This window comes from Frigoribacterium salinisoli, assembly GCF_054781095.1.
On record NZ_BAAGVB010000006.1, the window covers coordinates 1 to 53,983 of the forward strand.

At 73.4% G+C, this 53,983-nt stretch carries 61 protein-coding genes and 2 pseudogenes (1 of these 63 cut by a window edge); 34 read left to right on the forward strand and 29 right to left on the reverse strand.

Annotation, left to right across the window (positions count from 1 at the left end; all coding sequences use genetic code 11):
- The 6 genes from ACYVHQ_RS12685 to ACYVHQ_RS12710 form a co-directional block, all read right to left on the reverse strand.
- A partial coding sequence (locus ACYVHQ_RS12685; RefSeq protein WP_460513597.1) for a hypothetical protein occupies positions 1-362 on the reverse strand: 362 nt, incomplete at its 3' end.
- Between the two features lie 157 nt (positions 363-519).
- Positions 520-897, reverse strand: a complete 378-nt coding sequence (locus ACYVHQ_RS12690) for a fluoride efflux transporter FluC (RefSeq protein ID WP_307785063.1) — start codon at positions 895-897, stop codon at positions 520-522.
- Positions 894-1,430: a fluoride efflux transporter FluC gene (locus ACYVHQ_RS12695; protein ID WP_460513600.1), complete on the reverse strand. Its 537-nt coding sequence runs from the start codon at positions 1,428-1,430 to the stop codon at positions 894-896. The genes ACYVHQ_RS12690 and ACYVHQ_RS12695 overlap by 4 nt, the downstream gene beginning before the upstream one ends.
- A complete protein-coding gene (gene eno, locus ACYVHQ_RS12700) occupies positions 1,427-2,779 on the reverse strand; it encodes a phosphopyruvate hydratase (protein WP_159825006.1) in 1,353 nt (450 codons plus the stop codon). The genes ACYVHQ_RS12695 and eno overlap by 4 nt, the downstream gene beginning before the upstream one ends.
- Position 2,780: 1 nt before the next feature.
- A complete protein-coding gene (locus ACYVHQ_RS12705; RefSeq protein ID WP_460513602.1) occupies positions 2,781-3,521 on the reverse strand; it encodes a 2,3-bisphosphoglycerate-dependent phosphoglycerate mutase in 741 nt (246 codons plus the stop codon).
- The gene (locus tag ACYVHQ_RS12710) at positions 3,518-3,988 is read right to left on the reverse strand and encodes a universal stress protein (RefSeq protein ID WP_460513604.1); all 471 of its coding nucleotides are present in this window, start codon (positions 3,986-3,988) and stop codon (positions 3,518-3,520) included. The genes ACYVHQ_RS12705 and ACYVHQ_RS12710 overlap by 4 nt, the downstream gene beginning before the upstream one ends.
- Positions 3,989-4,267: 279 nt before the next feature.
- On the opposite strand from ACYVHQ_RS12710, the gene ACYVHQ_RS12715 reads away from it, so the two are divergent.
- From ACYVHQ_RS12715 to ACYVHQ_RS12735, 5 genes are all read left to right on the forward strand, one after another.
- Complete coding sequence (locus ACYVHQ_RS12715) at positions 4,268-4,630, forward strand: hypothetical protein (RefSeq protein WP_460513606.1); 363 nt, start codon at positions 4,268-4,270, stop codon at positions 4,628-4,630.
- 597 nt (positions 4,631-5,227) lie between these two features.
- Positions 5,228-5,671 carry a hypothetical protein gene (locus tag ACYVHQ_RS12720; protein ID WP_460513608.1) on the forward strand — a complete coding sequence of 148 codons (444 nt, stop codon included), beginning with the start codon at positions 5,228-5,230 and terminating at the stop codon, positions 5,669-5,671.
- Between the two features lie 30 nt (positions 5,672-5,701).
- A complete protein-coding gene (locus ACYVHQ_RS12725; RefSeq protein WP_460513609.1) occupies positions 5,702-6,004 on the forward strand; it encodes a hypothetical protein in 303 nt (100 codons plus the stop codon).
- Positions 6,005-6,007: 3 nt separating this feature from the next.
- Positions 6,008-6,223, forward strand: coding sequence for a hypothetical protein (locus ACYVHQ_RS12730; protein ID WP_460513611.1), 216 nt, complete (start codon positions 6,008-6,010; stop codon positions 6,221-6,223).
- A gap of 59 nt (positions 6,224-6,282) precedes the next feature.
- Positions 6,283-6,597, forward strand: coding sequence for a hypothetical protein (locus ACYVHQ_RS12735; RefSeq protein WP_460513613.1), 315 nt, complete (start codon positions 6,283-6,285; stop codon positions 6,595-6,597).
- Positions 6,598-6,802: 205 nt separating this feature from the next.
- Here the strand turns inward: ACYVHQ_RS12735 and ACYVHQ_RS12740 are convergent, their stop codons facing one another.
- Positions 6,803-7,732, reverse strand: a complete 930-nt coding sequence (locus tag ACYVHQ_RS12740) for an NADP-dependent oxidoreductase (protein WP_460513615.1) — start codon at positions 7,730-7,732, stop codon at positions 6,803-6,805.
- A 91-nt stretch (positions 7,733-7,823) separates the two neighbouring features.
- On the opposite strand from ACYVHQ_RS12740, the gene ACYVHQ_RS12745 reads away from it, so the two are divergent.
- The 3 genes from ACYVHQ_RS12745 to ACYVHQ_RS12755 are packed head-to-tail and all read left to right on the forward strand — an operon-like array spanning position 7,824 to position 9,110.
- A complete protein-coding gene (locus tag ACYVHQ_RS12745) occupies positions 7,824-8,318 on the forward strand; it encodes a MarR family winged helix-turn-helix transcriptional regulator (protein ID WP_460513617.1) in 495 nt (164 codons plus the stop codon).
- Between the two features lie 43 nt (positions 8,319-8,361).
- Positions 8,362-8,532 (forward strand): hypothetical protein, encoded by a 171-nt coding sequence (locus tag ACYVHQ_RS12750; RefSeq protein ID WP_460513618.1) that lies wholly within the window; start codon positions 8,362-8,364, stop codon positions 8,530-8,532.
- A 53-nt stretch (positions 8,533-8,585) separates the two neighbouring features.
- Positions 8,586-9,110 carry an AAA family ATPase gene (locus ACYVHQ_RS12755; protein WP_460513620.1) on the forward strand — a complete coding sequence of 175 codons (525 nt, stop codon included), beginning with the start codon at positions 8,586-8,588 and terminating at the stop codon, positions 9,108-9,110.
- Positions 9,111-9,129: 19 nt separating this feature from the next.
- Here the strand turns inward: ACYVHQ_RS12755 and ACYVHQ_RS12760 are convergent, their stop codons facing one another.
- From ACYVHQ_RS12760 to ACYVHQ_RS12775, 4 genes are all read right to left on the reverse strand, one after another.
- Complete coding sequence (locus tag ACYVHQ_RS12760) at positions 9,130-9,588, reverse strand: hypothetical protein (RefSeq protein ID WP_460513622.1); 459 nt, start codon at positions 9,586-9,588, stop codon at positions 9,130-9,132.
- 14 nt (positions 9,589-9,602) lie between these two features.
- On the reverse strand, positions 9,603-9,833 hold the full coding sequence (locus ACYVHQ_RS12765) for a GNAT family N-acetyltransferase (RefSeq protein WP_460513624.1): 231 nt from the start codon (positions 9,831-9,833) through the stop codon (positions 9,603-9,605).
- Between the two features lie 6 nt (positions 9,834-9,839).
- Positions 9,840-9,986, reverse strand: coding sequence for a hypothetical protein (locus tag ACYVHQ_RS12770; protein WP_460513626.1), 147 nt, complete (start codon positions 9,984-9,986; stop codon positions 9,840-9,842).
- Between the two features lie 380 nt (positions 9,987-10,366).
- Positions 10,367-11,083, reverse strand: coding sequence for a cyclase family protein (locus tag ACYVHQ_RS12775; protein WP_460513628.1), 717 nt, complete (start codon positions 11,081-11,083; stop codon positions 10,367-10,369).
- Between the two features lie 148 nt (positions 11,084-11,231).
- Here ACYVHQ_RS12775 and ACYVHQ_RS12780 point away from each other — a divergent pair, with 148 nt between their 5' ends.
- Positions 11,232-13,133, forward strand: coding sequence for an ABC transporter ATP-binding protein (locus tag ACYVHQ_RS12780; RefSeq protein ID WP_460513630.1), 1,902 nt, complete (start codon positions 11,232-11,234; stop codon positions 13,131-13,133).
- 29 nt (positions 13,134-13,162) lie between these two features.
- On the opposite strand, the gene ACYVHQ_RS12785 is transcribed toward ACYVHQ_RS12780, so the two are convergent.
- Positions 13,163-14,341: an epoxide hydrolase family protein gene (locus tag ACYVHQ_RS12785; protein WP_460513632.1), complete on the reverse strand. Its 1,179-nt coding sequence runs from the start codon at positions 14,339-14,341 to the stop codon at positions 13,163-13,165.
- Between the two features lie 113 nt (positions 14,342-14,454).
- Between ACYVHQ_RS12785 and ACYVHQ_RS12790 the strand changes: the two genes are divergently transcribed.
- Positions 14,455-15,048, forward strand: a complete 594-nt coding sequence (locus tag ACYVHQ_RS12790) for a MarR family winged helix-turn-helix transcriptional regulator (RefSeq protein ID WP_460513634.1) — start codon at positions 14,455-14,457, stop codon at positions 15,046-15,048.
- Positions 15,045-15,959: an NmrA family NAD(P)-binding protein gene (locus ACYVHQ_RS12795; protein WP_460513636.1), complete on the forward strand. Its 915-nt coding sequence runs from the start codon at positions 15,045-15,047 to the stop codon at positions 15,957-15,959. The genes ACYVHQ_RS12790 and ACYVHQ_RS12795 overlap by 4 nt, the downstream gene beginning before the upstream one ends.
- 74 nt (positions 15,960-16,033) lie before the next feature.
- Here ACYVHQ_RS12795 and ACYVHQ_RS12800 read toward each other — a convergent pair whose 3' ends face one another.
- The 9 genes from ACYVHQ_RS12800 to ACYVHQ_RS12840 all read right to left on the reverse strand — a co-directional run bounded on the left by ACYVHQ_RS12800 (position 16,034) and on the right by ACYVHQ_RS12840 (position 24,537).
- On the reverse strand, positions 16,034-16,600 hold the full coding sequence (locus ACYVHQ_RS12800; protein ID WP_460513638.1) for a GrpB family protein: 567 nt from the start codon (positions 16,598-16,600) through the stop codon (positions 16,034-16,036).
- A gap of 72 nt (positions 16,601-16,672) precedes the next feature.
- Entirely contained in the window at positions 16,673-17,203 is a 531-nt protein-coding gene (locus tag ACYVHQ_RS12805; protein WP_460513640.1) for a putative immunity protein, read from the reverse strand.
- A gap of 8 nt (positions 17,204-17,211) precedes the next feature.
- A complete protein-coding gene (locus tag ACYVHQ_RS12810; RefSeq protein WP_460513641.1) occupies positions 17,212-18,195 on the reverse strand; it encodes a carbohydrate ABC transporter permease in 984 nt (327 codons plus the stop codon).
- Positions 18,192-19,331 carry a carbohydrate ABC transporter permease gene (locus ACYVHQ_RS12815; protein ID WP_460513643.1) on the reverse strand — a complete coding sequence of 380 codons (1,140 nt, stop codon included), beginning with the start codon at positions 19,329-19,331 and terminating at the stop codon, positions 18,192-18,194. The genes ACYVHQ_RS12810 and ACYVHQ_RS12815 overlap by 4 nt, the downstream gene beginning before the upstream one ends.
- Before the next feature lie 116 nt (positions 19,332-19,447).
- Positions 19,448-20,806 (reverse strand): ABC transporter substrate-binding protein, encoded by a 1,359-nt coding sequence (locus ACYVHQ_RS12820; RefSeq protein ID WP_460513646.1) that lies wholly within the window; start codon positions 20,804-20,806, stop codon positions 19,448-19,450.
- A 66-nt stretch (positions 20,807-20,872) separates the two neighbouring features.
- The gene (locus tag ACYVHQ_RS12825; RefSeq protein ID WP_460513648.1) at positions 20,873-21,736 is read right to left on the reverse strand and encodes an ABC transporter ATP-binding protein; all 864 of its coding nucleotides are present in this window, start codon (positions 21,734-21,736) and stop codon (positions 20,873-20,875) included.
- On the reverse strand, positions 21,733-22,746 hold the full coding sequence (locus ACYVHQ_RS12830) for a FecCD family ABC transporter permease (RefSeq protein ID WP_460513650.1): 1,014 nt from the start codon (positions 22,744-22,746) through the stop codon (positions 21,733-21,735). Before ACYVHQ_RS12830 ends, ACYVHQ_RS12825 begins: the two co-directional genes overlap by 4 nt.
- Before the next feature lies 1 nt (position 22,747).
- A complete protein-coding gene (locus ACYVHQ_RS12835) occupies positions 22,748-23,527 on the reverse strand; it encodes a class I SAM-dependent methyltransferase (RefSeq protein ID WP_460513652.1) in 780 nt (259 codons plus the stop codon).
- Positions 23,524-24,537: an ABC transporter substrate-binding protein gene (locus tag ACYVHQ_RS12840; RefSeq protein ID WP_460513654.1), complete on the reverse strand. Its 1,014-nt coding sequence runs from the start codon at positions 24,535-24,537 to the stop codon at positions 23,524-23,526. The genes ACYVHQ_RS12835 and ACYVHQ_RS12840 overlap by 4 nt, the downstream gene beginning before the upstream one ends.
- A gap of 165 nt (positions 24,538-24,702) precedes the next feature.
- Between ACYVHQ_RS12840 and ACYVHQ_RS12845 the strand changes: the two genes are divergently transcribed.
- From ACYVHQ_RS12845 to ACYVHQ_RS12895, 11 genes and pseudogenes are all read left to right on the forward strand, one after another.
- Complete coding sequence (locus tag ACYVHQ_RS12845) at positions 24,703-25,008, forward strand: hypothetical protein (RefSeq protein ID WP_460513655.1); 306 nt, start codon at positions 24,703-24,705, stop codon at positions 25,006-25,008.
- A 95-nt stretch (positions 25,009-25,103) separates the two neighbouring features.
- The gene (locus tag ACYVHQ_RS12850) at positions 25,104-25,838 is read left to right on the forward strand and encodes an NADPH-dependent F420 reductase (protein WP_460513657.1); all 735 of its coding nucleotides are present in this window, start codon (positions 25,104-25,106) and stop codon (positions 25,836-25,838) included.
- A gap of 59 nt (positions 25,839-25,897) precedes the next feature.
- Positions 25,898-26,767: an SDR family NAD(P)-dependent oxidoreductase gene (locus ACYVHQ_RS12855; protein WP_460513659.1), complete on the forward strand. Its 870-nt coding sequence runs from the start codon at positions 25,898-25,900 to the stop codon at positions 26,765-26,767.
- An 84-nt stretch (positions 26,768-26,851) separates the two neighbouring features.
- Positions 26,852-26,947 (forward strand): annotated as a pseudogene (locus ACYVHQ_RS12860) (DivIVA domain-containing protein); the annotation flags it as partial.
- A gap of 9 nt (positions 26,948-26,956) precedes the next feature.
- Positions 26,957-27,109: pseudogene (locus tag ACYVHQ_RS12865) on the forward strand (DivIVA domain-containing protein); the annotation flags it as partial.
- 136 nt (positions 27,110-27,245) lie between these two features.
- Complete coding sequence (locus ACYVHQ_RS12870) at positions 27,246-27,608, forward strand: hypothetical protein (RefSeq protein ID WP_460513661.1); 363 nt, start codon at positions 27,246-27,248, stop codon at positions 27,606-27,608.
- Between the two features lie 169 nt (positions 27,609-27,777).
- Positions 27,778-29,088 carry an alpha-galactosidase gene (melA, locus tag ACYVHQ_RS12875; protein WP_460513663.1) on the forward strand — a complete coding sequence of 437 codons (1,311 nt, stop codon included), beginning with the start codon at positions 27,778-27,780 and terminating at the stop codon, positions 29,086-29,088.
- Complete coding sequence (locus tag ACYVHQ_RS12880) at positions 29,085-30,002, forward strand: class II fructose-bisphosphate aldolase (protein ID WP_460513665.1); 918 nt, start codon at positions 29,085-29,087, stop codon at positions 30,000-30,002. The genes melA and ACYVHQ_RS12880 overlap by 4 nt, the downstream gene beginning before the upstream one ends.
- 17 nt (positions 30,003-30,019) lie before the next feature.
- Positions 30,020-30,901: an SIS domain-containing protein gene (locus tag ACYVHQ_RS12885; protein ID WP_460513667.1), complete on the forward strand. Its 882-nt coding sequence runs from the start codon at positions 30,020-30,022 to the stop codon at positions 30,899-30,901.
- A gap of 14 nt (positions 30,902-30,915) precedes the next feature.
- Positions 30,916-31,878: a carbohydrate kinase family protein gene (locus ACYVHQ_RS12890; protein ID WP_460513668.1), complete on the forward strand. Its 963-nt coding sequence runs from the start codon at positions 30,916-30,918 to the stop codon at positions 31,876-31,878.
- On the forward strand, positions 31,875-32,807 hold the full coding sequence (locus tag ACYVHQ_RS12895) for a 1-phosphofructokinase family hexose kinase (protein WP_460513670.1): 933 nt from the start codon (positions 31,875-31,877) through the stop codon (positions 32,805-32,807). The genes ACYVHQ_RS12890 and ACYVHQ_RS12895 overlap by 4 nt, the downstream gene beginning before the upstream one ends.
- 326 nt (positions 32,808-33,133) lie before the next feature.
- Here the strand turns inward: ACYVHQ_RS12895 and nagA are convergent, their stop codons facing one another.
- Together nagA and ACYVHQ_RS12905 are read right to left on the reverse strand one after the other, a co-directional pair.
- On the reverse strand, positions 33,134-34,378 hold the full coding sequence (nagA, locus tag ACYVHQ_RS12900) for an N-acetylglucosamine-6-phosphate deacetylase (RefSeq protein ID WP_460513672.1): 1,245 nt from the start codon (positions 34,376-34,378) through the stop codon (positions 33,134-33,136).
- A complete protein-coding gene (locus tag ACYVHQ_RS12905; RefSeq protein WP_460513674.1) occupies positions 34,375-35,346 on the reverse strand; it encodes an ROK family protein in 972 nt (323 codons plus the stop codon). The genes nagA and ACYVHQ_RS12905 overlap by 4 nt, the downstream gene beginning before the upstream one ends.
- Before the next feature lie 124 nt (positions 35,347-35,470).
- On the opposite strand from ACYVHQ_RS12905, the gene ACYVHQ_RS12910 reads away from it, so the two are divergent.
- From ACYVHQ_RS12910 to ACYVHQ_RS12930, 5 genes are all read left to right on the forward strand, one after another.
- Positions 35,471-36,259 (forward strand): DeoR/GlpR family DNA-binding transcription regulator, encoded by a 789-nt coding sequence (locus tag ACYVHQ_RS12910; RefSeq protein ID WP_460513675.1) that lies wholly within the window; start codon positions 35,471-35,473, stop codon positions 36,257-36,259.
- A gap of 319 nt (positions 36,260-36,578) precedes the next feature.
- On the forward strand, positions 36,579-37,835 hold the full coding sequence (locus tag ACYVHQ_RS12915) for a Gfo/Idh/MocA family protein (RefSeq protein ID WP_460513677.1): 1,257 nt from the start codon (positions 36,579-36,581) through the stop codon (positions 37,833-37,835).
- 23 nt (positions 37,836-37,858) lie between these two features.
- On the forward strand, positions 37,859-39,175 hold the full coding sequence (locus ACYVHQ_RS12920; protein WP_460513679.1) for an ABC transporter substrate-binding protein: 1,317 nt from the start codon (positions 37,859-37,861) through the stop codon (positions 39,173-39,175).
- Positions 39,172-40,104, forward strand: a complete 933-nt coding sequence (locus ACYVHQ_RS12925; protein WP_460513681.1) for a carbohydrate ABC transporter permease — start codon at positions 39,172-39,174, stop codon at positions 40,102-40,104. Before ACYVHQ_RS12920 ends, ACYVHQ_RS12925 begins: the two co-directional genes overlap by 4 nt.
- Positions 40,101-41,093, forward strand: a complete 993-nt coding sequence (locus ACYVHQ_RS12930) for a carbohydrate ABC transporter permease (protein ID WP_460513683.1) — start codon at positions 40,101-40,103, stop codon at positions 41,091-41,093. The genes ACYVHQ_RS12925 and ACYVHQ_RS12930 overlap by 4 nt, the downstream gene beginning before the upstream one ends.
- Before the next feature lie 121 nt (positions 41,094-41,214).
- On the opposite strand, the gene ACYVHQ_RS12935 is transcribed toward ACYVHQ_RS12930, so the two are convergent.
- Positions 41,215-42,093, reverse strand: coding sequence for a GNAT family N-acetyltransferase (locus tag ACYVHQ_RS12935; RefSeq protein ID WP_460513685.1), 879 nt, complete (start codon positions 42,091-42,093; stop codon positions 41,215-41,217).
- A 138-nt stretch (positions 42,094-42,231) separates the two neighbouring features.
- Here ACYVHQ_RS12935 and ACYVHQ_RS12940 point away from each other — a divergent pair, with 138 nt between their 5' ends.
- The gene (locus tag ACYVHQ_RS12940) at positions 42,232-42,387 is read left to right on the forward strand and encodes a hypothetical protein (protein WP_460513687.1); all 156 of its coding nucleotides are present in this window, start codon (positions 42,232-42,234) and stop codon (positions 42,385-42,387) included.
- 110 nt (positions 42,388-42,497) lie between these two features.
- Here ACYVHQ_RS12940 and ACYVHQ_RS12945 read toward each other — a convergent pair whose 3' ends face one another.
- Positions 42,498-45,041, reverse strand: coding sequence for a purple acid phosphatase family protein (locus tag ACYVHQ_RS12945; RefSeq protein WP_460513689.1), 2,544 nt, complete (start codon positions 45,039-45,041; stop codon positions 42,498-42,500).
- Positions 45,042-45,240: 199 nt separating this feature from the next.
- On the opposite strand from ACYVHQ_RS12945, the gene ACYVHQ_RS12950 reads away from it, so the two are divergent.
- The 4 genes from ACYVHQ_RS12950 (at position 45,241) to ACYVHQ_RS12965 (ending at position 48,212) form a co-directional block, all read left to right on the forward strand.
- Positions 45,241-45,693 carry an S-ribosylhomocysteine lyase gene (locus ACYVHQ_RS12950; protein ID WP_460513901.1) on the forward strand — a complete coding sequence of 151 codons (453 nt, stop codon included), beginning with the start codon at positions 45,241-45,243 and terminating at the stop codon, positions 45,691-45,693.
- Positions 45,690-46,412: a 5'-methylthioadenosine/S-adenosylhomocysteine nucleosidase gene (gene mtnN / locus ACYVHQ_RS12955; protein WP_460513691.1), complete on the forward strand. Its 723-nt coding sequence runs from the start codon at positions 45,690-45,692 to the stop codon at positions 46,410-46,412. Before ACYVHQ_RS12950 ends, mtnN begins: the two co-directional genes overlap by 4 nt.
- Before the next feature lie 25 nt (positions 46,413-46,437).
- The gene (locus ACYVHQ_RS12960) at positions 46,438-47,556 is read left to right on the forward strand and encodes an FAD-dependent oxidoreductase (RefSeq protein ID WP_460513693.1); all 1,119 of its coding nucleotides are present in this window, start codon (positions 46,438-46,440) and stop codon (positions 47,554-47,556) included.
- Between the two features lie 68 nt (positions 47,557-47,624).
- Positions 47,625-48,212, forward strand: coding sequence for a DUF1349 domain-containing protein (locus tag ACYVHQ_RS12965; protein WP_460513695.1), 588 nt, complete (start codon positions 47,625-47,627; stop codon positions 48,210-48,212).
- Positions 48,213-48,240: 28 nt separating this feature from the next.
- Here the strand turns inward: ACYVHQ_RS12965 and ACYVHQ_RS12970 are convergent, their stop codons facing one another.
- From ACYVHQ_RS12970 to ACYVHQ_RS12985, 4 genes are read right to left on the reverse strand one after another with little or no spacing between them, the layout of a single operon-like run.
- Positions 48,241-49,068, reverse strand: a complete 828-nt coding sequence (locus ACYVHQ_RS12970) for a glycosyltransferase family 2 protein (protein ID WP_460513697.1) — start codon at positions 49,066-49,068, stop codon at positions 48,241-48,243.
- A complete protein-coding gene (locus ACYVHQ_RS12975) occupies positions 49,065-50,189 on the reverse strand; it encodes a glycosyltransferase (RefSeq protein ID WP_460513699.1) in 1,125 nt (374 codons plus the stop codon). Before ACYVHQ_RS12975 ends, ACYVHQ_RS12970 begins: the two co-directional genes overlap by 4 nt.
- Positions 50,186-51,436 carry a glycosyltransferase gene (locus ACYVHQ_RS12980; protein ID WP_460513700.1) on the reverse strand — a complete coding sequence of 417 codons (1,251 nt, stop codon included), beginning with the start codon at positions 51,434-51,436 and terminating at the stop codon, positions 50,186-50,188. The genes ACYVHQ_RS12975 and ACYVHQ_RS12980 overlap by 4 nt, the downstream gene beginning before the upstream one ends.
- On the reverse strand, positions 51,433-52,578 hold the full coding sequence (locus ACYVHQ_RS12985) for a glycosyltransferase (protein ID WP_460513701.1): 1,146 nt from the start codon (positions 52,576-52,578) through the stop codon (positions 51,433-51,435). The genes ACYVHQ_RS12980 and ACYVHQ_RS12985 overlap by 4 nt, the downstream gene beginning before the upstream one ends.
- A gap of 280 nt (positions 52,579-52,858) precedes the next feature.
- On the opposite strand from ACYVHQ_RS12985, the gene ACYVHQ_RS12990 reads away from it, so the two are divergent.
- A complete protein-coding gene (locus ACYVHQ_RS12990; protein WP_460513702.1) occupies positions 52,859-53,791 on the forward strand; it encodes a WcbI family polysaccharide biosynthesis putative acetyltransferase in 933 nt (310 codons plus the stop codon).
- Positions 53,788-53,983, forward strand: partial view of a glycosyltransferase gene (locus tag ACYVHQ_RS12995; RefSeq protein WP_460513703.1) — the beginning only. Its footprint extends 842 nt past the window's final position; 196 of the gene's 1,038 nt are visible here — the first part of the coding sequence; the start codon lies at positions 53,788-53,790; its stop codon lies off the right edge, out of view. Before ACYVHQ_RS12990 ends, ACYVHQ_RS12995 begins: the two co-directional genes overlap by 4 nt.

The window sequence follows — 53,983 nt, forward strand, 5'->3', positions numbered from 1 at the left end:
GGCTCGTCACGCGACCGGTAGCTCTCGAACGCCACCGCACTGCGGTCGTTGCTCGCCGGATCACGCACCCCGGAGGCCTCCACCCACAGAGTCCAGTTCCACCGCGTCCGGACGCCAGGCTGCAACGCGCCTTCGCCGACGACCAACACCACGTCCGTGCTGGCGGTCGAGGGCTCGAAGTCTGCGCCCGTGAATGCTCGGACGGACGACGTGAGGCCTCTCGCGTTGATCTCCCGAGCCAACTGACTGCCCATGTCCGAGAGTTGCTCGCCAGCATCGCCATCCACAGCCACGATGCCTCCACCGGACGGAAGCCGACCCAGCATCTCGGAAACCAAGTCATGGATGACGGTGTTGCTCATGATGCTTTCTCCTGCGCACTTGTATGTCGAAACGGAAAGGGGAGTCGGCGGCCGCGGACTGGTGCGGCTGCACGAAGCGGCCGCGAACCTGATGCAACCACGAGCATGCCCCGACGGCAGCCCCCACGAGCATTCGCGACTCGTCAGCAGAAGGGTGTCATGACGTGCCGATGGTGAGGCCGACGAGCCCGGCAGCGACGGCGAGCAGCAGCATGCCCGCGCCGTTGGCGATTCCCGCGACCCATTTCTTCTCGGCTACGAGGCGCACGGTCTCGACGCTTGCGGTGCTGAACGTGGTGTAGCCGCCCATGAGCCCGCCGCCCGCGACGAGCAGCCACTCTCGGGGCATCCCCGCGTGGTCGGCGAGACCGGTGAGCAAGCCGAGCACGAACGACCCGCTGACGTTGATGACCAGGGTCGCCAGCGGGATGGGGGCCGACCACGTGCTGCGGACGACGCCGTCGACGACGAGGCGCAGGGCCGCACCCACGCCACCGGCGACCGCGATCGCGACGAAGAGCCACGGGGCGATCACGACGCCGCCTCAGAACGGCGATGGAGGGCGGCACCGCCGGTGATGCCGGCCCAGGAACCCACGGCGCCGAGCACGACCGATCCCACACCGTAGGCGATCGAGATCGGCAGCGCGTCACCGAGCAGGGTCGCGGTGTCGACCGCGAGGGCGCTGTAGGTGGTGAACCCGCCGAGAACGCCTGTTCCGACGAGGAGGCGCAGGTCGCGTCGGCGACCCGCGTCCGACCCTCGTCGCATCAGCGACTCGAGCAGGAGGCCGAGCGCGAACGCACCGACGACGTTGATCAGCAGGATCGTCAGGGGGATGCTGCCCGGTGCTGCGGGAAAGCTCAACGCCAGGGCTTCGCGCAGGCCCGTGCCGATCGTGCCACCGAGGGTGACGAGTCCGATGAACCGCCACCGCAGGTGCACAGGTCGTTCGGTGCCCGTGGAGTCGTCGACATCGAGGTCCGGGTTCGGGCCCAGCCCGTCGAACTCGTCGCCTCTCCTCGAGGGCAGCGGCGGAAACGATGAGTCGGGTGAGGGGGTGGTCATGCATCGTCCTTCGTGCTGAGGCCGTAGGGGAGTCCGGGCTGATCGGCTTCGATGTCGGTGAGGCGGTTGTACTTGCAGACCCGCTCCCCGCGTGCGGGGGCACCGGATTTGATCTGGCCGACCCCGGTGCCGACGACGAGGTCGGCGATGAACGTGTCGGTGGTCTCCCCGGAGCGGTGCGACACCATGCAGGCCATGCCGTGCGACCGAGCGGTGGCGATCGCGTCGAGGGTCTGGCTGACGGAGCCGATCTGGTTCGGCTTGATGAGGACGGCGTCCGACCAGCCCTTCTCGGCACCTTCGGCGATCCTTTCGGGGTCGGTCACGTAGAGGTCGTCGCCGACGAGCTGCACGCGGCCGCCGAACCTCGACGCCATCAGCGCCCACCCGTCGTGGTCGTCCTCGTGGAACGCGTCCTCGATGCTCCTGATCGGGTACGCGTCGAGCAGTGCACCGTACCGGTCCGCGAGGGCCGCACGGTCGAGGTCCTGCCCGGCGACCCGGTACCGGCCGTCTCCGTCGCCGAACCCGTTCGCGGCAGGGTCGAGGGCGATCGCGACGTCGTCGAGCGCCGCCCGGTGGCCGGCGTCGGTGATCGCCTGGACGATGAGGTCGAGGGCGTCCTCGGGGCTGCTGATCGCCGGGGCGAAGCCGCCCTCGTCGCCGAGGCCCGCGGTGCCGTAGCGGGTCTGTACGAGCGCTTTCAGGGCATGATAGACCTCTGCGCCGGTCTGCACCGCTTCCTCCTCACTGGTCGCCCCGACGGGAGCGATCATGAACTCCTGGAAATCGAGGTCGTTGGCTGCATGGGCGCCTCCGTTCAGGACGTTGAAGTGCGGGACGGGGAGCGATTCGTTCGCCCCCGACAGCAGGGCGATCCACCGGTGCAGGGATAGGCCGGCTTCGCGGGCCAGCGCTCGGGACGCCGCGATCGACGTGGCGACGACGGCGTTGGCGCCGAGCCGCGACCAGTTCGGGGTGCCGTCGAGGTCGGCGAGGGCACGGTCGATCTCGCTGATCCCGGCCCACGGGCGTGAGGTCAGGAGGTCGCTGATCTCGGTGGTGACCATCTCTGCCGCTTTCCGGACGCCCTTGCCACCGAACGCTGCACCTCCGTCTCGGAGTTCCACGGCCTCGTGGGCACCGGTCGAGGCTCCTGCGGGGGCGGCGCCCGAGACGAGGGTGCCATCGGCGAGTTCGAGGTCGACCTGGACGGTGGGGAAGCCTCGGGAGTCCAGGATGGACCGCCCGAGGGCGGACACGATCTGGACGGGGTGTGCACCGCCGTGGGTGACGTAGGTGCCGACGTCATGGGTGTGGATGGTGCGGTTGCTGATGTAGTCGTTCATGTCAGGTTCCTCCTTCGTGGGTGATGACCGCGGCGGCGAGGGCCGCTGCGGCCGGGTCGAGATACGTGCCGCCCCGCGTCAGCGGATGCCCGTCGGAGGCGAGGTCGTAGATCAGGGGGTGGCCGGTCGGGATGTTGAGCGCGGCGACCTCGAGTGGGGTGAGCGCGTCGAGCAACAGGCAGAGTGCGCGGAGGCTGTTGCCGTGGCCCACCACGAGCACGGTGCCGCCGGGGGCACCGGCCTTGACCGCCTCGGCGACGGGGCGGACCCGGACGATGACGTCGAGCAGGCTCTCGGCCCGGGTGCGGTTCGAGGGATCCACCTGACGAAGGGCGTCCTGAGCCCACAGCTTCGCGAACTGCGCGTCGGAGGACGGCGGGGGCGGGATGTCCAGTGAGCGCCGCCACAGGGTGAAGTCCTCCTCGCCGGCTGAGCGGCGAACATCCGCCTTCGTCCGTCCGGTCAGGTCGCCGTAGTCGCGTTCCCGGAGTCGCACGTCGACGGTGGCGGGCACGGTCCACTGGTTCTCGGACACCATGATGCGGGCAGTCTCGGTCGCACGGGCCAGCGGCGAGCACAGGATCGACGCCGGGCGGAAACCCGCCTCGTCGAGCAGGTGTGCAGCACGGCGGGCTTCTTCACGGCCTCCGGTCGTGAGGGGTGAGTCGGTGATGCCGGTGAACAGCCCGTCGGCATTGGCCTGGCTCTGGCCGTGTCGCACGAGGGCGATCCGGGTCGTCACGGCCGGGCCTTCGAGACCGGCACCACGAGCACCGGCACGGGTTGATGGTGTATGAGGAACGATGCCGTGGACCCGTGCAGTGCAGCCTTCAGGCCCGCGGCGAGACCGTTCGAGGATCCGACGACGATCATCACGGCGTGCGTGTCGGCGGCGACGCGGGCCAACGCCTTCGCGGGATCACCGGCGAGGACACGGATGTCGACCGTGATCTGCGCGTCGGTGCGGAGCCGGGCTGCCGTCGCCTCGAGGGCAGATCTGTCGGCGGCGACGTCGTCGTACTCGTCTGGGTCGAGGGGAACGGTCGCCCCTCGGCCGCTGGCGTCGTCGGGGTCAGCGGGGGCGCGGGAGTCGTCGACCTGCACGACGACGAGTTGTGCCGACAGCCGGGCCGCGAACCGGGCGGCGTTCGAGAGAACGGTGTCGGCCGTCCGGGTATGAGCTCCGACGACGATGGTGTCGGTGGTCATCTGGTCTCCTATCTCGGTTCCTGGGCACGCCAGTGGATGAGATAGGGACTGTTGTCGACCTGAGTCGAGGTTGGTGACGGCGAGCCCCACCGCCGTGGCGTCTCCGCCAGGCTCAGTCAAGCACTGATCCGACCAAGCTGCACCTGCTGATACAACATTCTTTTCGACCAAGAAAAGGGTGTGGTGGCCTGTCCCGATAGGGGATCGTGCATCGGGACGCCCGACGATGTCATTCCGAAGGTGGTCGTAGACGGCCTCGTGACGCCGTAGACACGGTGCATGCAGGCAGTAAGTGGGTTCCGGTCGACCAGGACGGCCCTGGCGCAGATCTGGCTCACAGTTCTGCCTCTGCTCGCACTCGTCGTGCTGTGGCCCTCCGCGAGGGGCGAGGCGCCGGCGAGTTCGATGAGCGACGGTGGAAGCATCCCCTTCGTCAGGCCCGACGTCTTCGTCATCATCGAGACGCACGCCCCGGTGCTCGTCGGCTGGGCTCTGATCGTGCTCGGGGCGGGACTTTCCGCCGCCGCTGTGGCCCTGTCTCGCGGCCCTGCCGCGAAACTGCACCGCCTCTCGGTGCTGGGGCGGGTCGCGCTGGTGGTGGTCGCTCTCGGGGGTGGGGTGTTCGCGTCCCTGCCCGTGTAGGCGCACCTCCTCGGATGGAGCAGTGGTGAGGTCCCGGCCGCGGTGCCGTGGTGGAGCAACGCGACGTTCAGCTGGATCGAGGTGCACTGAGCGAGCTGCCGTGCACGACGGCCACGGAGGGCGCACAAGGGGATCCTCGCGCGAGGCAGCGCCATAGCCGCAGAGGCGGCTCGTTCCTCGGCGGCACGACCCCGTGAGTCAGGCCGCGACTGCACCGCAGCTCTGGACGATGAAGCCGCCGAGGACGACCATGACGATGAGAGCAACGACGCAGCCGAAAACGCGCCATCCGAAGGGCTTCATACTCGACCCCATCGAGGAAAGGTCCACCATCGGTCTGGTCCAAGGAGTCGGACGATCGTCTGGCGGAGCGTCTCGCTCTGGGGCTAGCGGCCCTGGCTCGAGACCACGAGGCCGAACAGTGGGTGAGTATCGTCGACGCGGGCTACGAGGGTCGTAACCTTGTCAAGGTGGTCCGTACCCGAAAGCTGGAGCTGGAGCGTGGTAGCGAGCGTCACGGTCGATCAGTACGTGTTGTACGGGCTTCGGTGAGTGGAGCAAGGGGTCCCTACGGGTAAGCGCGTAGAAAATTTCCTGATGTTCGTGCCTTACCTTACCTTTGGCTTCTTTGGTGGCGCGTCGGTCGGCCTGATCTCGCCAGCCGTTGGCACTCTCATGACGTCGGCGCTGGCTTCAAGCGATGCTTTTTCGCTCCAGGGACTGGCCTTGAGCGCGATGGTCGGCTTAGTACCTGCTCTCATCACCATCCCTGTAGGCGCAGCCGTAGGCCTCGGTGTCGCCGTCATCGCGGCAGTGGCTCGGCTCTTCATGAAGAGCTCAAAGCTGTTGGTCCGCATGTTGGTCGTCGGATTCACTGCGGGTGGCTCGTCGCTCCTGATCGCCATTCAGATGCTTTCTGCGGTGAGCAATCTCTCAGACAGCTTTCGGGCACTCACTGCGGCATTCATAGCATCAGGCGCCGTGTGCTCGGTGCTCCTTGCGGAAAGTGCTTGGATCTGGTGGAGAGATCAGTTGTCGTAGATCCTGCAGCAGAGAGCGTGGACGATGCCCATGCCTTTCTACGAGCTGTCTCTGCAGGGGGGCGTCCTGATCTGGAAGAGCGGCGCGCGCCTCGTGCCCGTTCGGTCATCGGTGACTGCGACGGTGACCTGGTGGGATCATGATGTCGTGGAAGGGGAGAGCATCGTCGTTGATCCCGTGACGCAGGTCGAGTTGGTCGTGTCACCAGCGATCTCCGTGGAGCGAGTCCTCGAGCGTGAGCGTCGCCGCCGCGACCGTGAGTTGCGCTCGATCCGGTTCTTCGTCGACTGGGGTCATGCCTATCCTCTCTGGGAGGACGGCACGGGCAAGTAGACGATGGAGCCTGAGGACTACGGGCTCTCGATGGAGCTTGCTCACCGGCTGCGCGAGTGGTGCCAGTTCTTCGAGCGGCACCTCGCCGAAACGGGTCGGGACACCGCGGACCAGAAGGATGCTTCGCTCTCTGAAGGGGATCTTCTGGCCGATGCGCTCGAGCTCGAGGTCTACGACTTCGCGCAGGTTCAGCGTGAGTTCCGCTACGGTTCGGGCTGAACGTCACCTGCCCGATAGACGATCGATCACCGTGCACGTCCACGCCGTACGCTCGCCGCATGCGGCGTGATCGCGACCTGCTCGATATCACCCGGGCCATGGGCTCCCCTCGCCCGAGACTTGTCACCGCGCTCATCGGCGGCATCGGCCTCTTTCTCATCCTTTCCGGCGGCGCCGTGATCGCGGGCACCAGGGAAGCCGGACGATCCGCCGCGATGTGGAGCGGCACTGGCCTGATGGTGATCGGCCTCGCTCGTTGGGTCGTCGAAGCCGTTCTCGCTGATAGGGCAAAGAGTGACGGGCCGTCTCAGGAGAAGATCCGTCGGCGAGACGAACGGCGGCGTCGCCGTGACCCCATCCCAGCTCGCGGTTGAACCACCTCACGGTGCCCGTTCGATGCTCGCCCTCGAACTGTCCCAAGGGTGCGAGTTCATCCATGTAGCGATTCTGGGGCACTGCCAGACTCGAACGCGACCGGTCCTCCACCGCGACCCGCGGTAGAGCGGCGTCCGACAGGCGATGCACCACCGGGCCGGCGACGCCCGATGACCCGGCGCGATCCCTTGCTCGGCGGCGTCATCAGGGGAGCACGACGACCTTGCCCGCGATGCGTCCCGCCTCTGCCTCGGCGTGCAGGGCGGGCAGCTCGGCCAGGGAGATGCGCCTGGCCACTTCGACCGTGAGCTCGCCGGCGTCGACCAGTGCGACGAGCTGCCGGAGGCGGTCGCGGTCGGGCCTCACGAACACTGTCGCGGCGCGGACGCCGCGCGACTCGTCGCCAGGGGTGGCGATGAAAGCGGTCGTGCTGACGACTGCTCCGCCGTCGCGGACGGCGGCCACGTCGGCCTCGAACTGCGCCGGGTCGAGCGGTGCCAGGTTGAGCAGCACGTCGACCTGCCCCTCGAGGGCACCGATGACGTCGGTCTCGGTGTGGTCGACGACCTGGTCGGCACCGGCGGCCCGCACGGAGTCGGCGCTACGGGGGCTGGCGGTGGCGATGACGTGGGCGCCGAGGCGCTTCGCGAGCTGGATCGCGTACTTGCCGACGACGCCGCCCGCCCCGACGACGAGGAGGCGCTGGCCGGCCTGGAGGTCGCCGTCGTCGACGAGGGCCTGCCAGGCCGTCAACGCCACGGACGGCAGGGCCGCCGCGTCGGCGAGCGGGATGCTCGTCGGGGCGGTGAGGAGGGCGTCGGCCGGGGCGACGACGAACTCCGCCGCACCTCCGTCGCTCTCCATCGGCAGGAAGCCGATGACCTCGTCCCCGACGGCCAGGCCGTCGACGCCGTCGCCCAGGGCCTCGACCGTCCCGGAGACGTCGTAGCCGGGCACGTGGGGGAGCGCGACCGGGATGGGGAGGAACCCGCCCCGCATGCCCGCGTCGGCCGCGTTGTACGCGGATGCCGCCACGCGGACGAGCACCTCTCCCGCCGCGGGCGCGGGCTGCTCGATCTCGACGTGCTCGAGGACCTCGGGGCCGCCGACCTGCTCGAAACGCACTGCCTTCATGATGTTCTCCCTCGTCATGTGCTTCGATTTCGAAGCAAGATGGTGACCGTAGCACTGCTTCGAACTGGAAGCAACGGGTAGGGTAGGGAACATGACCGACGCCTCGCCCGCCCTCACGCCGGCGCAGCTCGCCGCGTACTTCGCGTTCACCGAGGTCAGCTCGCTCCTCCGGCCGTCGGTCGAGAAGCAGCTCCGGGAGGCGGGCGGGCTGAGCTACGTCCAGTTCCAGCTCCTGGCACGACTCGGCGACGACCCAGAGGGGCAGCAGCGGATGACCGACCTCGCCGACGGCGTGGTCCACAGCCGCAGCGGCCTCACCTACCAGGCGCAGCTGCTCGAGCAGCGCGGCCTGGTCTCGCGCGCTCCGTCGCCCGACGACGAGCGCAGCACCGTCGTCGCCATCACCGGAGCGGGCCGCGACGTCCTCGCGGCAGTCTTCCCGGGGCACATCGAGACCGTCCATGGCCTGCTCTTCGCTCCCGTGACCGACGACGATGCCGAGGAGCTCGCCCGGATCCTCGGCCGCGTGAGCGAGCACCTCCGGGCGGCGCCGCCCCGTTCGGCGCGGAAGCGCACGTCCCGCTGAGCCCTCAACTCGAGGTGCGAGCGAGCCACGCTGTTCCCCGACCATGACGTCCCGACAGACGATCGGCATCGGGATCGCGGACGGCGAAGCCGTCGAGCACGTCGTCGTGGGGCGTGAGGGCAGCGGGGACATCGAGCTCGACCTCGATCCCTCGGGCCGACTTCTCCGTGTCGAGGTCGTCGGGGACCAGGGCCCGTGCACCGGCATCTCCTGAGCTGCCGCTGGCGCCGTTCGATCCTGTCCAGTAGACAGTCGGCACGGTCGACGATGGAGTTGAAGATGCTGGTCCAGGTGTGCGGGCTCCCGGGAGCTGGAAAGTCCACGCTGTCCGCTGCGATCGCGGAGCAGGTTCCGGCACTGTGGCTGCGCGTCGATGCGATCGAGGCTGCCCTGTGGAAGTACGGCATCCCGCCCGAGCAGTCTGGCATCGCCTCCTACTCGGTCATGCACGCGATCGCGGTCCCGAACCTCCGACGGGGCCGACTCGTCATCGCTGATGCTGTCAGTGGCGTCGAGCCGGCACGTGCCGGGTGGGTGTCGACCGCTCAGGAGGCGGGAGCGTCGCTCCGAGTGATCGAGGTCGTGTGTCCCGACGCCGACGAGCACCGCCGGCGGGTGGAGCAGCGAGTGAACGACCTTCCTGGCTTCACGTTGCCGACGTGGGAGCACGTGCAGCGCACGGCAGTCGAGTACGAGCCCCGCACCGACGACCGGCTCCTCGTCGACAGCACGCGACCGCTGGAGCAGACGGTGCGCCAGGTCCTGCGCTTCTTGGGAACCGACGTCCGATAGCCGATCGCCGATCGAACGGTCACGTGCGGTCGCGACGGGGCGGACCGATGACCCGCGATCCCGTTCCTCCTGCAGCGACCAGAGCCAGCAGGATGCCGCCGACCACGACGACGCGGCGGAGTGGCGAGCCAGAACGGCTCGGAGCAGATCCCTCGGAGTCCATGGCTTCCTCCTGCCCGTCAGGAGCGCTCGTCGTCCCGGTAGCCGATCGCTCACCGAGGCCGGTGGTCGTGTCCCTCCCGTCGTCACTCGGGACCGCGCTGTAGCCGAGCTTCCGAAGGTGCTTCGTCAGTCGCAGCAGGTAGATGCTCGCTACGGCTCCGGCAGCAGCCGCCAGGAGCAGGAACCACAGCGGGAAGTAGTACCCGGCGAAGCCTGACCCGGCCGTGGCCAACCCGGTCAGCTGGGCAGCGAGGTACGTGATCTCACGGGGGAGGAGGCCCCAGACCTCGACGTCCTCGAGGAGTGTGGTGCTCATGGGTCATCTTCCCGCTACCTGCTCCTGCGGAGCCCGATGGGGGATCGGCTGTCGGAGGTTCGAGCGACGGCCCACTCGCGATCGAGCATGGCGTACTGGTAGCCGTCGACCCAGCCCAGGTCGGCGTGCCAGGAGTCCTCGACGCCGTGCTGTTCGCGTCGCATGCCGTTCTTCTCCAGGACGCGGGCCGAGGCGATGTTGTCGGCGTTGCAGCTCGCTGTGACGCCCTGCGTGCCTCGGGGCATCCCTGGTTACCCCAGACCGTCGGTGACGTCGAGGAACCCCGAGCCGGCGAGTCGGCCGTCCAGCCCGGCGACGCACGAGAAGTCGCTGTCGCTGTCGGCGATGCTCGCCCACTCCCTGGCGTAGGCGTCCGGATCGACGTGGGTGCGGAGCATGAACCGGTTGACGACGGGGCCGTTCCGCAGAGCGATGAGCTGGTCCGCATCCTCTGGCCGAGGATCGCGGAGGAGGAGGGCCCCGCTCCGAGCGGGCCACGGAGAGGTGCGCACGCCGTCATCCTCTCAGGAGCCACGCCTGGTGACCGATCGGCGGCCGGACGCCCGAGAGAGCACCCGGGTGACCGCTGACGGACACGTGCTCACGGGCCAGCCGCCAGAACGGTGGGACGTGGTCGCCGGGCAGCACGCCGACCGCGACCACGAGGAGGAGCGCGAGGGCTGCTGCCGACAGTGAGGTGGCCACCACCGAGACACGACGTCCCTGGCGGCGAGGGAGGACCTCGTCGTGCCCGGGCGTGCGGCCACCATCGAGCGCTTCACGGTGCCTTCGCGAAGGCCCGGACCGGGAAGGTGCCGAAGCCCTCGATCTTCGGGGGCACCGCGGTGAACAGGGCTCCGCTCGAGGGGAGGTCCCCGAGGCCGGTCAGGTGCTCGACCACGTGGATGCCGGAGGCCAGGAACACCGAGTGCGCGGGGCGGGTGCCCTGCGCGTCGGCGGACGTGTCGTCGATGTTCACCGAGTCGATGCCGACCAGTGCCACCCCGTGCTCGGCGAGGTGGTGCACGCCGTCCTCGGTGAGGAACGGCGCGTCCGTGCCGTACTCCGGGGTACCGAAGTGACGGTCCCATCCGGTGTGCAGCAGGACGGCCTTGCCCCGCACGTCGCGGTCGTGGAACACCGAGGCGGGGATCCCGCGCTCCGTCGCGCCGGTGAGGTGGAAGACCTCCGTCGGGAGGTCGACCAGCGTGGCGAGCGACAGCGCGGCGAGATCGGCGCCGCCCTCGTACCGGTGGAAGGCGGTGTCGAGGTACGTGCCCGTGTTCCCCGGCAGGTCGATGACGTCCATCACGAAGGTCGTGCCGGGCGCGTACCTGTCCTCCGCCTGTGCGCGCGTGAGGTGCGGGGAGATGACCGGGGCCGGGACGCCGGGGAGCGTGACGACGCCCTCGGCGATCGTGTGGCTCAGATCCACGAGCCGGTGACCACCGATGAGGGGGACTCGGGCATCGACGACAGAACGGTGCTCATCCATGGATCGACCGTAGTGTGGACCACGCGTCGTCCGGACGGCACCGAGGGTCGGGTCGCTCCGTGGCGCACCTCCACCTGCCTCTTCTGCGGACCAGGGCCTCGGGTGCGCGCCCTCGAGGTCGGGCTTCGGGCCCACGGAAGGAACCACCATGAGCATGGAAGGCGCGGCCTGGAGCTCGCTGTACAAGATCTCGACCGCCAGGGACGCGAAGCGCGGCTTCTCGCGCGAGTCCGTGCGGCGGATCCTGACGTTCGCGGTGCCCTACCGGTCCAGGCTGCTGATCTTCATCGCCCTCTCCGTCGCGGGGGCCTTCCTCGCGGTCGCGACGCCCGTGCTCGCCGGCCGGGTGGTCGACGTCATCGTCGCCCGTGGCGAGGTCCGCACCATCGTCTGGCTCGCCGTCGTCATCGCCCTCGTGGCCGTGGCCGACGCGGCCGTGTCGCTCGTGACGCGCTGGTTCTCGGCGCGCATCGGCGAAGGCGTGATCCTGGACCTCCGCACCGCGGTGTTCGACCACGTGCAGAAGATGCCGATCGCGTTCTTCACCCGCACGCGGACCGGCGCCCTCGTCAGCCGCCTCAACAACGACGTGATCGGCGCCCAGCAGGCCTTCAGCGGCACGCTGTCCGGTGTGGTCACGAACCTCGTGGCGCTGGTCCTCACGCTGATCGTCATGCTCAGCACGTCCTGGCTCGTGACGGTCCTCGCCGTCGTCATGCTCCCCGTCTTCCTGGTGCCCGCGCGGCGCATGGGCGGACGCTTGGCCGCGCTGCGCCGCGAGGCCGCCGATCACAACTCCGCCATGAGCACGCAGATGACCGAGCGCTTCTCGGCGCCCGGCGCCACGCTCGTCAAGTTGTTCGGTCGTCCCGACGAGGAGTCCGAGGAGTTCCGGGTCCGCGCCGCCCGCGTCCGCGACATCGGGGTCCGGACCGCCATGCTGCAGTTCGTCTTCGTCTCCTCGCTCATGCTCGTCTCCGCCCTCGCCCTCGCGCTCGTCTACGGGCTCGGCGGCGCCCTCGCGCTCGCCGGGCAGCTGGACACCGGCGAGGTGGTCACCCTGGCGCTCCTCCTCACCCGCCTCTACGCGCCGCTGACCAGCCTCGCGAACGCCCGCGTGGAGATCATGAGCGCCGTGGTGAGCTTCGAGCGCGTCTTCGAGGTGCTGGACCTCGAACCGCTCATCCGGGAGGAGCCCGACGCCGTCGTCGTCCCCGACGGCCCGGTCGCCGTCGAGTTCGACGACGTCCGCTTCGCCTACCCGTCCGCCGACAAGGTCTCCCTGGCCTCCCTCGAGGAGGTCTCCACGCTGGACACCCGCGGCGGCGAGGAGGTGCTGCACGGCGTGTCCTTCCGGATCGAGCCGGGTCAGACCGTCGCCCTCGTCGGGACGTCCGGTGCCGGCAAGTCGACGATCGCGCAGCTCCTCGCGCGCCTCTACGACGTCGACGGCGGAGCCGTCCGCCTCGCGGGGACGGACGTCCGCGACGTCACCTTCGCCTCCCTGCGGCACACCCTGGGCATGGTGACGCAGGACGGCCACCTGTTCCACGAGACCCTCCTCTCCAACCTGCGCCTCGCGAGGCCGGAGGCGACCGAGGACGAGGTGTGGGACGCCCTCCGCCGGGCGCGGCTCGAGCCGCTCGTCCGGTCCCTGCCGGACCAGCTGGACACCATGGTGGGGGAGCGCGGCTACCGCCTGTCGGGCGGCGAGCGGCAGCGGATGACCATCGCGAGGCTCCTGCTCGCCCGGCCGCGCGTCGTCGTCCTCGACGAGGCGACGGCGGCGCTGGACTCGACGTCCGAGGCCGCCGTGCAGGCGGCGCTCGGCGAGGCGCTCGAGGGGCGCACGGCGATGGTGATCGCGCACCGCCTCTCCACCGTCCGCAGCGCGGACCTGATCCTCGTGGTCGAGGACGGCTCGATCGTGGAGCGCGGTACGCACGACGAGCTGCTCGCCCTGAGCGGGCGGTACGAGGAGCTGCACCGGACCCAGTTCGCCGTGCAGGAGGAGGTCGCGGCGGACGAGGAAGCGCTGAGCGGGCCCTAGTCCTCGACGCGGTGGAGCGCCGCGTGCGGTCAGCGCAGGGACCGGAAGGTCTCCCGGATGTCGGCGACGAGCAGCTCGGGCTGCTCGAGCAGCGCGAAGTGCCCGCCACGGGCCACCTCCGAGTAGTGCACCAGCCGGGCGTACCGACGCTCGGCCCAGCGACGCGACCGGCGGACGTACTCGCCGGGCATCACGCTGAGGCCGACGGGCACGGTCAGCGGTGCCTCGACGGTGCCGGGGCTCGACCAGCCACCGCGGCCTGACTCCCAGTACATCCGCGCGGCCGAGGCGCCGGTGCCGGGCAGCCAGTAGAGCATGATGTCGTCGATCATCTCGTCGAGCGAGAAGAGGGCCTCCGCGTCGCCGTGCTCGTCGTGCGAGCCCCCGACGTCCTGGAACAGGGCGTAGATCCAGGCGGCGAGACCGACGGGGGAGTCCGTCAACGAGTATCCGATGGTCTGCGGGCGGGTCGCCATCTGCTGCGAGTAGGCCGAGAGCTCCCGCCAGTAGTGGCCGCCCTCTCGGAGCATGGCCTGCTCCTCGGGGGTCGCGTCCCGTGCCTCCTGGTCGGTGGGCGTGAAGAGGGCCATGGTGAAGTGGACGCCGGCGAGCCCGATGCCCCGGGCGCTCTCGAGGGCCGCCAGCTCGGCGGTGACGGTCGCTCCGAGGTCGCCGCCCTGGGCGAACCAGCGCGAGTAGCCGAGGCGCTGCATCAGCACGGCCCAGGCCTCCGCGGTGCGCCGCAGGTCCCACCCGGTGCCGGTGGGCTTGGCGGAGAACCCGAAGCCGGGCAGGCTCGGCACGACGACGTCGTAGGCGTCCTCGGCGCGACCGCCGTGGGCCTCGGGGTCCGTGAGCGGCCCGACGGCGTGGCGGAACTCCAGCACGGAGCCGGGCCATCCGTGGGTCAGCAGCAGGGCGCGAGCGCCGGGCACCGCCGACCGCACGTGCACGAAGTGCACCTCGAGCCCGTCGATCTCGGTCGTGAACTGGCCCCAGCCGTTCAGCAGCGCCTCGGTGCGGCGCCAGTCGTAGGCGGTCGCCCAGTGCTCGACGAGGGCCTGGACCTTCTCGAGCCTCGGCCCCTGCGAGGTGTCGGGGACGGTCTCCCGGTCGGGCCAGCGGGTGGCGAGGAGCCGTCGGCGGAGGTCGTCGAGGTCGGCCTGGGGGACCTCGAGGGTGAACGGGACGACGGCGGTGCTGGTCATGGGGGCTCTCTTCTCAGGAGGTGCGAGGGGCGGCCGACGGACTGGGCCGGTCAGATCCTCACTGGACGAGATGATCTTGGCACAAGACGATCTCGATGGCGTACGGTTTGAGCATGACGAACGACGAGGCGCTGCCCACCGACGGCGACCTGCCGGAGATCGACTGGGGCGCGCGGGGCATCGAGACGGAGCTCGGCTGGGCGCTGCCGGCCGTGCTCGACGGGTTCGTCCGCTCGGGCACCGGCGCCGTGGCCGACGTGCCGGGCGGCCCCCGGGGCTACCAGGTGCTCGTCGCCATCACGACGGAGCAGCCGTCGTCGCAGCTCGCGCTGGCCCAGCGGCTCGGCATCGACAAGACCCAGATGACCTACGTCGTCGACGCGCTCGAGCAGGGCGGCTTCGTCGACCGCCGGCCGGACCCGCGCGACCGCCGTGTGCGCCAGGTGCGCCCCACGGAGGCGGGGCTCGTGCTCGTCGAGAGCGCGCGCTCCGCGCTCCGCGCGACCGAGGGCCTCCTGATGCGGCACCTCGCCCCCGAGGAGCAGCTCACGCTGAGGCGCCTGCTCGCCCGCGTCGCCCTGGGAGCCGCCGACGTCCCGTCGAGCCTCCCCGACCAGCTCGCGGCGACGGACCATCCCGTCGCCGCCCCCGACCGCTCGCGCCGCGTGCGCGACCACGCCCCGACGGATCGAGACCCCACGCCATGACCACCACCGTCCTCCTCGCCGGCGCCACCGGCGACCTCGGCCAGCGCATCCTGCGCGAGCTCCTCACGCACGACGTCCGCGTGCGCGTGCTGACCCGTCCCGGCAGCGGGAGCGCCGCCTCCCTCGCGGCCGACGACCGGGTCGACGTGGTCGTCGCGGCGTACGACGACCACGCCGCCCTCACCGAGGCGGCCCGCGGGGTCGACGTCGTGGTCTCGGCGGTCAGCGGCACCCGGTCCGTGATCGTCGACGCACAGCGCGCCCTGCTGGCGGCCACGGTGGAGGCGGGGGTGCCCCGCTTCGTGCCGTCGGACTGGTCGGCCGACTACCGCTCGATCGACGTGGGCAGCAACCGCAACTTCGAGCTCCGCCGCGAGTTCGCCGCCGACGTCGACGCGGCGCCCGTGCGCGCGACGTCGGTGCTCAACGGCATGTTCACCGAGCTGCTCACGGGCGACGCCCCGCTCGTCCTGTTCGGTCGTCGCAAGGTCCTGTACTGGTCGAGCGCCGACCAGGTGCTCGACTTCACCACCAAGGACGACGTCGCCCGCGTCGCCGCCCTCGTGGCCCTCGACCCCGACGCCCCGCGGGTGGTCGAGGTCGCGGGGTCGAGCACGACGGCCCGCCAGATCGCGCGCACCCTGACCGAGCTGACCGGCACGCCGTTCGGCCTGCAGTGGGCCGGCACTACGGCGACCCTGTCGGCGATGAGCAAGGTCGGCCGTCGCCTGTCGAAGGACGACGACGAGGCGTTCCCCGCGTGGCAGGGCATGCAGTACTTCGTCAGCATGTTCAGCGGCCAGGCGCAGCTGCGGCACGTCGACGACGACCGCTTCGGTCCGCACGAGTGGACCACCGTCCGCGACGTGCTCGCCGGGCACCTGGCGCGCACCGCTCGCGCGGGCAGCTGAGCCGGGCCGCCGACACGGGCCGCCGACGCGGGCCGGGGCGGCCCGCCGGGCAGCGGCGACGGGCGCGGCCGTGCTCAGCCCCCGCGGGCGGCCCTCGCCCGCTCCTTGATCGCGGTGATCACCGCGGTCTTGGCGTCGGCGTAGTCGTTCGTGTCGTCCCAGCGCCGACCCATCAGCTCGCGCTTGGTGCGCTCGTAGAGGTCCCGGTCGTCGGCGTCCGCACGGAGGTGGTCGCGCAGGAGGAGGTACTCGCCGACCGCGGGATCGTCCCGTTCGTAGAGGTGGACGTGCACGTCGCGGGCCGGCGTGCGCACGAGGCGGTGCCCGGGCTCTCGCACGCGCAGCTCGTACCCGGCGGCGAGCAGCCGTTCGACGTGGTCCTCCTCGGCCGTGATGTCGTCGACGGCGACCACGAGGTCGACGATGGGCTTCGCGGCGAGACCGGGCACGGAGGTCGAGCCGATGTGCTCGACGTCGACGTCGCTCCCGGCGAGGGCGTCCCGGATGCGCTGCTCGTGGTGCCGGTACGTCACCGCCCACCGCGGGTCGTGCTCGTGCAGGGCGACCCGGAGCACCTCCGGGCCGCCGACGATGTCGACGGTCGTGACGTCGGGGCGGCGTCGGTCGTGGCTGTCGTTCACCCGGCCATCGTCGCAGGGGGAACGCGGTCGGCGAGCCCCCGTCGGCGGCGCGTGGCCCACCCGGGGGAGGGATCAGCGGCCGCGGCCCAGCGCCTCCTGGATCTCTCGGATCGTCGCGCCGAGCGCTCCGGACGCGAGGAGGCCCGCACCGAGCGGCCCCGCGCGGTCCTCACCGAGCCGCGGCAGCTGGTGCAGCGCCGCCGCGGTCGGCCCGTCGAGCTGCGCGAGCTGCCACGCGATCTCGGTGGCCCCCGTGCCCGGCGCCCCGAGCTCGACCGCCTTCACCGCGTAGGCGGCGGCTCCCAGGGCGTGCGCGCCCATGTGCGCGACGCCCGAGGCCTGGCCGGCCGCCCGCGCCGCCGCGACCGCGGTCGGCGTCGTGACGGAGCCGACCGCGCGGCCGGCGTCGAACCGACGACGGATCTCGCCCGCCGTGTCGAGCTCGCCCCGCGCGAACGCTCGTGCCCGGGCGATGCCGTCGCGCGGCCGGTCGTCGTCGGGCGCCTCCGCCTCGAACATCGGCAGGGCCCTCTCCGCGCAGTCCGCGGCCCACGCGGCGACGAGGCGCCGGTCGGCCTCGGACAGCGCCTGCGGAGAGGGCACCCGGTCGCCTAGCCCTTCGTCGCCCCGGCGAGCAGGCCCCGCACGAAGAAGCGCTGCAGGGCGAAGAACACGATGAGCGGCACGATGATCGAGATGAACGCGCCGGCCGTGAGCAGCTCCCACGACTGGCCGTACGAGCCCGAGAGGTCCTGCAGGGCCTTCGTGATCGGCAGGCCCCGCCCCGACGTGAAGACGGTCGCGACGAGCAGGTCGTTCCACACCCACAAGAACTGGAAGATGCCGAAGGAGGCGATGGCCGGGACCGCCAGCGGCAGCACGATCCGGAAGAACACCTGCCCGTGGCCCGCGCCGTCCATCCGGGCCGCCTCGATGACCTCGCCCGGGATCTCCGAGATGAAGTTGTGCAGCATGAAGATCGCGAGCGGCAGCGCGAAGATCGTGTGCGCGATCCACACCTTCGCGAACGACCCGTCGAGGCCGTTCACCCCGAGCCCGGGGAGGATGTAGAGCCCGCCGATGCGCAGGCCGTCCGAGAACAGTCGGAGCAGCGGCACGAGCGCCATCTGGATCGGCACGATCTGCAGGGCGAACACGAGCACGAAGAGCGTGTTGCGGCCCTTGAAGTCGATCCACGCGAACGCGTACGCGGCGAGGCTGGCGATCGTGATCGGGATGAGGGCCGCCGGCAGGGTGATCACGAGCGAGTTGAGGAACGCCTTGCCGAGCGTGAGGCTGTCGCCGCTGTTGAGCGCCGAGACGTAGTTGTCGAGCGTGAAGCCCGGGTTGCTGAAGACCGTCCACCAGCCGGTGGTCTTGATCTCGGTCGCCGGCCGGAACGACGAGATGAACAGGCCGGCGGTCGGCAGCGTCCACAGCACGGCGATGACCAGGGCGGCGATGGTGGCGCCGCGACTCGTCGTGGCGCGCCGCACCTTGCGGCTCGAGCCCTCGATCTTCGACAGGCCGCGCTCGAGCTGGCGCTCGGTGCCCTGGGAGACGGGGACGCCGATGGGGGTCGGGGTGGTGCTCATCGGATCTCCCTCTGCTTCTGGATCTGGCGGGCGTTGTAGACGACGATCGGCAGCACGAGCACGAAGAGGATCACGGCGAGGGCCGAGCTGTACCCGGCGCGGCTGCCGAGCTGGAACTGGCGCACCATCTCGAACGCGAGGATCGTCGTGTCGTTGCGGCCGCCGGTCATGGCCGAGACGATGTCGTAGACCTTGAGCGAGGCGATCGAGATCGTCGTGAGCACGACGATGATCGTCGTCCGGATGCCCGGGACCGTGATGTTCCAGAAGGCCTGCCAGGCGTTCGTGCCGTCGAGCGAGGCGGCCTCCAGCTGCTCGGCGGGCACGCCCTTGATGGCCGCCGAGAGCACGGTCATGGCGAAGCCGGCCTGCGTCCAGATGAGCACGACGACGAGCAGCAGGGTGTTCCACGGCTCGAGGCCGAGCCAGTCGACGGGCTGCGCGCCGAACTGCACGAGGATCCCGTTGAGCAGGCCGATCTGCTCGCCCTGACGGACGTCGTAGAGGAACTTGAAGATGATCGAGGCACCGACGAACGAGATCGCCATGGGCATGAACACGAGCAGCTTGAAGAACTTCTCGCCGCGGCTCTTGTCGATGAACACCGCGTAGGCGAGGCCGATGCCCGTCGCGGTGATCGGAGCCAGCAGCACCCAGATGAGCGTGTTGACGAACGCGGTCACGCCGTCGGGGCTGGTGAAGACCCAGATGAAGTTGTCGAGGCCCGCGAAGCCCGACCCGTCGTTCTTCATGAACGCCTGGGCGGTCGTGGTGATCGTCGGGTAGATGAGCCCCACGATGAGGAAGAACACGGCCGGGGCCATGAACGCGATGAGCTGCAGCAGGTACCCCGCGCCGCGCTTGGAGCGGTAGTCGAGCAGGAACAGCACGCCACCGAGCACGGCGGCGACGCCCGCGACCCACATCACCGAGCCGTACAGCCCGAACGCCAGGAGGAGCCCCACCGGGACGAGGACGCACACGGCCAGGCGGAGCAGCGTGTACGGACGGCCACGTCGTGGCGCGATCTCGACGAACGCCAGGACGACGCCGACGAGCGCGGCGAAGGCGAGGAGGATCAGGGGGATCTGCGCCAGGGGCGGGACTCCCGCCAACCACTGGAAGAAGCTGGACATCGCTGTCCTTTCACGGTCGGGTCTCGACGGGGGAGCGTGCGCCGGGTGCCGTGGGGCCGTCGTGCGCGCGCGAGGCCAGGGGCCACCGACGGGCGGTGGCCCCTGGCGCGGTGCGACTAGGAGGTGTAGCCGGCCTGGATCTCGCTGAGCACCGTCTCGGTGTCCTTGCCGTCGATCCAGTCGACCATGCCCTTCCAGAAGCTGTCGGAGCCGACCGACTTGGGCATGAGGTCCGATCCGTCGAAGCGGAACGTGGTGTCGGTGCCCTGCAGGATCTCGACGGCGCTCTTGAGCAGGTCGCTGCCGGCGTTCTCCGGGTCGAGGCCCTTGTTGGCGCTGATGACGCCGCCCAGCGAGACGCGGCTGTTCGCCCAGTCGGCGCTCGCGAGGTAGGCCTGGACCTTGGCGGTCTCCTCGTCGTTGGAGAACGCGGCCACGAACTCGCCGCCGCCGGTGACGGCCGCGGGGTCGCCCTTCTCCATGGGCGGGGTGAGGAACGCCCAGACGTCGCCGTCCTCGGCGACCGTCACGGGCTCGCCGTCGGCGTTCTGCGCCTCGGTGAGGAAGCCCTCGAAGAAGGAGGCCTGGTGGTGCAGGGCGCAGGTGCCGTTCGCGACGTTCGTCGCGACGTCGCCGAAGGCGGTCGAGTTGATGCTCTTCACGTCGCCGTAGCCCGCGTTGACCATCGCGGGGTCCTTGAGGATCTCGCCGACGGCGTCGAACGCCTCGGCGATCGCCGGGTCGGTGAACTCGGTGTCGCCGGCCACCCACGAGTCGTAGGTGTCCGCGCCGCCGCTGCGGAGCACGAGGTCCTCGACCCAGTCGGTGCCGGGCCAGCCCGACGCCTCGCCCGAGTTGAAGCCGGCGCACCAGGGTGCGGTGCCGGTCTTCTCCTGGATGGTCCGCGAGACCTCGAGGAGCTCGTCGTACGTCTCCGGGACCTCGACGCCCCACTCCTCGAACTGCGAGGGGGAGTACCAGACGTAGCCCTTGACGCTCGCCATGAGGGGCGCGCCGTACTGGGTGCCGTCGACCTGGCCGTAGGCCTGCCAGTCCTCCGACCAGTTCTCCTGGACGTTCGCGAGGGCGTCCTCCGGGAGCTCCTGCACCTTGCCCGAGGCGACCGTGTCGGCCAGCAGGCCGGGCTGCGGGAAGATCGCGAGGTCGGGGGTGTCACCGCCCTGGACCTTGATGCCGATCTGCTTCTCGAACTCCTTGTCGCCCGTGTAGCGGATCTCGATGTCGTTCTCGGCCTCCCAGTCGGCCCACGACTCCTCGAGCAGCGTCGCCTCGTCGCCGTTGATCGTGCCGTAGACGTCGACCACGCCGTCGGCCGTGCCGACGTCGCCGGCGCCCGCGCCGCCTCCTGCGTTCGGGTCGTTGGGGTCCGCACCACCGGAGCAGCCGACCAGCAGGAGGCCGGAGGCGGCCAGGACGGCCATGGGGACGGTGACGCGGTGCAAGGGTGCTCGCATGGTGGTTCTCCTCGTTGAGTGCCGTTCAGCACGACGTCGACGTGGAGGTCGTGCTGAGGAGAAGCATCACACACCGATGCACGCCGTGCAGGGCCGTGACGGGTGGTGACGGGGTGGTGTGACCAAGCCGTGATCTGCCGGGGCCGCGGGCGTCGCGCGGAGGCTGTCCTCGAGCTCGACGAGGGCGACGCCGTCCCGCACCCGCACGCTGCCGCGCACGCCGAAGACCTCCGCGAGCGACGACTCGTGGAGCACGTCCGCGGGCGGGCCGGACGCCACGGCTCGCCCGCCGGCGAGGACGAGCAGTTCGTCGCACCACCGTGCGGCCAACGCCAGGTCGTGCAGGACGACGACCACCGTCATCGGGCGCTCGGCGAGCAGGCGCAGCAGGTCGAACTGGTGCCGCACGTCCAGGTGGTTGAGGGGCTCGTCGAGCACCAGCACCGCGGGCTGCTGGGCGAGGGCCCGGGCGACCTGCACCCGCTGGCGCTCCCCGCCCGAGAGGCCGCTCCACCGGCGGCGTCCGAACCCCTCGAGCCCGACGTCCGCGAGGGCGCGGCGGCAGAGGTCGTCGTCTTCCCGGGCGGCACCGCCGAGGCGGCCGCGGTGGGGCAGGCGACCGAGGCGCACGACGTCCTCGACGCGGTGGTCGATGTCGCTGGCGGTCTCCTGCCCGACGAAGGCCAGGCGCCGCGCGACCTGCCTGCCGCCGTGCTCGCCGAGGGGTCGACCGTCGAGCCGGACCTCGCCCGCGTCGGCGGCCGTGATGCCCGCCAGGCACCGCACGAGCGTCGACTTGCCCGAGCCGTTCGGTCCGACGACGCCGAGCACCCGGCCCCCGTCGACGTGGAGGTCGACCCCCTCGAGCAGGACGGCACCGCGCTCCGCGCGACCGAGCCCGTGCGCCGACAGCGAGCCTCCGGTGCTCACGCGGCCTCCCTCCGACGCAGGACGATCAAGAAGGCCGGTACGCCCACGAGGGCCGTGACCACGCCGACCGGGACCTGCTGCGGCGCGAAGGCCACCCTGCCGAGCAGGTCGGCGAGCACCAGGAAGGCGCCCCCGGCGAGCAGCGACACGGGCAGCAGGAGGCGGTGGCCCGGCCCGACGAGCCGACGCGCGGCGTGCGGCACGATGAGCCCGACGAAGCCGATGGCGCCGACCGCGGCCACGATCGCGGCGGTCGCCGCGGCAGCGCCGACGAGCACGACGACCCGCAGCGCGCGGACGTCGATGCCGAGCGTCACGGCCGTGTCCTGCCCGAACGAGAGCGCGTCGAGCGACGGCGCGACGAGCTGGAACGCCGCGGCGGCGACGACCACGACGACGGTGCACAGCAGCACCGAGGACCATCGGGCCGCGGCGAGCGAGCCCAGCAACCAGTAGGTGAGGCCCCGCGTGGAGTCCGCGTCGCCGAACGCGGTCACGACGAGCGAGGTGAGCGCCGAGAAGAGCTGACCGACGACGACGCCCGTGAGCACGATGCGGCTCGACGTGACGGGCCCACGACCCATGAGCAGGAACACGATGCCGAACGACACGAGCCCGCCGACCAGCGCCCCCGCCGAGAGCGACAGGGTGCCCGACCCCACGCCGAGCACGAGCACGAGGACGGCGCCCGTCGACGCTCCCGACGAGACGCCGAGCAGGTAGGGCTCGGCCAGGGCGTTGCGGGTCACGGCCTGCAGCACGCAGCCGCAGGCGGCGAGGCCCGCTCCGGCGACCGCGGCGAGGAGGATGCGGGGCACGCGCAGCTCCCACACGATCGAGTCGGTGAGGCGGGGCAGCGGCTCCACGGGGAGGTGGAGGTGCGTGCCCACCGAGCGCAGCGTCTGCGCCCAGGTCACCGTGCCGCCTCCTGCCGCGAGGCCGACGACGGCGACGGCGACGAGGGCGACCAGGAGGCCCGCCAGCGTGGCGACGGAGCGCGCCCTGGTCACGTCAGCGCCGGGCGAGCACGACGAAGTCGTCGAGGTGCTGCCAGAGGGGCCCTGCCTCGGCGAACCCGGCGACGCGGAGGGCCTCGACGTGGAAGGCGAGGCTGAGGTCCGGGTTCGGCGGACGGTCGGCGAAGCGGCGCTCGCGCTCGGCGGCCAGTCGGCCGTACCGCTCGACGGCGACGAGGTCGGCCCACCACTCGTCCCAGGTCGCGGCGCCCGCCTCCCTCCCCGTGGCCTGCGTCCGCTGGTCGTCGAGGTCGCTGAGCTCGGCGAACAGCGCGCGGCCGTCGGCGTGCCGCAGGTGGTCGGCGTTCAGCACGACGCCCTGCTCGGTCACGACGCCCGCGAGGTCCGCGTACACGCGGGCCAGCACGTCGGCGGGCAGCCAGTGCAGTGCGGTCGAGCTGAGCACCGCGTGCGGCGCGACGCCGTCGAGCACCGTCGTCCAGTCACGGTCCCAGAGGTCCGCGTCGACGAAGCGGACGTGGTCCCCACGGTCGGCGAGGGCCGTGCGACCGAGCTCGAGGAGCACGGGGTCGTAGTCGACGGCGACGCAGGTGACGTCGGGTCGGCGGTCGAGCACGCGGCGGCTGATGGAGCCGGGGCCGCTGGCGAGGTCGAGCACGACCCCGCCCTGCGGCACGACGTGGTCGACGACGTCGAGCATGATCTCGAAGCGTCCTTCACGGTCGGTCACGTAGGCGGCCTGTTGGGCGTCCCACGCGGCGAGCAGGGCCTGCGCCTCCGCGATCTCGGGGGAGGTGGGCGAGCTGGTGGTCATCGGGTCTCCTCCGAGAGGTCGACCAGGGCGGTCGAGAGGGTCTGCAGGGCGTCGATGCTGCGCACCGACGGGTCGAGCTCGGTGGCGGGGATCGCGACGAGGTGGTCCTGCCGCACCGCGGCGAGGCTGGCGGTCACGGGGTCGGCGCGCAGCGACGCGATCTTGTCCTCGGCGCTGTCGCCCGCGAGGCCGCGGGACAGGTCGGCGAGCACGAGGACGTCCGGGTCGCGCTGCGCGATCTCGTCCCAGGTGGTCTCCGCCCACTGGGCGTCGAGGTCGTCGAAGGCGTTCTCGGCGCCCGCCAGCTCGCCGAGCGTGTGGGCCAGCCCGTTCGCCCCGGCGACGATCGGGGCGCCCTCCACCGTCGAGTACAGCCACACCACGGAGGGGTCCCCCGTCGTGCCGGCGTCGGCCTCGACGTCGTCGAGCGTCGCGCGCTGTTCGGCGACGAGCGCGTCGCCGCGGTCCTGCACGCCGAAGATCGCCGCGAGGTCGTCGACCTCGGCGAAGAGCTGCTCGAAGCCGACGTCGTCGGTGACGAGGTCGGGGTCCTCGCAGTCGTTGGACGAGAGGTAGGCCGGCACGCCCAGGTCGACGAGCTCCGTGCGGGCCCCGGCGGCCTCCGGCCCGAAGGCCGAGGCGCGCATCGAGTACGCGAAGTCGGGCTCGGCGGCGCGGAGCTGCTCCGTGGTCGGGTACTGGTCGGCGAGGACCGGCACCTGCGCGTAGGCGTCCTCGAGCTCGGGGGCGACGGCGTCGGTGAGGTAGCTCGTGCCGATCATGCGGTCCTCGAGGCCGAGGGCGAGCATGAGCTCGGTGGCTCCCTGCTCGAGGGCGACGGCCCGCTCCGGCGGCGCGGTGACGGCGAGGTCGAGGCCGCAGCTCGAGAGGGTCGTGGTGGGGCCCTCGGCGGAGGGGGCGTCCGCCGTGGCGGCGCAGGAGGCGAGCGAGAGGGCGAGCGCCGGCACGAGGGCCAGGGGGAGCGCTGTCTTACCGATAATGATTTTCACAATCAGCGAGTGTGCCACACGGGGGAGGGTCCTCCCGGCCGCGCTGGGGCGACGCCCCTTGCACCCCCCCCCCCCGAAGAGGTGACCAATCGTCATGCCGAAGTCCTCCGAACACCTCGTGGACGGACGGGCCCCACCATCCCGCCCCCGGACAGAGGAGACGTCGTGACCATCTACGCACCCGCACCCGCCGACATCGCTGCGCCGACGCCCCGACCGGCCGGCCTCGACGGCCTGCCCGCCTCCGCGGAGGCCGCTCCCGTCCGACTCGACCTGGGCTCGTTCCCCGTGCTCGTCGCCTGGATCCGCCCGGACACCTGGTCCGTGACGGAGATCATCGGCGGCGCGCGCGTCGTGCACGGCCACCTCCGCGTCGTCGGGCCCCGCTACGCCATGGCCGCCGCGGGGGGCACGCGCCCCGCGCACCGCGACTGGCGCACCGTCATCGCGCGGCACCTCGGCGCGAACTGACGCGGGGCCGTCGCCACGATCACCGCGGGGAATGCAGGATGCCCCACACTCGTTGTCGAGGACGCCGCACGTCGCCACCGCCCCGAGGAGCTCCCATGACCACACCCGCCACGACGCCCACGACCGTGGGGATCCTCGGTGCCGGCAAGGTCGGCACCGTCCTCGCCCGCCTGCTGCACGGCGCCGGGTACCAGGTGCTGCTCGCGGGCTCGGGCGACCCGGAGCGGATCCGGTTGGTCGTCGAGGTCATCGCGCCGGGTGCCCAGGCCGTCACGAGCGAGGAGGCCGCCCGCGCGGCCGACGTCGTCGTCCTCGCGCTGCCGCTCGGCAAGCTGCCCTCGGTGCCGGTCGAGGCCCTCGACGGCAAGCTCGTCGTGGACGCCATGAACTACTGGTGGGAGACCGACGGCCTCCGCGACGACCTGTCCGACGTGCGCACCTCCACCAGCGAGCAGGTGCAGCGGCACCTGCCCGGCTCGGTCGTCGTCAAGGGCTTCAACCACATGGGCTACCACGACCTCGACGAGGGGTCGCTCCCGGCAGGCGACCCCGAGCGGCGCGCGATCGCCCTCGCCGCCGACGACGAGGCCGCGATCGCCGTCGTGGCGGGCATCGTCGACGCCATCGGCTTCGACCCGGTCGTCGTGCCCCGCCTCGCCGATGGCGTCGCGCTCGAGCCCGGCTCGTTGGCGTTCGGCGCGAACGTGGGCGCCGCCGAGCTCGAGGCGATGGTCGCCGGCTTCTGGTCCTCGCAGCGCGGGCTCGCCGTCGGACGCGCCCGGGGTCGCGACGCGGCCCTCGCGGCGACCGAGCCGGCCCCGGTCGGCTGAGGCGGTTCGCGCCTCCTGCACCCCGGACCGCCCCAGGCGGCGCGGGTACCGTGCGGACGATGACCGTCACCGTGCCTCCTGCCCAGCGCCTCGACGACCGCACCGTCGTCCTCACCGGAGCGAGCTCCGGCATCGGCCGTGCCGCCGCGGCGGCCCTCGCCCGCCTCGGGGCGACCGTCGCCGTCGTCGGCCGCGACGAGGAGCGCACCCGTGAGGTCGCCGCCGAGACCGGTGGCACCGCCTACCTCGCCGACTTCTCGCAGCTGTCGCAGGTCCGCGAGCTGGCCGACCGGCTGCTCGCCGACCACCCGCGCATCCACGTGCTGGCGAACAACGCGGGCGGACTGCTGCCCGAGCGGCACGTCACGGGAGACGGCTCCGAGCTCACGTTCCAGTCGAACCACCTCGCGCCCTACCTGCTCACCCGGCTGCTGCTGCCGCGCCTCGTCGAGACGGCCCAGGACGACCGGCCCGGGGTGGTGCGCATCGTGCAGACCTCGAGCGCCGGCAACCTCTTCGGCGACGTCGCCCTCGACGACCTCGACGCGATGCGCGGCCCCTGGCTCGGCGGCATGCGCGCGTACGGCACCGCCAAGCTCGAGAACGTCCTGTTCACGCGCGAGCTCGCCCGGCGACTGACCGGCACGGGCGTCGACGCGTTCGCGTTCCACCCCGGCTTCGTCGCCTCGAGCTTCGGCGGGAACGGGCCCGTCATGTCCCTGATGAAGCGCGCCGCCATCTCGACCGAGCAGGGAGCCGAACCGCTCGTCCGCCTCGCCGGCGCCCCGCGCGTCCCCGCGCCGAGCGGCAACTACTTCGACCGCTTGAGCGCCCCCGGTCGCCTGAACCGGCAGGCCGCCGACCGCGACCTCGCGCGCGGGCTCTGGGAGGCCAGCGCCGAGCGCGTCGGGCTGCCGGCCGACCTCTAGGTCGCGACAGGGTCCTCCTGCCCGAGCGCCTGGCCCGGCCCCCGCGTCCGTGCCAGGATGGCGGGGACGACAGGAGGATGTGACATGTTGGCGAGCGACGTCGCGCAGAAGCGCTTCCGGCCCACGACGTGGCGCGAGGGCTACGACACCGCCGAGGTCGACGCGTTCCTCGACGAGGTCCGGGCCACGTTGGCGGCCGCAGAAGAGGGGCGAGCGGGCCCGGGCGTCACCCCCGTGGTCGTCGTCGAGAAGCGCTTCACGCCGACGAGGTTCCGCAGCGGGTACGACCAGGACGAGGTCGACGATTTCCTCGACGAGATCGTGACGGCCCTGCGTCGGCTCGAGGCGCGCTGAGGGCCGGGCCAGGCCAGGTCAGGCCAGGCCTGACCAGGTCGTCTGGGCAGTTCCGGGCGCGCGTGCCTCCTTCGCGGTAGGTTCACGAAGAATCCTCGACCGATCAAGACGAAGGTGACCCGACATGACCGACCAGACGCCCGGACACGACGCCCGCGCTCCCTACGGCGGCACTCCCTCCGCCCCTCCCGCGAACGGTGCCGGGTACGGCGCTCCCGGCCCCGACGCGGGCACGAAGAAGACCCTCGGGCTCGTCGGGCTCATCGTCGGCATCGTCGGCATCGTCATCGGCGTGCTGTTGGTCCCGTTCCTGGGCCTCGCGCTCGGCATCGTGGCCCTCGTGCTCGGCGTCATGTCGCGTCGTCGCGAGCCTGCCGCCCGTGGCCTCGCCACGGGTGCGATCGTCACCGGCGTCATCGCCATCGTGGCGAGCATCGCCATGTGGATCTACTCGGCGATCGTCATCGCCGAGGCGCTCAACGGCTGACGCTCCGCCGCTCCCACGTCCCGCCCCGCAGCTCGCACCGCGAGCCGCGCGGCGGGACGTCGTGCGTCCGGGCCCGTGAGCGCCGCCGCGTGCTCGATCGTGAGCGAAATCACCACCATTCGCTCAGAAAGGGTTGCGCGGACGGTGTCGATGCTCCACGATCGGTCCCATGACCCGAGTAGCGTTCCTGGGCGCAGGCAGCGTCGTCTTCACCCGCCGACTGATCGCCGACCTCCTCCGGTCCGACGACCTCGGCCCGCTCGACCTGGCCCTCCACGACGTCGACCAGCGCCGTCTCGACGTCGCCGAGGGCACGGCCCGACAGCTCGGCGAGCGAGCCGGCCGCCCGGTCACGGTGCAGGCCACCCTCGACCGCCGGGCCGCCCTCGCCGGTGCCGACTTCGTCATCGACATGGTGCAGATCGGGGGCGTCGCCGCGACCCGCACCGACCTCGAGCTGCCCGCGCGCCACGGCCTCCTGCAGACCATCGGCGACACGACCGGCGTCGGCGGCGTCTTCCGCGCGCTGCGCACGTTCCCGTTCCTCACCGCGCTCACCGACGACATGCGCGAGGTCTGCCCCGACGCGGTCCTGCTGAACTACACGAACCCGATGACCATGAACCTCTGGTGGGCCTCGGTCACGGCCCCCGACATCGCGGCGCTCGGCCTCTGCCACAGCGTGTTCTGGACCGCCCACGACCTGGCCGAGCTCGTCGGCGTGCCGATGGACGAGACCGTGCACCGCGCCGCGGGCGTGAACCACCAGAGCTGGCTGCTCGAGTGGACCCACGAGGGCCGTGACCTCTACCCGCTCCTCGACGAGCGCATCGCGTCCGATCCCGAGCTGCGGCGCCGCGTGCGCGTCGAGATGTACCGCCGCCTGGGGCGCTACCCGACCGAGACCAGCGAGCACTCGTCCGAGTACCTGCCCTGGTTCCTCCGCTCGCCCGAGCAGGTGGAGCGGTTCCGCCTGCGGCCCCTCGAGTACCTCGGCATCAGCGAGGACAACGTCGCCGAGTTCCACGCCGCGGAGGCCGCGCTCGCCGCGGGGACGCCGCTGCCCCTCGAGGACGGTGCCGCCGAGTACGCACCCCAGGTGATCCACTCGCTCGTCACCGGGACGCCGCGCGAGATCCACGCCACCGTGCCGAACCGCGGGCTGATCGACAACCTGCCGCAGGGCGCGGTCGTCGAGGTGCCGACCCTGGTCGGTCCCGACGGCATCGCGCCCCGGCCGATGGGCGCGCTGCCCCCTCAGCTCGCGGCGGTCAACCGCCCCTACCTGTCGGTGGCCGAGCTCACCGTCGAGGCGATGCGGACCGGCGACCCGCTGCTCGTGCGCCAGGCCGTCCTCGTCGACCCCAACGCGTCGTCGACCTTGACGCCCGAGCAGATCTGGCAGCTCTGCGACGAGCTCGTCGTGGCGCACGGCGACCTCCTGCCCGAGCCGCTCCGCGAGACGCTGGTCGCCCCGTGACCGCCACGACCACGCGGGTCCTCGTCGACGCCGCGGTCCGCGCCGGCACCGCCGTGCCGAGCTTCAACGTCATCGGCCTCGAGCACGCGCAGGGCATCGTCCTCGGTGCCGAGCGTGCCGGCACGGGCGTCCTGCTGCAGCTCAGCGAGAACGCGGTCCGCTACCACGGCGGCCTCCGCCCGCTGCTCGCGGCCTGCCACGAGCTCGCGCTCGGCGCCCGCGTCGGCGTCGCGGTGCACCTCGACCACGTCGAGGACCCCGACCTCGTCAGCGAGACCATCGCCCTGGGGCAGGAGGCCGGGGTCGGGTCCGTCATGGTCGACGCGTCGACCCTGCCCTGGGCCGAGAACGTCTCGGTCACGGCCGACGCCGTGCGCCGCGCCCGGGCCGCCGGGCTCTGGGTCGAGGCCGAGCTCGGGGCGATCGGCGGCAAGGACGGCGCGCACGCGCCCGGGGTCCGCACCGACCCCGACGAGGCGGCGGCCTTCGTCGCCGCGACCGACGTCGACGGGCTCGCCGTCGCCGTCGGCAGCTCGCACGCCATGGCCGACCGCAGCGCGGCGCTGGACCTGGACCTGATCGCCCGGCTGGCCGCGGCCGTCCCCGTGCCGCTCGTGCTGCACGGCTCCTCCGGCGTGCCCGACGACGTGCTGCGCGCGGCGGTCGCCGCGGGCATCCGCAAGGTCAACGTCGGCACGGCCCTCAACATCGCCTGGACCGGCGCGGTCCGCGACGTGCTCTCGGCGGACGCCGCCCTCACCGACCCCCGCCGCTACGGCACGCCGGGCCGCGAGGCCGTCGCCGACGCCGTGGCCGCCTTCTGCGCCGTCGTCGCCCCGTCGGCCGCCGCCTCCTGCCCGCCCGCTCCCTCCTCGCACCACGCCCCCGCCTCGCCGGCACCTACCGGCCGGTGACCCCGAAAGGACACGCCATGAGCATCACCAGCACCGAGATCCTCAGCCAGCCCGACACGTGGGACCGCGCGATCGCCGAGGCCCCGGCGACGAGCAGCTCGTTCGGGCTGCCGGGGGAGCGCGTGCTCTTCCTGGGCTGCGGCACCTCGGCCTTCGTCGCGGAGTCGCTCGCCGCGCTCCGCGAGGGCGCCGGCCTCGGCGAGACCGACGCGGCCTACGCCTCCGAGTGGCAGCCCGGGCGTCGGTACGACCGCGTCGTCGCGATCACCCGCTCGGGCACGACCTCGGAGATCCTCTCGGCCCTCGAGCAGGTCGACGCCGACGTCACGACGGTCGCGATCACCGGCGTCGCCGGCTCGCCCGTCACCGAGCTCGTCGACTCCGTGCTCGTGCTCGACTACGCCGACGAGCGCAGCGTCGTGCAGACCCGGTTCCCGACGACCCTGCTGGCCGCCGCCCGCGCCGCCTACGGCGACGACGTGAGCGGCCTCGTCGCGGCCGGTCGCGCCTCGCTCGACCAGCCCTTCGGCATCGACGTCACCCGCTACGACCACTTCGTGTACCTCGGCAGCCGCTGGACCCACGGCCTCGCCCAGGAGGCGGCGCTGAAGGTCCGCGAGGCCGCCCAGGCCTGGAGCGAGTCCTACCCCGCGCTCGACTACCGGCACGGCCCCATCGCGGTGGCGGGCGAGCGCTCCCTCGTGTGGATCCTCGGACCCGCCGACCCGACGCTCGTCGCCGACATCGAGGCCGTCGGCGCGACCGTCGTCGCCGACGACCGCGACCCGCTCGTCCAGCTCGCCGACGCCCACCGCCTCGCCGTGGCGCTCGCCGGGTCGCGCGGCCTCGACCCCGACTCCCCGCGCCACCTCACGCGCTCGGTCGTCCTCGGGGCGTGACCGGGGCTGAAGGGATGACCGCGCAGGAGGCCCGCGTCCTCGTCGCGGGGGACGCCAACGTCGACCTCGTGCTCACCGGCGACGTCGTGCCCCGGTTCGGGCAGGAGGAGCAGCTGCTCGACGGCGCGGCCCTGGTGCTCGGCAGCTCGGCCGGCATCGTCGCCCACGGGCTCGCCCGGCTCGGCGTCGACGTGTCGCTCGTGGCCTGCGTCGGCGACGACGAGTTCGGCCGCGTGACGACCGTGCGGCTGCGCGAGGGCGGTGTCGACACCGGCACCGTCCGCGTGGTGCCCGGCTCGGCGACCGGGCTGTCGGTGGTCCTCAGCGCGCCCGCGGACCGCTCGATCCTCACCGACGTCGGCGCGATGACGGCCGTGCGCGCGGCCGACGTGCGGGCGGCGCTCGCCGCGGCGCGCGACTCCGGTCGGCCGTTCACGCACCTGCACGTCGCGTCGTGGTTCCTGCTGCCGGGGCTCGCGACCGGGCTGCCCGCCCTGTTCGCCGAGCTGCGCGCCGAGGGCGTCACCGTCAGCCTCGACACGAACTGGGACCCCGCCGGACGCTGGGACGGCCTCGCCGAGGCGCTGCCGCACGTCGACGTCTTCCTGCCGAACCTCGAGGAGCTCCGCGCCGTCGCCGCCGTCCTCGGCGGGCCGGCCGCCGACGACGAGTCCGCCGCGCGCGCGATCGCGGCGCACGGGCCGGCCGTCGTGGTCAAGGCCGGTCGCGACGGGGGCTGGTCGCTGCGCGCCGGTGGACCGGTCGTGGCCCACGCCGGGCTCGTGCTCGACGTGGTCGACACCACGGGTGCCGGTGACAGCTTCGACGCCGGCTGGCTCGCGGCCGCGTGCACGGCCACCGCCGACGACCTCGAACGGCTGCGCTGGGCCACCACGGCCGGGTCGCTCTCGACGAGGGCGGCCGGGGGCACGGGCGCGCAGGCGACCCGCGCCGACCTCGCCGAGGTGACCGCGTGATCGTCGTCGCGGCGTTCAGCCCCGCGCTCGACACCACCTACGAGGTCGACGAGCTGGTCCTCGGTGCACCTCACCGCCCCACGACCGTCGTGCGCGTCGCCGGGGGCAAGGCGCTGAACATGGCCCGCGCGGCGAGCCGCCTCGGCGCCGACGTCGTCGCCGTGCCCGTGCTCGGCGGGCACCTCGGCGACCTCGTCGCCGAGCTGCTGGGCGCCGAGGGCGTGCGCGCCCGTGCCGTGCGCACCGAGGTCGGCACCCGCGTCTGCGTGTCCGTCGCCTCGACCGCGGCCGGCACGCTCACCGAGCTCTACGAGCACCCCGTGCCCGTGCCGGAGGCCGCCGTCGACGCCGTGCTCGCCGTCGTCGCCGACGAGCTGCGGACCGGCGCCTGGCTCTCCGTGTCGGGCGGCCTGCCGCGCGGCGCCCGGCCCGGCCTGCTCGCCGTCCTCGCCCGCACCGCCGACGCCGCAGGAGCACGGCTCGCCCTCGACACCCACGGTCCGGCCCTCCTCGAGGTCCTCGACGCGCGGGTGCCGGTCGCCCTGCTCAAGGTCAACCGCGCCGAGGCCGCCGCGGCGCTGGGACTGCCGGAGGCGACCGGCCTCGGGGAGCTCGTGTCGGGACTCCTGACGCGCACCGGCGGGGTCGTCGTCGTCACCGACGGCGTCGGCGGAGCGCTCGCCGCCGACGGGACCGGACGCTGGCACGCGGGCCTGCCCGTGGTCGCCGGCGGGCAGCCGGTGGGCAGCGGGGACTCGTTCCTCGGCGGGCTCGTCGCCGCGCTGGACGCCGGGGCAGGGTTGCAGGAGGCGCTGGCCACCGCCACCGGCGCGGCTGCTGCCAACGCCGAGGTGCCAGGGGCCGGGGCGTTCGCCGCCGAGCGCGCGCGCGAGCTGGCCCGGCTCGTGCGGGTGGTGCCGGTCGGCTGAGGTCGGCCCGGCCTCGCCCCGTCCCGCCCGCCCCGCCCGCCCGGCCCGCCCGGCCCGCCCGGCCCGCCCCCGCGCCGCCCCGAGGGTGTCCACGACACGCGGAGCCGCGGTGGGGCCGGGCCGCCGATCGGGGACGCCGTCGCGCGGACGGTGTCCACGATCGGCGGGTCGGCGGCGAGGCCGTCCGCGTGTCGTGGACACCCTCAGGGGGCGTGGGCACGGGCACGGGCGCGGGGGAGGAAGGACGGTCAGGCCAGGGGTGGCAGGGGGTCGCCGCCCGGCGGCGGGCGCTGGCCGACGTCGGTCCGACGGCCGAGCCCGGTGGGTCAGTCCAGCCAGGCACCGGCGCGCAGCACGCGCACCACGGCGGCGTCGTCGTCGAGCACGACGAGGTCGGCACGGGCGCCGACGTCGAGCCCGGTCCCGACCAGGCCGAGGGCGGCCGCGGCGGTCGTCGACGACGCGCGCACGGCCTCCTGCAGGCTCACGCCGTGCTCGCGCACCAGCCGCCGCAGGCCGCCGGCGACGCTGCCCGTGCTGCCGGCGAGCGAGGTGCCGCCCTCGACGAGGGCGATGCCGTCGCGGACGACGACCGGGCTGCCGGCGATCGTGTAGCGGCCGTCGCCCCAGCCGGCCGCGGCCATGGCGTCGCTGACGAGCACGAGCCGCCCGGCGGCGGCACGGCGCACGAGCTCGGCGGCGTCGCGCGCGACGTGCTCGCCGTCGAGGATCAGTTCCAGCGCGACCCGGTCGTCGACCAGTGCGGCGCCGAGCAGTCCGGGCTCGCGGTGGTGCAGCGGACGCATGCCGTTGTACAGGTGCGTGACGACCGTGGCCCCGGCGTCGAGGCCCGCTCGCGCCTGGTCGGCGGTCGCGTCGGAGTGCCCGAGCGCGACCGTGACCCCGGCCGCCACGAGCGTGCGGATCGCCGCGAGGGCACCGGGCAGCTCGGGGGCGAGCGTCACCATGCGCAGGCGTCCGTCGGCGGCGGCGAGCAGGGCCTCGACCTCGTCGGGCGCCGGGGCGCGCAGGAGGCTCGCCTCGTGGGCGCCGCGCCGCTCGGCCGACAGCCAGGGGCCCTCGAGGTGCACGCCGTCGAGGGTGCCGTCGTCGACGAGCGGGGCCAGCACGGCGAGCGCCCGCTCGAGGTCGGGTCGCGAGGCCGTGGCGACGCTGGCGACCAGGTGCGTGGATCCGGACCGGTGGTGGTGCGCGGCCGCGGCGCGGGCCTCGGTCTCGGTGGCCGCCCCGAAGTCGCTGCCGAGCGCGCCGTGCACGTGCTGGTCGACGAGCCCGGGCACGGCGGTGCCGGGGACGTGCTCGCGGGGGAGGGCGGCGTGCTCGGCAGGCGGCTCACCCGTGCCCGTCGCCCGCACCCTGCCCGCGGCGTCGACGAGCAGCCAGGCGGCGCGCCGGTCGCCGTCGGCGGTGACGAGGCGGTCCAGCGTCAGCAGACGGGGGCCAGCGGCGGCGCCCGGGGCGGCGGCGCCAGGGGTGCCGGCCCCGGTGGTGGCCGCGCCCGGGGCGGCAGCGCCCGTGGTGGCGGCCCCGGTGCCTGCGGCGCGGGTCACGCGAGCACCTCCGTCGCGGCGTGGCGCGCAGCACCCTCGGGGGACGCCCCCGTGCCCAGGGCCCGCGCCGCGAGGAGCGACGCCCCGACCATGGCCGCGGCGTCGCCGTGCACGGCCGGGACGAGCGCCGGGCGTCGCGAGGCCGCGAGGCGCCGATCGAGCGCGGCGCCCAGCGGCGCGAAGAGCAGGTCCCCGGCGAGCGCGAGGCCCCCGCCGACGACGAGCGTCTCGGGGGCGGCGACGGCGCCGATCCAGGCCAGGCAGTCGGCGAGCACGGCGACGAGGTCGTCCCAGGCGGCGACGGCGGCCGGATCGCCCGCACGGACGAGGTCGGTCGCGGTCCGGGCGTCGGGCACCCCGAGGCGCCGGGCGAGGCCACCCGCGGAGGCGACCTCCTCGACGCGGAGCCCGGCCAGCGCCTCCGGTGCGGTGAGCACGACCTGACCGATCTCGCCGGCCCAGCCGCCCGAGGCGAGCGCCTGCCCGTCCGCGACGAAGGCCGAGGCGAGGCCCGTGCCGACCGGCACGAAGGCGAGCCCTCCCGGGCGCCCCGCGCCCGCACCCGAGGCGGCCTCGGCGAGCGCCCCGGCCCGGACGTCCTGGCCGAACCCGACGGGCAGGCCGGAGGCGCGCGCGAGCAGGTCGCGGAGCGGGACGTCCCGCCAGCCCAGCGTCACGGACCGCACCGCGACGCCGCCCGCGTCGTCGACGATGCCGGGCACGACGAGGCCGACCGCCGCGGTGGGGGCGACGCTCCGCGCCTCGTCGACGAGGGCGGCGATCGCGTCGACGGTGCGCACCGCCGCGGCGTCGTCCTGCGGGGTGGCCACGCGGCGCTCCCAGAGGGGGGCCCGGTGGACGGGGTCGTCCGAGCGGACCAGCCGTGCCTTGACGGTGGTGCCGCCGACGTCGACGCCGAGCAGTGCGCCCGTGGGGTCGTGGGCGGTCCCGGCGAGGTGGTCGGCCATGCGGTCCTCCGGAGGTGATCGGCGGTGTGAGCGGGAGTGCCCGCCCCGCTCATGATCGCTCAGACGTGGAGGCGGCACCAGCCTAGGATGACCGGGACCCCGTTCCGCGACCGAGGAGGCCGCCGTGACCCAGCAGCAGCGACTCAACCAGCTGCTCGAGCTCGTGAGCGATCGCGGCAACGTGACCATCGCCGAGATCGGCGAGGCCCTGGGCATCTCTCCGGCGACCGCCCGGCGCGACCTCACGACCCTGGCGGCCCAGCGGCTCGTGACGCGCACGCACGGTGGCGCCTCCGCGCTGGGCAGCGGCTACGAGCTGCCGCTGCAGTACAAGATCGCCCGCCAGGCCGAGGCCAAGCTCGCCATCGCGCGAGCGACGGCCGAGCTGGTCCAGGCCGGCGACTCGGTGGGGCTGAACGGCGGCACGACGACGAGCGAGGTCGCTCGCGAGCTCGGTCGGAGCGACCGCTTCGCGGCGGCCGACGGGAGCGTCGGCGTGACGATCGTCACGAACGCGCTCAACGTCGCCTACGAGCTGTCGGTGCGCTCGCACGTGAAGATCGTGGTCACGGGAGGCGTCTCGCGCCAGCAGTCGTACGAGCTCGTCGGCCCGATGGTCTCGTCGTCGCTGGCCGGCATGGCGCTCGACGTCGCGGTGCTCGGCGTCGACGGCCTCACCTCGCGCTTCGGGGCGACGACCGTGCACGAGGGCGAGGCGGACGTGAGCCGCCAGTTCGCGGCGGTGGCCAAGAAGGTCGTCGTCGTCGCCGACGGCACCAAGCTCGGGCGCTCGACCTTCGCCCGGATCTGCCCCCTCGACGTGCTCGACGTGCTGGTCACCGACCACCCCGTGCCCGACGACCTGCAGCGCGCGCTCGACGCGGCCGGCGTCGAGGTCGTCGTCGCCGGCTGAGCCGAGCGCGCTCCCTCCGCTCCCTCCGCTCCCTCCGCTCCCTCCGCGGCCGCCCCCGCGCCCGTGGCCCGCCAGGCCGCCGCCGCGCGCGGGGCCCGCACGCCCTCCGCCGCGACGCGACGGCACGGTGGTCCGCCCCTCGAGCCGACCCGGGTCTCCTGCACCGGCGCACCCCGGGGTCGCTCCCGGGTCGGGCGTGTTTCGACTGCGTAAAACCGTCCCGCAGCTCCTTCCGTTCAGATCGCGCAGCCACCTACTGTCAATTCATGATCGTTTCGGCTAGCTTCGAGTCATGTTCACGCAACGGAGCGAGGATCCCATGAGCGACGACGCGGCACGCGCCGAGGGCCGACCGGCCCTCCGCGTCGGCGTCGTCGGCATCGGACAGCGCGCGTACATCGCCCACCACGTCGCCGCCTCCGGCGAGGCCGCCGAGCTCGTCGCGGCCGCCGACACGAGCGAGGGCGGCCGGGCCCGCGCCGCCGAGCAGTTCCCCGGCACGACCGTGCACGCCTCGCACCGCGAGATGATCGCCGAGGCCCACCTCGACGCCGCGATCGTCACGACCCCGGACTGGACGCACGCCGAGGTCGCCATCGACCTGCTCCGCGCGGGCGTCGCCGTCTACCTCGAGAAGCCGCTCGCGATCACCCTCGCCGACGCCGACCGCGTGCTCGCCGTCGCCGCCGAGACCGGCACCCCGCTGTACGTCGGCCACAACTTCCGGCACGCCGCGGTCGTGCGGCTCATGCACGAGATCATCGCCCGCGGCGACATCGGCGAGGTGAAGACGGTCTGGGTGCGGCACTTCGTCGGCAACGGCGGCGACTACTACTTCAAGGACTGGCACGCCGACCGCTCCCGCACCGGCACCCTTCTGCTGCAGAAGGCCAGCCACGACCTCGACGTCGTGCACCTGCTCGCCGGCGCCTACACGGAGCGCGTCGTCGGCATGGGCGACCTCATGGTCTACGGCGACGTCACCGACCGTCGCGACCGCAGCGACCAGACCGTCGACGAGTGGTTCTCGTTCGACAACTGGCCCCCGGCGGCCGCGACCGGCCTGAACCCGGTCGTCGACGTCGAGGACGTCTCGATGATGATGATGACGCTCGGCAACGGCGTCCAGGCCAGCTACCAGCAGTGCCACTTCACGCCCGACTACTGGCGCAACTACACGGTCGTCGGCACCGAGGGCCGCCTCGAGAACGTCGGCGACACGGCAGGAGGCGTCGTCAAGGTCTGGAACAGGCGCCACGGCTGGCAGGTAGACGGCGACGTCGAGCACCCGATCTCGGGCGTCGAGACCGGGCACGAGGACGCCGACGTGGACACCGTGCGGGAGTTCCTGGCCTTCGTGGCGCGGGGCGTCCTGCCCACGCTCTCCCCGCTCGCGGCCCGCGCCGCCGTGGCCGCCGGCGCCCTCGCCGCCGAGTCGCTGCGCGACGGGTCGACGCCCCGCGACGTGCCGCCCCTGCCCGAGGCGGTCGTGCGCCACTTCGAGGCGCTCGTCGCGCCTCCTGCCCCCGTGGCAGCCCCCGCCCCCGTTCCCACCACCGCGTCCGCCGCCCGCTGACGCTCCCCGAGAGGACCCCCCTGATGACCTTCCTCACCCCCCGTCCCCGCCGTCGCGCGCTCGCCCTCGGCGGCCTCGCCACGGGCCTCGCGCTCGTCCTCGCCGGCTGCTCCGGCGGGTCCTCCGGCGGCGGAGGCCCCGCCGAGTACGAGGCCGCCCCGTCCGACCTCGAGGCGAGCATCACCTACGGCGTCTGGGACCAGGCGCAGGTGCCCGCCATCGAGGCCAACCTCGAGGGGTTCGCCGAGGAGCACCCGGGCATCGACGTGACCGTCAACGTCACGCCCTACGCGGACTACTTCACGAAGCTGCAGACGCAGGGCTCGAGCGACAGCCTCCCCGACCTGTTCTGGCTCAACGGCCCGAACTTCCAGCTCTACGCGAGCAACGGCCTCCTGGAGCCGGTCACCGGGGCCGTCGACGCGGGCGACCTCGACCCCGCCGACTACCCGGAGGCGCTCGTCGACCTGTACCGCTACGACGACGTGCAGTACGGGGTGCCGAAGGACTTCGACACGATCGGCGTCTGGGTCAACGAGGCCCTCTTCGAGGAGGCCGGCGTGCCGCTGCCCGAGGGTGACTGGACCTGGGACGAGTTCCAGGACACCGCGGTGCAGATCTCCGACGCGCTCGGCGACCAGGGCGTCTACGGCGGGGCCGGGGGCATGGACGGCCAGACCACCTACTACGACACGATCCTCCAGGCCGGCGGCGAGGTGCTCACCGACGACGGCACCGCCTCCGGCTACGACTCTCCCGAGGCGCAGGCCGGCCTCGAGTTCTGGACCGACCTCATCGAGTCGGGCGGGTCGCCCAGCATCGAGCAGCTCACCGACACGACCGCCGACCAGTGGTTCACCTCGGGCAAGCTCGCCATGTACTGGGGCGGCAGCTGGTTCCACGCCGCGCTCGAGGGCACGCCCGTCGACGACACCGTCGACGTGCTGCCCCTGCCGACCGGCGAGGAGCAGGCGACCGTGATCCACGGCGTCTCGAACGTCGTCGCCGCGGGCAGCGACGAGAAGCAGGCCGCGCAGGCGCTGCAGGTCTACCTCGCCGGGCAGGAGGCGCAGCAGCAGCAGGGCGACCTGGGCGCGATCATCCCGGCCTACGCCGGCACGCAGCAGGGGTTCCTCGACTCGGCGCCCGACAAGGACCTCCAGGTCTTCCTCGACGCCGTCGACTACGCGCAGCCCCTGCCCGTGTCGAAGAACTCCGCCGCCTGGAACGCGCTCGAGACCAGCGACCTGCCCGCCGCCTTCTCGGGCGACCGTCCCGTCCCCGAGGTCGCCGCCGACCTCGCCGAGCAGATGACGGCGCTGCTCCAGCAGGAGCAGTGAGCGGCACCGTGACGAGCGACGTGCTCGCGCCGGCGGGGGGCTCTCGCCGCCGGCGGCTCCTCGGCCGGGACGGCCTCTGGCCCTGGGCGTTCGTCGCCCCGCTGGCCGCCGGCATCGGCGTCTTCTTCGTCTGGCCGATCCTGCAGACCGCGTACTACTCGTTCACGTCGTGGGGCGTGTTCGGCGGCAGCACCTTCACGGGCGTCGAGAACTACGTGCGGCTCGTCGCCGACCCGCAGCTGTGGACCGCCCTCGGCAACACGCTCCTCTACACGGGCGTCGTGCTGCTGGGCGTGCCGCTGGCCGTGTGGCTCGCGAGCCTCCTCAACACGCCGGGGCTGCGCTTCGCGTCGTTCTACCGCGTGCTGTTCTTCCTGCCCTACGTCGCCATGCCGACCGCCATCGCCATGGTGTGGCGCATCATCTTCAACGGCGACTTCGGCGTGCTCAACTACGTCCTCGGACTGGTCGGCGTCGAGGGGCCCTACTGGATCTCGACGCCCGGCGTCGCCGTGCTCGCCGTCGCCATCGTCGGCCTCTGGTCGTCGCTCGGCTTCGCGATGATCATCCTCGCCGCGGGGCTCAAGAACATCCCCGCCGAGCTCTACGAGGCGGCCGAGCTCGACGGCGCCTCGCCGTGGCGGCAGTTCCGCTCGGTGACGGTGCCGCTGCTCACGCCGAGCATCTTCTTCGTGCTGATCATCACGATCATCTCGAGCTTCCAGCTCTTCGACCTGCAGTTCGCGATCCTCGGCAGCACGAACCCGGTGCTGCCGAAGAGCCTCTCGCTCGTCTACTTCTTCTACCAGCAGGGCTTCGTGGCCAACGACAAGGGCTACGCGGCTTCGATCGCGATGTTCATCTTCGTGCTCATCGGGCTCGTCACGCTGGTCCAGTTCCGACTCCAGAGACGGTGGGTGCAGTCGTGACCGACCCCAGGACCGGCGGCCGCTCGGCGGCCGTGCTCAGCGACCCGCTGCTCGACCCCGCGGCCCCGCCGCCCGTGCCCACGAAGGAGGAGGAGCGCCGCGAGCGCCTCGCCGACCGGGCGGGTGCACCCGGCGGAACCACGGCCTCCGGCCGTCGGCACGGGCGCGGCCGTCGCCGCGGGGGCTCGCACGTGCTCGCGCACGTCGTGCTCGGCGGCGGCGGGCTGCTCATGGCGTTCCCGTTCCTCTGGCAGATCGTCATGTCGCTCTCGACGAACGCCGAGGTGCAGAGCGTCGTGCCGAACCTCTGGCCCGCCGAGCTGCAGTGGCAGAACTACGCGGCGGTGTTCGACCGGCTGCCGTTCCTCGAGCAGCTGCGCACGAGCGTGCTCGTGACCGTGATCCGCACCGTCGCACAGATCGTGCTCTGCACCTTCGCCGGCTACGCCTTCGCGCGCATGCGGTTCCGGGGGCGGTCGGTGCTGCTCGCGGTCGTGCTGTCGATCCTCATGGTGCCCTCGCAGGTCTACCTCATCTCGCAGTACCAGATCGTGCAGGGCCTCGGCTGGCTCGACACCGTCGCCGGCATCGTGGCGCCCGGCCTGTTCAGCGCGTTCGGCACGTTCCTCATGCGGACGGCGTTCCTCACCATGCCCGCCGAGCTGGAGGAGGCCGCACGCCTCGACGGCGCGAACCCGTTCCAGGTGTTCTGGCGGGTCATGCTGCCGCTCGCGCTGCCCTCGATCAGCGTGCTCGCCATCACGACCGTGCTCTGGTCGTGGAACGAGCTGCTCTGGCCGCTCGTGGTCTCGACGTACTCCGACCGGATGCCGTTGTCGGCGGGGCTCGCGACCCTCATCGGCGACCGGACCACCGACTACCCGGTCGTCATGGCGGCGAGCCTGCTGGCCATGGCCCCCGTGCTCATCGCCTTCGTGCTGCTGCAGCGCCGGGTCATCGACGGGCTGGCGTTCTCGGGCCTCAAGTAGCCGTCCGGGGGCGGCAGCGCGGTCGCACCCCAGGGAGCCGCCTGCACCCCAGCTCGCGAGCTGGGGTGCAGCCGCGTTCCTGGGGTGCCGGTACGCGGCGGTGGGGTCCGCGGCGGTGGGGTCAGCGGCGCCGGGGGAGGCGCACGAGCACCTCGTCGACGCCGTCCTCGGACTCGTGCACGAACCCGTGCCGCAGGTACAGGCTGCGGGCGCGGCTGCCGCACAGCACGTCGAGGCGGACCGTCGCGTCGTCGCCGAGCCGGGCCAGCGCCTCCTGCAGCACGAGCGTGCCGAGGCCCCGCCCCTGCAGGTGCGGCTCGAGGTAGAACAGCTCGATCCAGACGGCGTCGTCCGCGGGACGCAGCGAGATGCTGCCCACCGGCTCGCCGTCCAGCTCGACGATGGAGGAGTGGTCGGGCGAGAAGCCCCGGGCCGCCCACTCGCGCGACCGCTCGGGGTGCCAGACCCCGAGCCGTTCGAGGTCGGCGCGCAGCACGCGCTCCTTGAGGGCGAGCACCGCCTCGAACTCGTCGGCCCTGGCCGGGCGCAGCACGGGGCGGGCGCCGGTCGCGGGCCGCACCATGATCTCGTCGACGGCGTCGCCCGACTCGTGGACGAACCCGTGGCGCTCGTAGAGGCTGCGCGCGCGACTGCCGCGGACCACGTCGATGCGGATCGGCGCGGTGCGCCCGTGCCGGTCGAGCAGCTCACGGAGCACCCGGGTGCCGAGGCCGCGGCCCTGCACGGTCGCCTCGAGGTAGAAGAGCTCGAACCAGGTGGCGTCGGTCTCGGGCCGGACGCTCACCGACCCCACGCGGTGGCCGTCGAGCTCGACGACGAGCGTGCGGTCGGGCGAGAAGCCGCGCTCGACGTAGGCGCGCAGCAGGTCTGGGTCCCAGACGTCGTGACGGCGCAGGTCGGCCTCGAGCGAGCGGGCGCTCAGGTCGGCGACGAAGCCGAGCTCGTCGGGACGGGCGGGCCGGAGGTGCAGGTCGTCCACCGGTCCAGCATGCCACATGCAGGAGGCCCACCCTCCTAGTGAGCCGGACGCGCCGGTCGGGCGCGCGCCCGGCCGCCTACGGTCGAGCGCACGACGACGGGCGCCGCCCGTCGTGCCACCGAACCCGAGGAGGACACCGTGACCGGACTGCCCGTGGAACCCCAGAACGACGACGCGAACCCCGACGACGGCCAGAAGTGGGACCAGGTGCTGAAGGGCGAGGACTACGACCTGGACGCGGACGGCGAGGTCGACGCGGACGTGGCCCAGCACCCGTCGCCCGACGAGGTCTGAGCAGCTCGTCCACCTGAGCTGCCGGGACGTGCCGACGGGCGGGTCCGTCGCGTCGGGGCGTGCGTGCACGCCCGTCCGCGTCGGACCCGCCCGTCGGGCGGAGCGGGGGCCTAGCTGCGGGCCGCCCGGCGACGGGCCGCGACGGTCACGCCGACGCCGGCGAGCAGCAGGAGGCCGCCAGCCAGGCCCGCGAGCCCGAGGCCCTCGGAGCCCGTGAAGGCCAGGCCCGAGGCGCTCGGCGTGAGGACGGCCCCGGTGACGGGGTCGATGATCGCACCCGTGACGGGGTCGACGGTCTGACCGGCGCCCGGCTGGACGGCCACCGGGTCGCCCACCGCGCTGAGGGTGAAGGTGCCCCACGCGGCGACGGAACCGTCGACGCGCTGACCGCTGACGACGTGCTCACCGTCCGCGATGTCGGCCGGCAGCGTCAGCGTGAGCCGTCCGTCGTCGTCGGTCGGGTCGCTGCTGAGGAAGGCCGGCTCGGAGTACGCGAACCAGTCGAGCGGGGCGCCGGCGAGCTCGCGCGGCACCGTCACGCGGACGGTCCCCGCAGCACGGTCGACCTGGTCGACGACGAGCGTCCGCGTCGCAGGGGTGAAGGCCGACGGGTCGGCGGCGACGGGCTCGCGCGGCGTGCCGGGCTCGACGGGGGGCTCGGTCGGGTCGACCGGGGGCTGCGTCGGGTCGGTGGGCGGCGTGCCGGGGTCGACCGGGGGATCCGTCGGCTCGACGGGCGGCTCGACCTGCTCGGGGGCCTTGTGCAGGGTGACCTCGTCGACGACCGTGAGGTCCTCCGAACGGTAGGTCGTCATCGTGATGGCGTCGCGCTCGACCCCGATGTGGGTGAAGTTCGGCGTGTACTCCTGGTTCTGCACGGCCGAGAAGTCGAAGTCCTGGTCCCCGACGATGTCGTAGTACTTGCTGCCGCTGGACGAGTTCGCGGTGACGTAGAGCACCTCGTCGCCCTCGGCGGTGACGTCGCCCGAGGGCTCCTGCTCCGTGCCGACGGGGGTCGTGCCGCTCATGAGGTAGCTGCGGACGTAGACGTGGTCGTGGCCCATGAGCACCATGTCGACGTCGAGCTCGCTCATGACGGGGGGCAGCTCGGCGCGGCGGGTGACGATGTCCTCGTCGTTGGCGTGCGAGGCGACGCTGTAGACCGAGTGGTGGAACGTGACGACGGTCCAGCGAGCGTCGTCACCGTGCTCGGCGATGACCTTCTCGGCGAACTCGGCGTGGCGCGCGTCGTCCATGTCGTTCGAGTTGAGCGAGATGTACAGCGTGTCGTCGTACGTGAACCAGTAGTCGCCACCGGCACGGTCCTCGCGGGGCTTGCCGTACGCCATGTCGACGTTCGGCATGTTGAAGTGCTGCTCGTAGGCGAGGCTGCCGACGTCGTGGTTGCCGATGTTCGTCGCGCTGGGCAGGCTCCGCATCTGCTCGGGTGCGAGGTAGGCCTCGTACTGGGCCTCGTTCGAGGCCGTGTCGACCTGGTCACCGGCGGACAGCAAGAACTCGGCGTCGCCGAAGCGCCCGGTGGCCGCGTCGAGGGTGTCGGTCCAGCCCTGCTGGTCCCGGGCCACGTCGCCCGAGGCGCCGATCTGCGAGTCGCCGATGAAGAGGAACTCGTAGCCGCCCTCGCCGGCACCCGTGGTGAACGAGGAGGTGTCGCTCCAGCCGTCGACGTCGCTGCCGACGCGGTAGACGTACGACGACGACGGCGCCAGGCCGCCGAGCTCGGCGTGGTGCCAGGTCTGGCCGTCCGTGGCCGTGCCCGTCCGGGGCAGGACGGTGCTCGCCGAGGCGACCGGGAACGGGTCGCCCTCGGTGGCCGGCGCGGGCGCGACCTGGGCGACCTGCTGGGCCGTCGAGTCGGAGTACCAGGCGAGGCGTCGTTCGCGCTCGGTGGCCCCGACGTTGAGGACGACGTCGCTGATCGACACGGGGGCGTCCGCGCTGACGGGCGTCAGCGAGCTGAGGTCCACGTAGACGTCGGAGCTGCTGGCGCGGCCCTGGTACAGGGCCATGGCGACGGTGTTCTCGCCGGGCTGGAGGAGCGAGGCGTCGACCGTGAAGCTGCTGCGGTCGGGGTCGCCGCCGTTGTCGCCGCCGTACTGGACGTTCTGCGTGATGCCGGTGTCCTCGAAGCCCGCGACCTTCGTGCCGTTGACGAACACGACGAGCGCGTCGTCGTAGGTGACGTCGCCGGCGAGCTTCGACCACGACGCGATCTGCTCCGCGGTGAGGTCGAACGAGGTGCGGAAGAAGTAGGTCTCGATGTCGGTGTCCGGCGTGACGCCGGCCTTGTACTGCGTGAGCAGGGTGTCGACCGCGAGGCCGCCGCCCATGCCGGTCGCGAGGCCGTTCTTGGCGCCGAAGCTGCCACGGGCGGTCTTCCAGGCGCCGTCGTCGAAGTCGGTCGTGGTCCAGGAGTCGCGGTCGGCGGCTCCGGCGGCCGGGTCGCGTCCGTCGTCGGTGTACGACCAGGTCGTGCCGGTCGTGCTGAGCAGCGCGGGCTCGTCGGCCGCGACGGCCGCGGGCGCGGTGAGCTGCCCGCCGAGCGCGGTGGCGGCGACGGCGACGACGGCGAGGCCGGCGGCGGCCGTGGCGCGCGTCCGGTGTCGTCGGGTCGAGGGTGCGGGGTGGGTCATCAGGGCCTCTCGTGGTCCGGGCCCGCGCCGTCCGGTGCGAGCCCGGAACAGTGCAGTCCCTGCACGTGGACGGACGGTGTCGTCCGCATGGCCCGGCGGCGACGTGCGCGTGGCGACACACGTCGGCGGCTCGTGGTGTCATGGTGGGTGGCCCCTCCGGCCAGCAGCTCGATCCGAGGAGGATCCCGTGACCCAGAAGATGAACGTCGAGTCGTTCAACCTCGACCACCGCACCGTCGCCGCTCCCTACGTGCGACTCGCCGACCGCAAGGTCCTGCCGCAGGGCGACGTGCTCACGAAGTTCGACGTGCGCTTCACGCAGCCGAACGAGGCGTCGCTCGAGATGCCGACCGTGCACTCGCTCGAGCACCTCTTCGCCGAGCACTCGCGGAACAGGTCCACCGAGGTGGTCGACTTCTCGCCGATGGGCTGCCAGACGGGCTTCTACCTCCTGCTGCAGGGCGACCACGAGCCGGCCGACGTCGTCGACCTCGTCGAGGGCACCCTCACCGACATCCTCTCGGCGACCGAGGTGCCGGCGGCCAACGAGGTGCAGTGCGGCTGGGGCGCGAACCACAGCCTCGAGGGTGCCCAGGCCGCGGCGCGCACCTTCCTGGAGGGCCGCGACGAGTGGCTGACCGTCACCCGATGAGCTCCGAGCAGATCGTCGTCCTCGTCGCCATGGACGACGAGGCCGCCCCCTTCCTCGAGCGCGCCGAGGTCGTCGGCGAGCCGCGCCGCGTGGGCGGGGCCGTGCACCGGTCCGTCGTCGTCGACGGCCTGCCCCTGCTGCTCGTCACGAGCGGCATCGGGTTCGTCAACGCCGCGGGCGCGACGACGTCGGCGGTCCTCGCCACCGACGGCGCGGCCCGCCTCGTCGTCAGCGCGGGCACGGCGGGCGGCCTGGGCGACGAGGTCGAGGTCGGCGACGTCGTCGTCGGCAGCGAGTACCTCAACCTCGACGCCGACGCGCGCGTCTTCGGCTACCAGCTCGGCCAGGTGCCGGGCATGCCGCCGACGTACCACGCCGAGGAGCGCCTCCTGCAGGTCGCGACGTCGATGCCGCTGCCCGGCGACGCCGCGTGGCAGGTGCGAGCGGGCCTGCTCGCCTCCAGCTACGCCTTCATGACCGACGCCCGGTCCGTCGTGGTGCGCGAGTCGTTCCCCTCCGTCGCGGCCGCCGACATGGAGTCGATCGCGATCGCGCAGATCAGCCACGTGCACGGCGTGCCGTTCCTCGCGGTCCGGGGCATCAGCGACCTCGCGGGCGTCTCGGCCGCCGAGATCCACGAGGAGAACCTCGTGCCGACCGCCGAGCGCAGCGCGACCGTCGCCCTGCACGTCGCCCGCACCGTCGCGACCGCGGCCTGACCCGAGAGGGAGCAGCAGCGTGCCGGTGACCGACGTCGACGTCGTCGTGGTGGGCGGCGGCGCCATGGGCCTCGCCACGGCTTGGCAGGCGGCCGTGCGCGGCCACGGCGTCGTGCTCCTCGACCGTGCCACGCGCGGGCACCACGCCGGTGCCTCGCACGGGGCGACCCGCAACCTCAACCTCGCCTACGACGACCCCGACTACGTCCGCCTCGTCCTCGAGGCGCGCGAGCTGTGGGACGACCTCGCCGACGGGTCGGGCGGCCCGCTGCTCGACCTCGTGGGCATCGTCAACCACGGCCGCCCCGCGATGCTGCGCAGGATGCACGGCCACCTCGCGGAGGCGGGCGTCGCCGCCGAGATGGTGGCCCCCGACGACGCGTCGCGGCGCTGGCGCGGCCTCCGCTTCGCGACCGACGTGCTGCACGTGCCCGACAGCGGTCGCGTGCGTGCGGCGGACGCGCTCGCCGAGCTCGAGCGCCGCGCGCGCCTCGCCGGGGCGGACGTGCGGTGGGGGACCACGGTCACGGGCCTCCTGCCCGAGGGCGACGAGCGCGTGCGCGTCACGACGGCGACCGGTGAGGTCGTGGCACGGCGGGCCGTGGTCACGGCCGGGGCCTGGACCCCCGACCTGCTCGCCGGCGTCGTGCCGCTGCCCCGCCTGCGCGTCACCCAGGAGCAGCCGGCCCACTTCGCCGTGACCGATCCGCACGCCGTGTGGCCGAGCTTCAACCACCGTGCCGACCCCGACGACCCCGCCGAGCGCTGGTGGCACGGCACCGTCTACGGCATGCTCACGCCCGGCGAGGGCGTCAAGGCGGGGTGGCACGGGGCCGGGCCCGAGGTGCACCCCGACCGTCGCGACTTCGCCCCCGTGCCCGACCAGCTCGAGGCCCTGCGGCGCTACGCCCGCGAGTGGCTGCCCGGCGTCGACCCCGAGGCGGCCGTGCCGATCAGCTGCACCTACACGACGACCGACTCGGAGGACTTCGTGCTCGACCGCGTGGGCCCCGTGGTGGTCGGCGCGGGCTTCTCGGGCCACGGCTTCAAGTTCACGCCGCTCGTGGGCACGATCCTCGTGGACCTGCTCGAGGGGCGTGCACCGCACGAGCGCTTCGCCCTCGCGGCGCACGCGCCGGCCTGACCGGCGCACCACGCACGACGCACGACGCACGACCAGCACGGGATCACGACGAGGAGAGGACGGCCACCATGACCGACATCGACTGGGCCGCGGGGACGTGGACGACCGAGCCCGCGCGCGCGGACGTCGGCCCCGACGGACTGCGCGTCACCGCGGTCGAGGGGAGCGACGCCTGGCGGACGACGTCCTACGGGTTCGTGCACGACACCGAGCACGCGCTCCTCGTCCCCTTCGACCTCGGCACGGCCATGGAGGTGTCGTTCCACCTCGACTTCTCCGCCCAGTTCGACCAGGCGGGGATCTTCGTCAAGGTCGACGACGCCACCTGGACCAAGACGGGCGTCGAGCTCAGCGACGGGGAGGAGAGCCTCGGCGCGGTCGTCACCCGGGGCTCGTCCGACTGGTCGCTCTCGCCCGTCCCGGAGTGGCGGGGGCGGCACGTCACGATGCGCGTGAGCCGCTCGGGCGACGCCCTGACGGTCAGGGCCCGGGTCGACGACGAGGCGTGGCGGCTGGTGCGGGTGGCGCCCCTCGACCCCGACGCCGCCGTCACGGCGGGGCCGATGTGCTGCGCGCCGTCCCGGGGCGACCTGACCGTCCACTTCACCGCGTGGCGGACCGTCGGAGCGGACACGAGCCTCCACCCCGAGGGCTGAACCGGCCCCTCACCGGCCCGCGGCGGTCTCAGTCGACGACGGTCCGCTCCCAGCCGCCGTCGGCCGTGCGGTGCACGGCCCCGGCCTCGGCGAAGGCCTCCAGCCAGCCGCCCATCGGCCAGGTGCCCCAGCGCTCCGCGAAGCGGCGGCCGTTGCGCAAGATGTCGTCGAGGTGCTGCCAGGGCGGCGACGAGGTGGGGTGCCACTGGTGGTGGGCGTCGGCGCCGCCGACCCAGACGAGCGGCACGTCGGCCGCGCGCAGGGCGAACGCGAAGTCGGTGTCCTCGCCGCCGTAGCCCTCGTACCCGGGGTCGAAGCCGCCGCTGCGCCGCCACGTGGCCGGCTCGAGCGCGAACGACAGCGACCAGAAGAGCGGGTACTCGTCGGGCCCCGCGACCAGCGTGCTGCCCGGTGCGGGCGCCGGCCGGGCGGCGTGCGGACGGGTCGCGGCGGCGAGGCCGGCATCGGAGAGGTCCGCGTGCCCTTCGGGCAGGTACGTGACGGGGCCGCAGAGCACCGCTCCCGGGTGCCGGGCCGAGGCGGCCTCGTAGCGTCCCACGAGCTCGGGACCGGGCACGCAGTCGGCGTCGAGGAACACCATCAGGGACGCCCCGAGCGCCATCGCGGCCTCGGCCCCGGCGTCGCGCCCCGCGGCGAGGCGGAGCCCGTGCTCGCCCGGGGGGACGTGCAGCACGGTCGCGGCGGCCAGCTCGGGCAGCGCGGGCGCGGGCGTCGGGTCGAGCCACACGACGACGTGCGGCACGGACGGCCGGAGGCGCGCCACGGCTGCGAGCTGCGGCAGGAGGTGGTCGAGGCGCGCGGCGGAGCAGAGCGCGACGACGACGGTGCCGCTCACGAGGCGACCTCGGCGACGACCGCGGCGGCTCGCCGGGCGGCGCCGTCGACGCTCCAGCGGTCCCAGTCCGGCTGGAGGGCCCGGGCGCGCGCGAGCAGCCCCGGCCAGGCGTCCGGCACGGGCCAGCCGACCCCGTCGGTGCCGGCGTCGGGCGTGGAGCTGGTCGCGGGTGCGCGCGGGGCGTCCGGCACGACGGCGAGCCCGAGCTCGGCCAACGCGGTGGCGGTCGCCCGCTGCTCGCCGAAGGGCCGCTCCTGCGGCAGCACGACGGCCCGGGCCCCGGCGGCAGCGAGGTCGGCGACGCTGTTCTGCCCGGCCGCGCTGACGACGACCTCGGCCGCGCACAGGGCCGGCCACGGGTCGTCGACCCAGCCGTCGGCGCCGAGCACGGTCCACGTGGTGCCGGGCGTGGCGGCGGCGGCCGACGCGACGGACGCGGCCAGGTCGGACGAGCCTCCTGCGCCACCGCCCGGCAGCACGAGCACGGAGCCGGGCACGGGCACGACGGGCTCGCCCGCGCCGTCAGCGGGCCGTGGTCGACCGTCGTGGCGCGAGATGCCGCCCACGTGGCGCACCCGTCCGGCGACGCGGCCGAGGGCGGCGGACTCGTGCAGTCCCTCGGGCCAGGGCGCGACGAGGCGCGCGGCGGCGCCCCAGCCCAGGGCGTGCGGACCGTCGGAGCGGTCGCCGGGCTGCACGACGACGACCGGTGGCACGCCGAGCAGCCGCACGAGCAGGGTCACCTCGACCGAGACGTCGACGACGACCGCGCGCGGACGTGCCTCGCCGATCCAGGAGGCCAGGGCGGCCAGGCGGGCGGCGTGCCCGTCGTGGTGCAGCGGGGCCCAGTGCAGCAGCCCGCCGGCGCTCGGGTCGGCGCCCGAGCCGGGGTCGGCCGGGTGCCGGGTCGTCCCGTCGGGCGCCGTGACGGCGTCGTCGTCGCGGGGGAGCGACCGCCACGTGGTGCCGTCGGGCAGCGTGCGGGGCGCGGGCAGGGAGCTGAGGACGACGACGTCCGCGTCGAGGTGCGGTCGCACGGCGAGCAGCCGCGTGAGGTGGCCGGCGCCGTGGTGGTGCACGTACCAGCCGACGAGGGGGCGGCCCGAGGCGGGCGCCGTCACGAGCGGACCCCCGAGCGTCCCGCCCGCCGACGACGGGTGGCCGACGCGGCGTCGGGCAGGTCGCCGACGCCCGTCCGTCTGCGGTGCGCCGCGACGAGCTCGTGGTGCACGCCCTCGACGACCACGGCCCGGCGCTGCAGCGAGAAGCGCTCGACGGCGTCGCGGCGGACGCGCGCACGGAAGCCCGGGTCGTCCGAGAGCGCCGCCAGGCCGGAGGCGGCGCGCGCCAGGGCGGACGCGTCGCCCATCGGCACGAGCCCCGCGCCGATCGACCCGGCGACGACCTCGGGCACGCCGCCCACCGCGAAGGAGGCGACGGGCGTGCCGGTCGCGAGGGCCTCGGCGATGACGAGGCCGAACGGCTCCTCCCAGCAGGGCGTGACGAGCGCGCAGGCGCTCCGGCCCACGAGCTCGGCGAGCTCCGGCTGGCGGAGCGGGCCCACGTGCTCGGCGTCGGGCCCGAGCAGGGGCGCGACCTCGGACTCGAAGTAGTCGACGTCGCCGATCCGACCGGCGAGGACGAGGCGGCGGCCCGCGAGGCGTGCGGCCCGCAGGGCCAGGTGCGGCCCCTTCTCGGGCACGATCCGACCCGACCAGACGAGGTCGTCGCCGCCGGGTCCGAGCGGCCACCGGTCGGTGTCGATCGCGTTCGGCAGCACGCGCGCCTCGACCCCCTCGGCCGCCCAGACCTCGGCGGTGTGCTCGCTCACGGCGAGGAACGTGCTGCGCGGCTCGGCCGCGGCGCGGTGGTGCTCGAGCAGGTCGGGCAGCGTCGGCGTGTGCAGGGTCGAGACGACCGGCACGCCGAGCTCGCCGGCCCGCGAGAGGACGTGCCCGCTGAGCGAGTGGTTCTCGACCACGTCGAGCTCGTCGGCGTGCTCCGCGATCCAGTCGAGGGCCCGGTGCAGGGCGGGCTCGGCGCGCTCCAGGTAGCCCGCCGGCCAGGTCGTGTCGCTCGCCTCGGCGGGGTCGTCCCACGCCACCGCGGGCAGGGTGAACGCGGCCGGGCCGCCGTCGAGGTGGTCGCTGCCCTCCACGGCGCAGAGCAGCACGGAGTGCCCACGGGCTCGCAGCGCCCGCACCTGGTGCCAGACGCTCGACTCGAGGCCTCCCGCGTGCGGCTCGGCGATGGGGTAGCGGACGGGGGCGATCACCACGATGCGCAGCGGACGGTCCGAGACGGCGGCGGGGCGCGGCTCCTGCGCGGCCGCGGCCCGGGTCCCGCCTCGCGAGACGGTCGTCGTCATGAGGCCCTTCCCGCGGGGCGCGCGGCGGCGACGTCGAGCGCCCGCTCGTAGGCGGCGAGGTGCGCGGCGGCCGCGACGTCGCGGGCGGACCGGCGCTCGCGGCGACGGGCACCGACCAGCTCGGCCCGGGCGGCGCTGCCGGGGCGCGCCGAGGCCGGCCCCGTGAGCGCGGCCAGCGCGTCGGCCAGCGAGCGTGCGTCGCCGCCGTCGAACGACGCGGTGGCACCCGCCTCGGGGTGCTGGTCGCCCACGTGCCCGACGCGCGGGGCCGCGACGGCGACGCCGAGGTCCCAGCAGAGCTCGGCCCAGCCGGAGTGCGTGCCGTGCCGGTAGGGCAGGACGGCGACGTCGAGGTCGGCCAGCGCGGCCGCGAGCGCGGCGTCGTCGAGGCGGGGGTGCACGACCAGCTCGGCGCCGTCGGCCCCGGCCACGAGCTCCGCCACGGCGGCCCGTGCCGCGGCGTCGCGCACGCGCTCGTTGACGTCGACGCGCACGACGACGGCGCGGCCGGCGGCGCGGAGCAGCTCCGCGGCGGCCAGCAGGGTCGCGACCGTGCCGGGCCCGTCGACGTTCGGGCGCAGGTCGCGCAGGCTCACGCCGACGACCAGCGCGTCGTGGGCGGTGCCGGTCGGGGCGTCCGCGTCGAGCGGCAGGAGGTGCGGGTGCGGCACGACCTCGGGCCGGCGTCCGCTGCGTCGCTCGACCTCGTCGGCGGCGCCCTCGGTGAGCGTGAGCAGCGCGTCCGCCTCGGCGACGAGCAGGTCGAGGTGCTCGAGGTGCGGGCCCTGGTCGACCAGCTGCGGGTTCACGAGGTCGTGGACGGTGTGCACGAGCGGCGTCCCGGTCTCGCGCAGCGCGGCGACGACGTCGCGGAGGTGCTCGAGGTCGTACGACTCGGTGCCGAAGTGCACGTGCAGCAGGTCGACCTCGTCGGCGTGCTCGCGCAGCCAGGCCCCGTCGAGCACGACCGGCGGCCACCAGCGGGCGGGCTCGGCGGGGTCGGGCAGGGGGTCGGCGAGGCGGACGACCGGCCGTGCCACGGCGGCCGGGTCGACGGGGTCGAGGTGGCGCACGTACGGGTGCCCGGCGGGCACCGAGGCGACGCGCAGCGGTCGGGCGGGCGTCGGGGCGGGCTCGGTCACGGATCTCCTCGTCGGGCGCGGGGTGCGGAGCGCCGACGAGCCGTCGTGGGCCGTCGGTCGGGGTGAGCCGGGGCGGCTCGGGGCCCTGTGGCGCTCCGGGAGGGGACGCGCGTCGAGGCGGGCGGCCGGGGAGGCGGCCCTCTCTGCACCTTAGCGACAGGAGGGCGTCCGTGCCCTGGCGCTGTCCACCCCTCTCCCCGGTCGTCGCGCCTGCGGCCCCCCGGGGTCGCGGAGCGGCACGATGGGACGGTCCGGCACCTCGCCGGACGGGAGGGCGACCATGACCAGCACGACCGACGCCGTCGACGGCCGCACGCGGCACTACGGCGACTTCTACGGGCTCGGCGAGCCCGAGGGCGACGGCGACGTCACCCTCGTCGTCGGCAACTGCCAGGCGGAGTCGCTGCGCCTCGTGCTCGACGGCGGCGGGCTGCGCACCGTCCGGACACCTGCCGTTCACGAGATCGTCGCCTCCGACCTGCCGCACCTGGAGCGCTGGCTGGCCCGCACCGAGCTGCTCGTCTCGCAGCCCGTGCGCGACGACTACCACGACCTCCCGCTCGGCACCCGGCAGCTGGCCGGCAGGATGCCCGCCACGGCCCGGGTCGTGACCGTCCCGGTGGTCCGCAGTGCCGGCCACTACCCGACCTCGGCGATCGTGCGGCCGCCGCACGACCCCTCGCTCGTGCCCCCCGTCGTCGAGTACCACGACCTCACCGTGCTCGCCGAGGCCGCCGCGCGGCGCGAGGGCGTGCGGCCGAGGGAGGCGCGGCTCGACACCGCCGCGGTCCGGGCCGTCGCCGCCCGTTCGCTCGACGAGCTCCGCCGCCGCGAGGTCGCGCACGACGCGGTCGTCGTCTCGGACCTGCTGGAGCGACCGACCTTCGACCAGATGCGCACCCTCAACCATCCCGGCAACGCGCTCTTCACGGCGCTCGCCGCGCGGGTCCGGGAGCGCCTCGGCCTGCCCGGCCACGTCGTCGACCTCGGCCGGCCCCTGCTCGACCGCGTGCACGCGCCCCGGCTCGCCGCCGTCGTCGAGGCGTACGACCTCGACGACGCGCCCACCGACGCGTGGACCGTCGAGGGGAACCCCGTGCCTCTGGCCGAGGTGCGCGAGGCGCACCTGCGCTGGTACGAGCGCGAGCCCGGCGTCGTCGACGCGGGACTCGTCCGGCACGCCGACGCCCTCCGGGCCCTGGGGCTCGCGTGAGCGCCGGGCCGCGGAGCGACCCGCCCGCGCTCGTCGTCACGCCCGACCCGCAGCACGGCGTCACCGTGCTGGCCCGCCGCATCGCCGAGGCGGTGGCCGCACGGACCGGGCGGGACGCGGCGGTCGCGCCGGACGCGCTCACGGGGCCACGGCCTCCTGCGCGCGCCCACCTGCACTTCACGGACCGGCTGT

Coding starts and splice junctions, on each gene's coding strand:
- ACYVHQ_RS12695 (WP_460513600.1), bottom strand. CDS start 1,430: ATGACCACCCCCTCACCCGACTCATCGTTTCCGCCGCTGCCCTCGAGG.
- eno (WP_159825006.1), bottom strand. CDS start 2,779: ATGAACGACTACATCAGCAACCGCACCATCCACACCCATGACGTCGGC.
- ACYVHQ_RS12710 (WP_460513604.1), bottom strand. CDS start 3,988: ATGACCACCGACACCATCGTCGTCGGAGCTCATACCCGGACGGCCGAC.
- ACYVHQ_RS12715 (WP_460513606.1), top strand. CDS start 4,268: ATGCAGGCAGTAAGTGGGTTCCGGTCGACCAGGACGGCCCTGGCGCAG.
- ACYVHQ_RS12720 (WP_460513608.1), top strand. CDS start 5,228: ATGTTCGTGCCTTACCTTACCTTTGGCTTCTTTGGTGGCGCGTCGGTC.
- ACYVHQ_RS12725 (WP_460513609.1), top strand. CDS start 5,702: ATGCCTTTCTACGAGCTGTCTCTGCAGGGGGGCGTCCTGATCTGGAAG.
- ACYVHQ_RS12730 (WP_460513611.1), top strand. CDS start 6,008: ATGGAGCCTGAGGACTACGGGCTCTCGATGGAGCTTGCTCACCGGCTG.
- ACYVHQ_RS12735 (WP_460513613.1), top strand. CDS start 6,283: ATGCGGCGTGATCGCGACCTGCTCGATATCACCCGGGCCATGGGCTCC.
- ACYVHQ_RS12740 (WP_460513615.1), bottom strand. CDS start 7,732: ATGAAGGCAGTGCGTTTCGAGCAGGTCGGCGGCCCCGAGGTCCTCGAG.
- ACYVHQ_RS12745 (WP_460513617.1), top strand. CDS start 7,824: ATGACCGACGCCTCGCCCGCCCTCACGCCGGCGCAGCTCGCCGCGTAC.
- ACYVHQ_RS12750 (WP_460513618.1), top strand. CDS start 8,362: ATGACGTCCCGACAGACGATCGGCATCGGGATCGCGGACGGCGAAGCC.
- ACYVHQ_RS12755 (WP_460513620.1), top strand. CDS start 8,586: ATGGAGTTGAAGATGCTGGTCCAGGTGTGCGGGCTCCCGGGAGCTGGA.
- ACYVHQ_RS12760 (WP_460513622.1), bottom strand. CDS start 9,588: ATGAGCACCACACTCCTCGAGGACGTCGAGGTCTGGGGCCTCCTCCCC.
- ACYVHQ_RS12765 (WP_460513624.1), bottom strand. CDS start 9,833: ATGCCCCGAGGCACGCAGGGCGTCACAGCGAGCTGCAACGCCGACAAC.
- ACYVHQ_RS12770 (WP_460513626.1), bottom strand. CDS start 9,986: ATGCTCCGCACCCACGTCGATCCGGACGCCTACGCCAGGGAGTGGGCG.
- ACYVHQ_RS12775 (WP_460513628.1), bottom strand. CDS start 11,083: ATGGATGAGCACCGTTCTGTCGTCGATGCCCGAGTCCCCCTCATCGGT.
- ACYVHQ_RS12780 (WP_460513630.1), top strand. CDS start 11,232: ATGAGCATGGAAGGCGCGGCCTGGAGCTCGCTGTACAAGATCTCGACC.
- ACYVHQ_RS12785 (WP_460513632.1), bottom strand. CDS start 14,341: ATGACCAGCACCGCCGTCGTCCCGTTCACCCTCGAGGTCCCCCAGGCC.
- ACYVHQ_RS12790 (WP_460513634.1), top strand. CDS start 14,455: ATGACGAACGACGAGGCGCTGCCCACCGACGGCGACCTGCCGGAGATC.
- ACYVHQ_RS12795 (WP_460513636.1), top strand. CDS start 15,045: ATGACCACCACCGTCCTCCTCGCCGGCGCCACCGGCGACCTCGGCCAG.
- ACYVHQ_RS12810 (WP_460513641.1), bottom strand. CDS start 18,195: ATGAGCACCACCCCGACCCCCATCGGCGTCCCCGTCTCCCAGGGCACC.
- ACYVHQ_RS12815 (WP_460513643.1), bottom strand. CDS start 19,331: ATGTCCAGCTTCTTCCAGTGGTTGGCGGGAGTCCCGCCCCTGGCGCAG.
- ACYVHQ_RS12820 (WP_460513646.1), bottom strand. CDS start 20,806: ATGCGAGCACCCTTGCACCGCGTCACCGTCCCCATGGCCGTCCTGGCC.
- ACYVHQ_RS12835 (WP_460513652.1), bottom strand. CDS start 23,527: ATGACCACCAGCTCGCCCACCTCCCCCGAGATCGCGGAGGCGCAGGCC.
- ACYVHQ_RS12850 (WP_460513657.1), top strand. CDS start 25,104: ATGACCACACCCGCCACGACGCCCACGACCGTGGGGATCCTCGGTGCC.
- ACYVHQ_RS12855 (WP_460513659.1), top strand. CDS start 25,898: ATGACCGTCACCGTGCCTCCTGCCCAGCGCCTCGACGACCGCACCGTC.
- ACYVHQ_RS12870 (WP_460513661.1), top strand. CDS start 27,246: ATGACCGACCAGACGCCCGGACACGACGCCCGCGCTCCCTACGGCGGC.
- melA (WP_460513663.1), top strand. CDS start 27,778: ATGACCCGAGTAGCGTTCCTGGGCGCAGGCAGCGTCGTCTTCACCCGC.
- ACYVHQ_RS12885 (WP_460513667.1), top strand. CDS start 30,020: ATGAGCATCACCAGCACCGAGATCCTCAGCCAGCCCGACACGTGGGAC.
- ACYVHQ_RS12890 (WP_460513668.1), top strand. CDS start 30,916: ATGACCGCGCAGGAGGCCCGCGTCCTCGTCGCGGGGGACGCCAACGTC.
- ACYVHQ_RS12905 (WP_460513674.1), bottom strand. CDS start 35,346: ATGGCCGACCACCTCGCCGGGACCGCCCACGACCCCACGGGCGCACTG.
- ACYVHQ_RS12915 (WP_460513677.1), top strand. CDS start 36,579: ATGAGCGACGACGCGGCACGCGCCGAGGGCCGACCGGCCCTCCGCGTC.
- ACYVHQ_RS12920 (WP_460513679.1), top strand. CDS start 37,859: ATGACCTTCCTCACCCCCCGTCCCCGCCGTCGCGCGCTCGCCCTCGGC.
- ACYVHQ_RS12945 (WP_460513689.1), bottom strand. CDS start 45,041: ATGACCCACCCCGCACCCTCGACCCGACGACACCGGACGCGCGCCACG.
- ACYVHQ_RS12950 (WP_460513901.1), top strand. CDS start 45,241: ATGAACGTCGAGTCGTTCAACCTCGACCACCGCACCGTCGCCGCTCCC.
- mtnN (WP_460513691.1), top strand. CDS start 45,690: ATGAGCTCCGAGCAGATCGTCGTCCTCGTCGCCATGGACGACGAGGCC.
- ACYVHQ_RS12965 (WP_460513695.1), top strand. CDS start 47,625: ATGACCGACATCGACTGGGCCGCGGGGACGTGGACGACCGAGCCCGCG.
- ACYVHQ_RS12980 (WP_460513700.1), bottom strand. CDS start 51,436: ATGACGACGACCGTCTCGCGAGGCGGGACCCGGGCCGCGGCCGCGCAG.
- ACYVHQ_RS12990 (WP_460513702.1), top strand. CDS start 52,859: ATGACCAGCACGACCGACGCCGTCGACGGCCGCACGCGGCACTACGGC.